Raw genomic sequence first — 56,098 nt, 5'->3', positions numbered from 1 at the left:
AGGTCCGCAAGCCGACTGCGGCCTTCCGGTAGCACAAGTTGAGTAAGCGGTGCTTCTGGGTGTTCCAACCAGTCTGGCGAGCCATTTCTTGGAGGCGAGGAGTTCCACTCTCTAAATCTTGAATCGATAAAGTTACGCAAGAGAACCTCAACTTCACCAGTTGTTCTGTCAACAACAGATGCCATGAAACCATTCCAAACGTAAAGATAAGCTGCGAGTATATCGATGTCGGTATCGGTGCCTCCGTGTTGTTTAGCCAAGTGGAGGTAGGTGTTTCGGCGAGGCACCGGCAATGCGCTAAGTATGGTCTCTGCTTCAGAATGACCTAGATCTTGCTGTATGAGTTTCATGAGTGCCTCTTGATAGTGGAAGTACCGGCAAGAGGGGATTGGGGTGCGAAGAACTCAAAACGCACCACTTATCCAAGATGGAGTCCCCCCGAAATTTTGGGCTTTAGAATACCTGATAAGTCGGGGGGATGAGTGGGATCATTCGTAGCGCAGTGCCTCAATCGGGTCCAGCTTCGCGGCCTTGCCCGCGGGGTAGTAGCCAAAGAAGAGGCCAATAGCCAGCGAGAAGAGCAGCGAGAGGATGACCGCCCACAGCGGCGGCGCCACGAGTGAGCCGATGGCGGCCGCACCCGCCATGCCGGCTGCGGTGCCGATGGCGATGCCGATGAGTCCACCGATGAGGCAGACCACGATGGCCTCCGTGATGAACTGGATGCGGATATCACGGCGGCGTGCGCCAAGCGCCTTGCGGATGCCAATCTCGCGGGTGCGCTCGGTGACGGTGATGAGCATAATGTTCATCACGCCGATGCCGCCGACGAGCAGCGAGATGCCGCCGATGGCCGCGAGAACCAAGCTCATCGTGGTGAAGATCTGGTTCAAGGATGCGAGGTCATCGCTGAAGTCAGACACCTTCACCATGTAGTCAGGGTTGTCCTCGTAGTAGCTATCGAAGACGCGCTGCAAGTTGCTGGCCACCGCGGCCTTGTCCAAGTCCGGGTTGCCGCGAACGGTGACCTCGCTGAACGCGGTGCCGGCACCGGGGGAATCGGAGAACTCGGCCTCCAGCGGGTAAGGAACGAAGGCGGATTGGCTGGGGCCACCGCCTACAAGAGGGCCGGTTTGCGGTTCTTCAAAAACACCGATGACGGCGAGTTCAATAGGAGAGGCCTCCTGGCTTTCAAAGCTCACGTATTGGCCAATGGCGTCTTCAGGGGCGTCGAAAAGCTTGGTGGCTGTTTCCTTATCCAGCATCGTTACTGCCCGGCTGGAGTCGATATCATCCTCGCTGAGGAAGCGCCCGGCCACGATGGAATAGGAAGAGCCGGAGACATAGTCCGGGTTGGTCGGGCGGACGAGGAGGTTGGCAGTCTCCTCCCCGGACGTGCCCTCGACCACGAGGGTGCCGGAATAGGAGCTGTATTCGCCGATATTGATGCCGGCGATCTGATCCCCCATGACCTCCTTGGCGCGGTCCAGCATGTCCGGGGTGAGCATGGAGGACTCGTCCTCGACAAAGCCGCCGCCCATGAAGGGATCATCGGCTTCTTCCTCTTCGCCCTCCTCAGGGCGCTCCTTGACCTGGACGGTGAAGTTATTGGCGCCGACCTTGTCCAAGTCTTTCTGCACGGAAGCCTGCAAGGAGTGGCCGAGCGTGACGATGGCGATGACCGCGGCGATGCCGATGATGACGCCCAAGAGCGTCAGCGCCGAGCGCATCTTGTTGGTGCGCAGGCTGGTCAGCGCCATCTTGGTGGATTCAGCAAAATTCATGACAACACCCCGTCCTTCATCGTGACGGTGCGGCTGCACTCATCAGCCAATTCCGGGTTGTGGGTAATAAACAAAATGGTCTTTCCATGCGTGCGGTGCAGTTCGTGGAAGAGGTCCATGACCATGCGGCCGGTCTGCGAATCCAGCGCGCCGGTGGGCTCGTCCGCTAGGAGAATCTCCGGCTGGTTGGCCAAGGCGCGGGCCACCGCCACGCGCTGCTTCTGACCACCGGAGAGCTCATTGGGCAGGTGGTTCATGCGGTCGCTCATACCGACCATCTCCAGAAGCTCTTCCGCGCGCTGGGTGCGCTCGTGGGCGGAAACGCCCGCATAGACCATGGGCATCTCCACGTTCTTCAGCGCGGACATGCGGCCGATCAGGTTGAAGTTCTGGAAGATGAAACCAATTTTTTGGCCGCGGAAGGAGGCTAGTTTGTCGTCGCCAAGCGCCAGTGCATCCACGCCAGCCAGCTGGTACTCGCCGGCGGTGGGACGGTCGATCAAGCCGATGATGTTCATCAGCGTGGATTTGCCGGATCCGGACTGGCCAACGACGGCCACGAACTCGCCCTCCTCCACGCTGAAGTCGAGGCCCGGGATGACGGTCAGCTCGCTGTCGAGGCCCTCGTTGAAGCGTTTGACGATTCCCCGCATCTCAATGAGGCGGCTCATGCGTTCTCTTCCGCAGCATCGGATCCATCGACGGAGGCGGACATGCCGACCATGTCCTTGTGGGTATCCGCCTGGCTGATGACGGTCTCGCCCTCCTTGAGGCCGGAGGAGATGGCGGCGGAGAAATCAGATTCGCTGGCCACCTTGACCTCGCGCGCCTGGATCGTGCCGTTGTCGATGACCAGGACGTTCTTCTTGCCACCTTCTTCAAAGATGGCGGAGAGCGGCACGGTGATGGCGTTCTTATCCTTCTTCGTAATGATCTTCACCTTCGTGGTGGAACCGAGGCGCAGGCCTTCGCGGTTGCCATCGACACGGATGTGCACTGGGAATTCGGGCTTGGAGGAGCCAGTTGGCTTGCCGGAGCCGCCGCCTGCGCCAGCCTCGACATCGGGCTGCTCAGCGGTGGGGGAGATGAACGTGACCTTGCCTTTGTATTCCTTGCCGGGGCTCGACGGCGAGGTGAACGTGACTTCATCGCCGACCTTGATGCGGGCGATATCGCCCTCCTTGACCGTGGACTTCACCAACAACGTGGAGTCATCCGCCACGGTGAGGATGGGGCCTTCGGCCGGGGCGCCGGCCTGGCCATTGACGGCGGTGACAACGCCCGCCAGCGGGGAGCGCAGGTCGGCCTGGGAGAGCCGGTACTCCAGTGGCCCATTTTCCTTGGCGTTGTTCGCGCTTGCCGACGCCGCCGATTCCACCGCGTGGTTCACCGCCTGGGACTGGGAGGAAATCTGCTGTTCGATGGCGAGGTTGCTGGCTTGCAGCGCGCGTTCGGCATCGGCAACCGCTTGGTAGGAGGCGGCGGTGGCGCGCTGTTGTTCGCCCAGTTCGCGGTCGATGCCGCGGAGGACGCGACCATAGGATTCCTCGGACTGCTTGAGCTGGCGCTCGGAGTCCTGCACGGCCTCATCGGAATCGAGGTAGCTCAAGAAAGCGCTGGCGGTGTTGATTCCGGAAGGATCCTCGGTGGCGGTGCCGAGGGAGGCCAGTGCGGACTGGAAAGACTTGGACTCGGCATCGCGCACCCCGGAGCGTGCTTGTTCGACGGCGGCGCGGGCCTCGGCAATTTCGGGGCGGTCGCCCTTGGCGGCGAGGGCATCGTCGAGCTTGCGCTGCGCCTCGGCGTACTCGGTCTGCGCCGAGTTCACGGCGGACTGGGCGCTGTTGACCTCGGGGTTGAGGCCTTGGTCGAGGGAATCCTGAAGCTGGCGCAGCTGGAGCTGGGCATCCTCGATTTGGTGGACGGCCTCGAGCTTGCTGGCCTCCTGGGAGGTGCGCTGGGCCTCGAGCTCGCGCTCGGTTTCGGTGGTGTCCATGCGGCCGAGCAGCTGCTGGGCCTCGACGCGGTCGCCCACCTTCGCGTCCAAGGACTGGATGGGGCCGGTCAGCGAGGTGGTCAGTGAGAGTTCGCGCTCGGCAGAAACCGTTCCGGAGGCGGAGACGGAACTGATCAGGTCTTCTTTGGTGGTTTTCGTGACATCGGTTGCGGTGAGCTGAATATCGGAAGACCCACTGGTTAGTGCGTACATTCCACCGCCGCCTGCGAGGAGAACCGCAGCGATAGCGCCAGCAGTGATGCCGAGAGCTTTCTTATTCATGAATCCCTTACTGTCAGGTTAACGCCGTCATTGAAATCGGGTTCAGATTAACTCTCGGGCATGTGTCTTGTCATGCGCAGTGGGGGGAATATAGGAGGTAGATCAGGGTCTACCCTTAGATGGTGCGAGGCTATGAGGTCTGGTGACGTTTCGATCAATTAAGGTCCCGAAAATGGGTGATTTTCTGCCACTATTTGATCGAAACGTATGTGGCATCTGACTTTTAGAAGGGCACATCGATGTAGATCTCCTCCGCCTTCGGCAAAGGCGGCAGTTTGGGTAGCTGATCGAGACCCTCCTGGACTTCCGGCGGGAGGGGAATCTGCGGAGGCTCGGGCAGTTCTAGCTTGGGTTTGGGCCGCTGCGGTGGGGCCGGGCGTGGCGCCGGTGCTGGTGCGGGCGCTGGCGCGCGGACGGTGACGGTTTCTACTTCGACGCGTGGCGTGGGTGTTTCGGCTACTACGGGTGCGGGAGCTGGTGCTTCGGCCGTAGGTTCCGGTTCAGCCGGAGCTGGCGCGATGGAGGTGGTGTCACCCAAGCGGTTGACCGGCTGGGGTACCGCATCAGGCTTCCAGGAAGGCAGCTGGGCCGAGGTGGTGGGGTTGGGCTCGGCTCGCGGAGCAGGTTCTGCCTGCGTGGCAGCGCAGGCAGAAAGCGGAAGGCAAGCAAAAATGACAAGAATACGGCGCGATGCCATGGGAATCCCCCTTAAGTAGTGCCTCCCACAGCGCACCCCAGCGCTTAATTAAAGAAAGGCAGAATCAACAGTGTGCTGCCAGCATAGCGTTCCCATGGCGGGTGCGCAGCGCGAGCGCGCTCAGGGTGCTCGCGAGGTGGTGGAGAGGAGGCTGCAAGACACGAGGGGACTCCAACTTTTGTATAGGGCTAAAACCGATACAATGTGGGCTATGCCTAACTCCAGCCAGCTAAACCAGCAGAATACGTCCCAGTCCGCCGAGTGGTTCGAGCGCGCCACCAAGGTCACCCCGGGCGGTGTGAATTCCCCGGTCCGCGCCTTCGGATCCGTGGGCGGCCAAGCCCGCGTTATCGCTCGCGGTGAGGGCTCCCGCCTTTGGGATATCGACGGCAATGAGTACGTCGACCTGGTCAGCTCTTATGGCCCGATGATTCACGGCAATGCCCACCCGGCCATCGTGGAGGCAGTGCAGAAGGCGGCTGCCGACGGTCTGTCTTTCGGCGCCCCGACCGAGGGCGAGACGCTGCTGGCGGAGCACATCGTCAAGCGCACCGCCGTGGAGCAGGTGCGCCTGGTTAACTCCGGTACCGAGGCCACCATGTCCGCCGTGCGCTTGGCCCGCGGTTTCACCGGCCGCGCCAAGGTCCTGAAGTTTGAAGGCTGCTACCACGGCCACGTGGATGCGCTGTTGGCGTCGGCTGGCTCCGGCGTAGCCACTTTCGCGCTCCCGGATTCCCCGGGCGTGACCGGCGCTTCGGCCGCAGATACCATCGTTGTCCCTTACAACGATCTCGACGCCGTCCGCGAGGCCTTTGCCGCGCACCCGGGAGAGATCGCCTGCATTATTGCGGAAGCAGCCGCCGGCAACATGGGCACCGTGGCCCCGGAGGAGGGCTTCAACGCGGCGCTCAAGGAGATCGCGCATGCCGACGGCGCCCTGCTCATCCTCGATGAAGTCATGACCGGCTTCCGCACCTCCTACAAGGGCTGGTTCGGCGTCGATGGGGTAGCGGGTGACCTGGTGACCTTCGGCAAGGTGGTCTCCGGTGGCCTGCCCGCAGCCGCCTTTGGCGGCCGCGCCGACGTCATGGCCTCGCTGGCACCTGCCGGTCCCGTCTATCAGGCAGGCACGCTGTCCGGTAACCCGGTGGCGATGGCTTCTGGCCTGGCATCCCTGGAGCTGGCCAACGAAGAGCTGTACCCGCGCCTGCAGGCTAACGCGGATCGCCTGGCCGGCCTCATCACCGAGGCACTGAGCGCCGCCGGAGTGGCACACCACATCCAGCGCGCGGAGACGATGTTCTCCATCCGCTTCGCCGAGGGCCAGGGCCGTAACTTCGCCGATATGCAGGCAGCCGATACCTGGCGTTTCGCTCCCTTCTTCCACGCACTGCTGGAAGGCGGCGTGTACGTTCCGCCGTCAGCCTTCGAGACCTGGTTTGTCTCTGACGCGCTCACGGACAATGATTTTGAGGTAATCGAGGCAGCTCTCAAGCCTGCCGCCCAGGCCGCTGCCAGCGCGCAGCGCCCGCAATAAACCAACCATGTTGAGGGGATAGACACAGGCATATGTCCACCACCATCGTCCACTTCGTCCGCCACGGCGAGGTTTATAACCCGGATAAGATCCTCTACGGGCGCATCCCGGGCTATCACTTGTCCTCACGTGGGCACTCGATGGCCGCGCGCACGGCGAAAGCCTTCGAAGGCCATGACGTGACCTACCTGGCGGCCTCGCCGCTGCAGCGCGCGCAGGAAACCGCGCTGCCTATTTCACAGGTAACGGGCTTGGAGGTGGACGTCGATAAGGGCGTCATCGAATCCGGCAACCGCTTCGAGGGCCTGCGCACCAAGGGATGGAATTCGCAGCTGTGGAACCCGCAGCGCTGGCCGCTCATGGTCAACCCGCTTGAGCCCTCGTGGGGCGAGCCTTTTGAGGAGATCGCCGCGCGCATGATGGACGCTGCCGAGCGTGCTCGTTCCAAGGCCGAGGGGCACGAGGCCATCGTGGTGTCCCACCAGCTGCCCATCGTCATGGTGCAGCGCACCGTGTTGGGCAAGCGCCTGGCCCACGCGCCGTGGGACCGCGAATGCGACCTGGCCTCGGTGACCTCGCTGGTCTACCGCGACCGCGAGATCATCGATATCTTCTACTCCGAACCGGCGCAGGACATCTAATGGGACGCAGAACTATCCGCGCCGCCGCGGCCGGTGTCCTTGCTGTGTTTGCCTTGGCAGGCTGTGCGCAAAGCGAGGAAAACGCGCAGAACGCCGTGGCTTCCGGCGGCACCTTCGAGTTCATCTCGCCCGGCGGGCAGACCACCATCCGCTATGCGGAGGAAGACCGCAAGCCGCTCAAGGATTTCTCCGGTGAGGACCTGCGGGATGAGTCCACGACGATCAAGCTTTCGGATTTCAAAGACCAGATCGTCGTCCTCAACTCCTGGGGTCAGTGGTGCGCGCCGTGCCGCTCCGAATCGGATGACCTCCAGGCCATCCACGCGGAGCTGCAAAAGCGCAAGGTCGGCACCGTACTGGGTATTAACGTCAAGGACTTCAACCCGGAGATCTCCCGGGACTTTATGGCCGATAACGGCCTAGAGTACCCCTCCATCTACGACCCGCCCTTCAAGACGGCTGCGGCCCTCGGCGGCGTGCCCACCTCCGTGGTGCCCACCACCATTGTTCTGGATAAGCAGCACCGCCCCGCCGCGGTCTTCCTGACCGAGATCACGGAAAAGGATGTCCTCGAGGTCGTCGACGAACTGGAGAAAGAACAGTGATCCTTGCCGCTGACGGTATGGGGCAAAGCTTCGCCGATGCCGCCGTGTCCGGCCCGCTCCTGATCGGAGTGCTCGCCGCGGCCGTGGCCGGATTGGTCTCCTTCGCCTCACCCTGTGTGGTTCCACTGGTTCCTGGCTATATCTCTTACCTCGCCTCCGTGGTCGGCGGTGAGGTGAGCTATGACGAGGAGTTGGGGGTGGGCGTCGGCAAGCGCCGGCGTTGGGCCGTCGTCGGTGCCGCAGCACTCTTCGTGCTGGGCTTTACCGTCGTTTTCGTCCTAGCCACCGTGTCAGTCTTCGGCGCCATTTCGGCGCTGACGCTCAACGCGGATACCCTCATGCGCGCCGGCGGTGTCATCACCATCCTCATGGGTGTGGTGTTCATGGGCGTGGTGCCGGTACTACAGAAGGACACGCGCATGGCGCCGCGGCGCTGGACCACGTGGCTGGGCGCGCCGCTGCTCGGCGGGGTTTTCGCCCTGGGCTGGACCCCGTGCTTGGGCCCCACGCTGGCTGCCATCCTGTCTGTCTCCGCCGGCACCGAGGGAACCACCGCGCTGCGCGGCACCATCCTCATTATTGGCTACTGCCTGGGCCTGGGCCTGCCCTTCTTGCTCGTGGCACTGGGCTCCGCTAAGGCCATGCGCACCGTGACCTGGATGCGGGAGCACTCCCGGACCATCCAGATTCTCGGGGGCATCGCCATGATCCTCGTCGGCCTGGCGCTGCTGACCGGGCTGTGGGGAGATTTCATCAACGCCATCCGCCAGTGGACCGTGTCCTATGGCGCGACGCTGCTGTAAAGGAGATTTTTCGTGAGATATATCCGCAAGGCCTGGCACTGGCTGACCAGCATGCGCACCGCGCTGGCGCTGCTCTTCTTGCTGGCCATCGCCGCCATTCCCGGATCGCTCCTGCCGCAGCGCTCGCTCAATGAATCTAACGTCAACGACTTCATTGAGACCAACGGCAAGGTGGCGGAGATCTACGACAAGCTGCAGCTTTTCGACGTCTTCTCCTCCGTCTGGTTCCAGGCCATCTACGTCCTGCTCATGATTTCTCTGGTGGGCTGCATCATCCCGCGCTCCTGGGATCACTACAAGGCCTACCGCACACCGCCGACGCGCGCGCCGAAGTATCTGGAAAAGATGCCGCTCAACGCCACCGGGCATTCGGAAAAGTCCCCGGAGGAGATCGCAGCGGCCACCACAACCATGCTGAAGAAGTGGCGAGTCTCCGAGGTCTCGCCCGAGAAGGACCGCGCGGGTGCGCAATCCTTCTCCGCGGAGCGCGGCTATGCCCGCGAGCTGTGCAACCTCATCTTCCATATCGCGTTGGTGGCAATCTTGCTCACCATGGCAGCCGGGCGTCTGGTGCACTACGAGGGACAGGTCATCGTGGTCACGGAAAAGAACTCCCAGGGGCAGACCCAAGAGCAGGCGCAATCCACGGAGTTCTGCAACACCTCGACCTCCGTCTATGACTCCTTCCGCGCCGGCCCGCTTTTCGACGGCACCGGCCTGCACCCCTTCTGCTTCCTGGCCCACGACTTCACCGCGGACTACCTGCCCAATGGCCAGGCGGAGATGTTCACCTCGAACGTGTCCTATGCCGCCGGCGACGACATCTTCACGGACCCGGAGACCTGGGAGGACTACCAGCTGCAGGTCAATCACCCGCTGCGCATTGACAAAAACCGCGTTTACCTGCAGGGTCACGGCTTTGCGCCGACGATGACGGTGGAGTGGCCCAACGGTGAAAAGCGCACGCAGACCATCCAGTTCCAGCCCACAGACACCACGTTTTTCCTCTCCGAAGGCGTGATGCGTTTCGATCCTCCGGCGGGCATGTACCCGGATCTGTTTGAGCGCCGCCAAAACCAGATCGCCATCCAGGGCCTGTTTGCCCCGACCGCCGAGTGGTCCGGCGAGAGCGGCAAGCTGCTGCAATCCTCCTACCCGGCGATGCTCGATCCTGCCGTGGCCATCGATATCTACCGCGGCGATGCCGGCCTGGACACGGGTACCCCGCAGTCCTTCTTCTCCCTCGATTCCAACCTGGTCCACACGGGCCAGCTGCAGAAGATCGACCGCGTCAACCTGAACCAGGGTGAATCGGTCACGCTGGACGACGGCACGAAGATCACCTTCGACGGCGCCTCCGAGTTCGCGAACTACCAGGTATCCTATGACCCCTTCCAAAGCTGGGTCCTCGTGTCCTCACTGGTCATGCTGGTATCCCTGGTTGGCTCGCTGGTGATTAAGCGCCGCCGCGTGTGGGTACGCATCCGGCCGGGCGCCAACGGCGGCACCGACATTGAGATGGGTGGACTTGCCCGTACCGACCGTGCCGGCTGGTCCGAGGAGTTCCACAAGCTGCACCGCGAGCTCTTGGAGTTGCCGGATCCCGATGAAATCGAGGAAGACGAACTCTACTCCGCCGACTAAAGGCGAGAAAGCTATCCGTCAAAAGTTGGATACTCCCGCTGAAGGGGGGTACTCTGATGAGCACCATAAATCTCTCCGCTCATGCAGCCTCGTGCGTGAAGCACGGTGTAGGCACGATTGTGAAGGCAAGGTTTCCCACTCATGCAGGTTGATCAAAATCTGTCCAACTTTTCCGACATCGCGGTGCAAACCGCGTTCGTCGTTTATGCTCTCGCCTTGGTGTTGTCCCTGGTCTACTACGGCCGGATGCACAGCATCATCGAGGCGATGCGCTCCCGCACGACTGCTGTGGCGCAGCAGCGCGAACTCGCTAGCGTGGGGGCCTCGGCAGACAGTGCCGCGCTTGGCGACGTCCCCCCGACAGCCAGCACTGGCCCCGATGCTGACCTAGACGCGGATCTGTCGAAGAAGCGGGAGAACGCCGACAAGCTCGGCGGCATGACGCAGATGCTCCTGTGGTTGGGTATCGCCTTACACTTGGCGGCCATTGTGCTGCGCGGCCTGGCCACGGGGCGTTTCCCGTTTGGCAACCTCTACGAGTACGTGCTCATGGTGACCGCCGGCGCCATGGTGGTGGCGACCATCGCCATGCAGCGCAAGGAATGGCGCACTCTGTGGCCGTGGCTGCTCACGCCGATTCTGGCGCTGATGTTCTACGGCTCCACCAAGCTCTATGCGGAATCCGCTCCGGTGGTTCCGGCACTCCAGTCTCACTGGCTGCCCATCCACGTCACTGTGGTCTCGTTGGGTGCGTCCATCGGCGTGGTCTCCGGTATCGCTTCTTTGCTCAGCGTGCTGCGTGAGTTCCAGCCGAAGGGCAGTGAGTCCGGTTTCTTTGGTGCGCTTGCCCGCCCGCTTCCTTCTGCTAAGAAGTTGGACCGCTTGGCCTACCGCTTGGGCGTGGTGACGCTGCCGACTCTGGGCCTGGGTATTGTACTGGGCGCTATTTGGGCCGAGTCCACATGGGGACGCTACTGGGGCTGGGACCCGAAGGAGACCGTATCCTTCGCCACCTGGATCCTCTACGCCGCCTACCTGCACGCCCGCGCGACGCCGGCCTTCCGCAAGGCCGCGCCGTATATCAACATCGCGGCGATGCTGCTCATGATCTTCAACCTGTTCTTCATCAACATGGTTGTCTCCGGCCTGCACTCCTATGCGGGGCTGAACTAAATGGCGGATACCCCTAAGCCGCGGCACAAACAGGGCAAGCCGGCGGGCGATAACCCGCAGCTCATCGCTCTCGGTGAGGGCTTTGCGCAGCGCCGCCGAGAACTCGGTATCTTGCAGCAGGAGCTGGCTGAGAAGGCCGGGATTTCGCGCTCCACGCTGCACACCATCGAGCACGGCGGCTCTGGCGTGCGCTGGGAAAAGGTGATTGCGGTGGCTGAGGCCCTCGGCCTTGAGATGACCTTCGAGCCGAAGGCTTAGGCTTCGTCGGCTTTATTGTCTTTGTCCTCGGGGGCCTTGGGTTTCTGGGAACCTTGTGAACCCTGTGAGCGACGGCGGCGCTCTTCTTCTTGGCGCTCTGCCTCCCGCTCCCTGGCGCGGCGCTCTTTGAAGCGCTGCTTCTCTAGGTTCCACAGGAACTCTTCGTCATCGTCTGGGCCCTTGATTGCGGGGCGCTGCGGCTGCTGTGTCTGCTGCACCTTCTTATTCCAACTCGACGGACCAAAGGCCTTCCATACGAGGACCGCCGCGAGGACAAACAAGAGTAGTAGTATCAATCGACCCATGCGTTGTATTCTACGGAATGCCCGCAAAGCAAAAGTGAGAATTATGAGTCAGACAGAAAACACCACCAACGCCTCCCAGAACTCCGAACCGCCCCAGCCGGACCCGGCGCTCAAGCGCCGCTCCCGCGTCGCTTTGTGGAAGTACGGGGCTGCCCGCGTGGTGCTGTTCATTGTGCTCACCGCGGTGATTCAGCTGCTGGCCATGGCGGTTCTCGGGACCTTTCCGCTGCTGGTCTCCGCCCTGTTGGCGTTGTTTGTGGCGCTGCCGCTGTCCATGCTGATCTTCTCCACGTGGCGCATGGAAGCCACTCAGACGCTGGCGGAGTACTCCGCGCAGCGCAAGGCCCACAAGAAGTGGGTCCAAGAGGAGCTGGCTGGCCGCTAAATCGGTGGTTAAACCAGAGCCAGCGCTACAGCGTTGATAACCGCCCACACCAGCATCGCGCGGCCGGCCATGCCAAGTACTGGGATGAGTTTCGGGCCGCGTGCGCCGCGGTTGACGGTGCGGATAGCACCCAGCGCGAGAGGGAAGTAGAGCAGCGAAGCGAGCGCGGCCCAGGAATCGAAGGCTAGGCCGATGGTGAGTAGTACCGGCAGCAGCAAGAGGGTCATGAATAGCGTGCGGGACTTTTTATCACCCAGGCGCACCGCCAAAGTGATCTTGCCGGTGGCCTTATCGGAGGGGATGTCCCGGATGTTATTGGCCAGGTTTACCGCCGCACTCATACCGCCGATACCCACGGCTAAGGCAAGGCCTGTCCACGTGATGCGGCCGGCCTGTGTGTACTCGGTACCTAGGACCGCGACGAGTCCGAAGAACACGAAAACGGCGATTTCCCCGAACCCGCGGTAGCCGTAGGGGTTCTTGCCACCGGTGTAGAACCAGGCACCGGCGATACACACGGCGCCGACGAGGATGAACGAGGCGGCGTTGGCAGCTAGGGAGAGTGAGATGCCCGCGATAGCCGCCACGCCGAAGGAGGCGAAGGCGGCGAACTTGACGTGTTGCGGTTTGGCCAGCCCGCCGCCGGTAAGCCGCTGGGGGCCGGTGCGGTCATCATCGGTGCCGCGGATGCCATCGGAGTAGTCGTTGGCGTAGTTCACGCCGATGATAAGAGCCCAGGCCACGATGAGTGCCAGCAATGCGCGTCCCCAGTGCAGACCGTGGGCCGCGGCGGCGGCACCGGTACCAGCGATAACAGGAGCAAAAGCATTGGCCCAGGTGTGCGGGCGAGCACCCTGGAGCCAATCGGCAGGAGTGGCGGAATAGGCAGACATGCTCACTATTGTGCCACTGGTGTGGTGTGCTGCGGCAATGAGCTGGTGCGTTGGCGAAAGCGGTAGATGATGAGCACTGCAACGAAAATAACGGCATTGGTGACTGTCATTGCGGCAGAGGTAGCCGCGTCAAGGACATAGGCAACCCAAAATCCCACGACCGCGCTGATAGCGGCAACGCCACAGGCGGTCAACACCAGCGTGGGCACGCGCTGAGTAAGCAGCCGCGCGGTCATCGTCGGGAATACCATGAGAGCGATGACCAGCATGGCACCGGCAGCGTGAAAGGCGGCGGTGGCGGTGCAGGCAACCACGGTCATAAATATGATGTGAAGAACGCGCGTGGGCACCCCGCGTGCGGCACAAAAATCGGCGTCAAAAGTCGTGGCGGATAAACGCGGCAGTGTAAGGGCGAGGAAGAGAGCATTGATACCCAGCACTGCGGCCATGATGTAGCAATAGTTGGGATTGGAGAAGGCCGCGAGGTTGAGATCACCGACGAGAACGGCGTGGACATCAAGGTGCACGTGGCTCATGTGCGTAGAAATCAGGATGACTCCGGCGGCAAACAGGGCGGGAAAGACCAATCCGAGGGCGGAATCAGCAGTCACCAGCGGGCTGCGCTGTAGTGCGTCAGTTCCCAACGCCACCACCAAGGCGCCAGCGGCCGCGGTAACGAGCAAGATGGGTGAATCTAGATCTGCGGTAAAGAGGTAGCCGACGGCAATTCCGGGAAGGACGGCATGGCCGATGCCGTCGATCAGCATGGCCTGGCCTTTGAGGACAACAAAGGTGCCGGGGATAGCACAGGCCAAGGCGGTCAGGACGGCAAGGAGACAAGCGGTGGCGGCGAGGGTCATGAGGCGAGCTTTCTGCTGAGGAGGCTGATGGTGACGAGCGCCGCCTGAACCAAGACGATGACCGGACCGGTGGGCAGCGGGCCGTGTGCAATGGAGACATAGCAGCCGAGAGCAGCGGTGGCCGCGCCGAAGAACCCGGAGAGCGCGATGAAAGGTAGCAAGCGCGTGGTCCAGGGGCGGGCAGCGGCGGCAGGGCTGATGACCACGGCGACCATGAGCACTACGCCGACGACTTTGACGCCGAGCACCGTGATGGCGGTGAGGGCGAAGAAACTAGCCGCGTTGAGGAACGAGGTGCGGATGCCGGCTACCTGGGCAAAACTTGAATCAAAAGTGACTGCGGCCTGCCGGGTGTGAATGAGGAAAAGAAAAAGCAGCACGCAGCCACCGATGATGAGTGTGGACCGTACATCCGCGCGAGTGAGCGTGGAGGCATTTCCCAGCAAATAATCCTGGATTCCGGCCTTGCCAGGCAATGGTCGGCGGGAAATATACTGCATGAGCAGCATGCCCACCGAGAAAAATGTGGTTAGCGTGGCCGCCATCGCAGTGGTTTGCCCCAGGGGAGTTAACCGCGGGATGAGGTGAATGCACCCCACCGCGAGGGTTCCGGTGAGCAGGGCGCCGCAAGAAAGAAGCCAGACATTTCGCCCGTCCCAGCCAATGGCGGTGGCCACGAGGAAGGCGGTGAGCAGTCCAGGCAGGGAAGAATGCGAGATGGCATCGGCCAGCAGGCTGGTGCGGCGAACATATACCAGTGGGCCTAGCGCGCCAGCGCAGCCACCGATGAGCACGGTGCCCAGGAGTGCCTGGGTATAGGTGTAGTTCTGAAGAAGCTCGAGTGGGTTCATGATGGCAGGGAAAACATGTCGGCAATGGCGGACTCGGTAAGTACCTGCTCGGTGGGGCCAGCAGCAATGAGCCGGCCGTGGCCGACCATGAGGACCTCATCGCAAAAGTCGGCGACCTCCGCCAGGTTGTGATGCACCAGCAGGATGGTCACGCCGTTCTCGCGCAGTTCCTTGAGTACATCCATGATGGCGCGCTGACTCGCGGCATCGACACCAGCGAAGGGCTCGTCGAGGATGATGAATTCCGGCTCGCTAACGAGCGTGCGCGCCAACAACACGCGCTGGCGCTGACCACCAGACAGGGCGGAAATCGGCAGCTGCGCGTGTGCCTGCATTCCGGTGCGCGCAAGTGCTGCGTGGGCGGCGTCTTTGTCAGCGCGGCTGGGCCACTGCCACCAGCGCAGCCCGGCGGTGCGGCCCATCAGGGCGATGTCGAAGGCGGTGGCAGGGTAATTCCAGTCGATATCCGCATGTTGTGGCATATATCCGAGCCGCTGCCGAAAATGTGCCAGATCGACGCCATCGAAGGTCATCGACCCGCAGGCTAGAGGCGGAAGGAGCCCTACCAGCGTGCGGACCAGAGTAGACTTTCCCGACCCGTTCGCACCCACCAGCCCGGTGATAGTCGCGGGGGTGAGGGTGAAGGAGGCGTCGTGAAGCACCGGCGTGCGGGGATAGCCGGCGGTGAGGTTTCCTACGCTGAGCATTAGCTTAGTGCTTTCGCCACGGCGCTAGCGTTATGTTCGAAGGCTCCGAGGTAGGTATCGGTTGGGGCTTCCGGGCCGAGGGTATCGGCAAAGAGCTCTTCATCCGAGATGGTGACGGTCCAGTTGCGGGTTTCTACGGCTTCCTTGAGAGAAGTGATGGCCTGTGGGTTCGCCTGGTTATCTTGGAAGATAACGGGGACCTTCTTCTCCGCGATCGTATCCGCGAGCTCGGAGATCTCAGTGGCGGACTTGGTGGCTTCGGTGGTCACGAAGTCGGTGGCTTGGACTTCAAAGTCGAAGGTCTTGCCGAAGTAGTTGAAGGCGTCATGGCCGGTGATAAGAACGCGCGGGGAGGCGCTTTCGAGTTCCTTAGCGGCCTTGTCGTGCGCGGCTGCAATCTTGTCTTCATAAGCATCGGCGGCCGCGGCATAGTCTTCGGCATTGTCAGAGTCGATTTCGCCGAGTTTGGTGCCGATATGATCGACGACCTGGCTCCACAGCTCGGGGCTATTCCAGATGTGCGGGTCGTAGAGTTTTTCGCCCTTGTCACCTTGCTCGGGCCACGGCAGAAGGTCAGCAGTATCGAGCTGTTCGCCGACAGCTAGCTGCTTTTCACCGAGGGAGGAGAGCTGGTCCACCATTTGCGCCTCGAGGTGAAGGCCATTCCAGAGGACGAGGTCGGCATCCTGCATCTTTTCAATATCGCGCGTGGTGGGCTGGTAGGTGTGTGGATCGCCGCCGGGGCCGACCATGGTGGTGATGTCGGCGTCCGGGGCGATATTGGCGGCCGCATCAGCCAAGTAACCGGTCGTGGCGAAGATCGTCAGGTTATCGTTCTGGGCTTCGGTGGAGTCGCTGCTGGTGCAGGCGCTCAGCGTGCTTGCGACCACGAGGGAAGCGAGGGGAAGCGCAATAAGTTTCTTCACGGGAAACCTCTCTTATTAAAAGTGAATGTCGATGTTCAATGGATTGAACTTGAAAGAGCATAAGTGCTGAAACCGTTGGAAGCAATAGGCTGAACTACGATGGGGGTATGCACATCAGCGAGCTGCCCGAACGCACCCAGGATTACCTCAAGATCCTCTGGACCTATGAGGAGAAAGAGGGCGCTAATACCGCGATGCCGCTGGGGGACCTAGCTAAAGCGGCGGGGCAGAAGCTGCCCACCACGTCGGAGGCGGTCAAGCGCCTGGCCGCGAAGGGGCTGGTGGAACACGAACGCTACTTTGGTGTTCGGCTTGTTGAGGAAGGCCGGCGGCTGGCTGTGGCAATGGTGCGCCGGCATCGACTCCTGGAAACCTTCCTCGTGCGCACTCTGGGCTATACCTGGGATGAGGTGCACGATGAGGCGGAAATGCTAGAGCACGCGACGTCCGACAGGCTCGTTGAACGCCTCGATTCTTTCCTGGGCAACCCCGCCCGCGATCCGCATGGTGATCCCATACCTGCCCCGGATGGCACTGCCGAGCCGGTCTCGCGCATTACGCTTATCGACGTCCCCGCGCAGACCCCCGTCACCGTGGAGCAGGTCACTGACGCGGATGGCGAATTTCTGCGCTACCTGGATAAAAATGGAGTGCGGCCGGGAGTGGAATTGTCCGTCGTTGCCCCCTCGGTTGCGGGTGTGCTCGAGGTTGCCGTCGACGGCGGTGCGCACTTCCCCCTCGGGGAATCCGCTGCGCGCGGCATTGCCGTACGCAGCTTTGGCGAAGCGGAGGCTTAGCTGCCCCACGTGCGGGCGACGGCGAGGCGGTCAACCTTGCCGGGGCCGGTGGTGGGGAGTTCAGGCAGGCGCTTGAAATCCTTGGGGATGTGCCACCGGGGAAGGCCAACGTCATCGAGAGCCACGAGGATATCGCCGACATCCGCCCATCCGGTATAGGCGGCAACGATCATCTGCCCCAAGCGTGGGTGGGGGATGCCAACCACGCACACGCTCTCCACTCCCGGCACGCGCAGGATGTGCTGCTCGAGCTGCTCCGGGTGGAGCTTGAGCCCGCCGGTGTTCAGGATGTTGTCGAGGCGCCCGGTGACGGTGAGGTGGCCGTCGTGAAGCGCGCCGGCGTCGGAGGTAGCAAACCACGAGGTGCCGGATTCATCCACCATAAAGGCGTCTGAGTCCACGTTTCGGTAGCCCTGCGCAATCATGGGCCCGCCGAGGTAGATGCGGTTTTCCTCGCCGATGCGAACAAGAGCGCTATCGAGGGGACGGCCGTCGTAGACGCATCCACCGGAAGTTTCTGAGGAACCGTAGGTGGTGACGATATTGATGCGCAGCTTCTTCGCCGAATCCAATAGTTGCGGGTGGGTGGCAGCGCCCCCGACGAGGATGGCATCAAAGGTGCGCAGTGCCTCGATTCCCTCGAGAGAATCCATGGCCTTGGCCAGCTGCATGGGGGTCAGTCCCGTGTATGAGCGATCCCCGGTGGCGGCCAGCTCGTGCGCGGCGCGGGCGAAATTGGGGATGGAAAAACCTTCCGACAGGTCAAGGCAGAGCGGCTCTACACCCGCGACGAGCGAGCGCACCAATACCTGGATGCCCGCGATGTGGGAGGCAGGCATGGCTAGCAGCCACTGACCGGTGCCGCCGAGAGCCCGGTGCGTGGCATCGGCGCTGGAGACCAAGTTGGCAGCCGTGAGTTGCGCGCCCTTCGGTGTGCCCGTGGACCCAGAGGTAGCCACGACCAGCGCGATGGGGGAATCAATGGGTTCTCCTGCGCGCATGTGGTTGCGCAGCAGCTGCGCGCGGGTACGGTCCTCCGCCGGGACGGGCAGGAAGGTGGCTTGTCCTGCGATGGCCGCTTCCAGATCAGGCAGGATGGCGGCGGGGTCATGTGGATTGACAGGCAGAGGGGAGAGGATGGTCACGGTTAGCTAGGTTACCGCCCGCGGTGCTCATAGGGGTTGATGAGCTCGTCCTCCTGGTCGAAGGGGCGCTCACCGTCCCTTTGGGCCTGCTTGATGTGGCGCAGCATCCACACGCGAGATGCAATGACGGCAACCAGCGCGATGGCCGCGAGGGCGATGGCGAAGTAGAGCACTGTGGGTTCTCCTCGTGGACTGACGGTTAGTAGTAGTACGGGAAGTCATCCCAGTTGGGCTCGCGCTTTTCCAGGAAGGATTCCTTGCCCTCGACAGCCTCGTCGGTCATGTAGGCCAAGCGGGTGGCTTCTCCAGCGAAGACCTGCTGGCCCATGAGGCCATCATCGGTGAGGTTGAAGGCGAACTTGAGCATGCGCTGGGCGGTGGGGGACTTCATGTTGATTTCGCGCCCCATCTTGATGGCGGCGTCCTCCAGATCGGCGTGGTCAACCACCTCGTTGACCGCACCCATCTCGTACATGCGCTGTGCATCGTAGGTGCGGCCTAAGAAGAAGATCTCGCGGGCGTACTTTTGGCCCACCATCTTGGCCAGGTAAGCCGAGCCATAGCCGGCGTCGAAGGAACCGACGTCGGCGTCGGTCTGCTTGAAGCGGGCCTCCTGGCGGGAGGCAATGGTCATATCGCACACCACGTGCAGGGAGTGCCCGCCGCCGGCGGCCCAGCCGTTAACCACGGCGATGACCACTTTGGGCATGGTGCGGATGAGGCGCTGGACCTCCAGGATGTGCAGGCGGCCGCCCTCGACTTTCTCGCGGGCAGTGTCCACGGTGGATTCGTCGGCAGTTGCGTCATCATGCGCGTGCTCCGTGGCATAGCGGTACCCGGAGCGGCCGCGGATGCGCTGGTCACCGCCGGAGCAAAATGCCCAGCCGCCGTCCTTCTGGGAAGGTCCGTTACCGGTCAGCAACACCGTGCCGACATCCGGCGTGCGGCGCGCGTGGTCCAGCGCGCGGTAGAGCTCATCCACCGTGTGGGGGCGAAACGCGTTGCGCACCTCCGGGCGGTCGAAGGCGATGCGGACGATGCCGTCTTTCCGCTTGGGCTTCGGCTCATCGCTGATGAGCCGGTGGTAGGTGATATCCGTGAGGTCCTCAAAGCCCTCGACGGGGCGCCAGAGCTCCGGCTTGAACGGATTATCGGTGCTGTAGTTCTTCTGCTCGCTCATGGCACACCAGCTTAATTGGAAAGCGGTGCGCCGGAAGTATAGTCCCCATTCCCAACCCTCACCCACACTCTCCGCCCAGCGCGGCGGTGATAAACAATAAACAATACTGCGGGATTATCCCCGTCAATGTGCACGTGTACTCCGTACCAGCGCGGTACACCATACAGTGGGACGGAATCGAACCTCCCTGCCTTCTTGCGCTACGAAGGCGCCTGAGAAGCACTGGACTTTTCCCTGCCCAGAAGGGGTGCGCTCGCTGCGAAAAGTGTGGGCTACCGTCGCGCGCGTGGCGCGCGACATGACGTGCCGCAAAAATGCGACACAAAGCGAAAGCGCCGCAAGAATGCGGCACAACTAGCGGCAGACCTTATTTAGTTATCAGTTCCGTATTCCAGTTTAGCTGCTGGATACGGGTATCTAGCTCGCGGTACTGGCGGGCCAGATCGTCGGCGCGCTCGCGCAGCTTCGGCACGGGCACCGTGGCCACGAACTTGATCTCTGAGCGGGAGTAACGGTCGTGGCGCGCACCCGCACGCTCTGCCAATCCCTGGTAGATGCGGCGCTTGCGCAGCAGACCATCGCGCAGCGCCAGCGCTTCCATGAGCGTGATCTCATCGTCGAACGCGGTGGCCGTGTTCGTGGCGTTGATGGCGATGACGAGCTCGTCGATGCGCTTGGTCACGCCCTCGAGTTCGCGGAGGAGATCCGTGGGGTTCTCATCCGGTTCGTCGCCTTCCTGTATGCGGACCGTCGCCGCGAGGCGGTCACTCAGCGAGTTGAGGCGCTCCTGCGCCTGGGCGCGCTCGGCCAAGGCTTCAGCAAGTAGCATGGTTGCTCCTTCACCCTTGATGGGATTCATTGTCTAAGCAATTGTACGGCAGTCAGTAGGCTCCGCCTTAGAGCCGTGACGGTTCTAACAAATAGGGCCCCAAAACTTCGATGATCTGGGGCCTTATTTGATCGATATGTACGTCGTGCACGCTTGGTCGGTACGTTTTCGTAAATATGCCCGCAGATTTTCGGATTTGGGGGACCTTATTTACCAAAACGTACCGCGGGCTCCGTGATTAACGTTGAGCCCGCGCGGAAACCGCTACCCAATAAACATGAACGCAAACAGCGTGTTGAGCACCGTCGCCACAATCATGGGCACGGAGGTGCGCTTGACCAACTGGATGGGATTGACCTTGATGGCGCCGGCAACAATGAGCACTGCGGCGTTGACCGGGGAGACCTGGCGCATCAGGTTGGAGGTACCCCAAATGGCGGTGAGCATCTGCGGGGCGTGGATGGAGGTCTGCGAGGCCAGGTTGGGCACCACCTCAGAGAAGGCGAAGTAGGGCGCGGTGCCGGAGCCGGTGAGCGCGGCCATCGCGGCGGTGGCTGCAACGAAGATGAGGACGATGAGGATGGCGGCACCGGAGGAGCCCTCGGCGGCGTCGATGAGCATGTCGATGACACCCATCTGCGTAATACCCTCCACCAGGACAGCAGCAGCCACCAGCAGGGCCACGACGCCCGCAGCACCTTCGCCCATGCCTTTGAAGAAGCTGGAGATGGAATCCACAGCACTGGTGACGGTGCGCTTGCGGATGGACTCGATGATCATCGCGATGAACAGGGAGACCACGGTCACCGGGAGGATGCCGCCCTCAAAGGGGATGACACCCAAACGGTTAAGAATGGCGGAGATAATGATGAGCAGTAGCGGCATTAGCGGAAGCACGGCGTAGTAACCCGGCAGGGAGGCTGCGCGGGCGATGGCTTCCTCGGTAGCGTCATCGTGCATCGAATCGGCGCTGACCTCACCGGAGCTTTCGGCCTTGCGGGCATCCGCCTTATCGCAGTGGCGTTGCCACCACATGTGTACGAAGGCCGTGATGAGGAGCGTGGGCACCGTGGCGTAGGCGACGGCGCCGTAGACGAACTCGGTTGGCGTCATGTTGGTGAGATCGGCGCCCTGAATGAGGCCGGCCTCAAGCGGTGTGGGCACGATGGTGGAGGAGGTCACCACGATGGCGCCCACGGTCAGGGGCGTCAGGCCCGCGGCGATGAGCGCTGGCAGGAGAGTGGCCACGAGCAATAGGGATAGCGCTGCGGCCGAGGGGATCACCAGCGAGAGCAGCGTGCCCAGGATGAAGCCCACCGGAACCAGCCAGTAGGAGCCTTTGAAGCGCTTGAGCGGTGCGGAGAGCACCACGACCGTCTTGGCGTCCGCACCGATGTGCCGCATATAGGACACGAAGCCGAAGAGCACCATGATCGCCATGCCGATGCCGGAGAAGCGTGCTTTGAATAGCGCGTCCACGACGAGCAGCTGGTCATAGAAGGCATTGCCCGTGGCTTCGATTTCGGTGGTGCGGAAATCCGCGCGCCCGGTGAGAGCGGCGAGCATGAGCAGGACTACGCCAACGGCGAAGATGGAGGCCGCGGCGTGGACTTTCTTATAGATGAGATAGACAACTGCGGCGATGGCCAGCAGTGCGATGAGAAGGTAAAGCATCTGAGGATCCTTCTTCTGGTTATATCCACTTACCGTTATAACCTAACACCGGCTATGACAGGTGTCGCGCTGAGCCCCCCACACGTACGATGAACCTCATGCATATTGATGACGTCCTCGACCGCGCCCACGTGGTATCCCTTCCACTCGCCGTGAAATTCCGCGGCATTACTACCCGGGAGGCGCTGCTTATCGACGGCCCCGCGGGCTGGGGTGAATTCGCCCCCTTCCTGGAGTACGGGGCAGAGGAATCCGCCCGCTGGCTCGCCGCCGGACTGGAGGCAGCCTACGAAGGCTTCCCGGAGCCCGTGCGTGAGTGGGTAGAAATCAACGGCACTATCCCCGCGGTCCCCGCCGAGCAGGTGCCCGAGGTCATGGAGCGCTATCCCGGTTGCCGCACCTTCAAGATCAAGGTGGCGGAGAAGGGGCAGACGCTAGAGGATGACATCGCGCGCGTTCACTCTGTCCGCACCCACATCGAAGCCCAAGGCCGCGTGCCGGTCTTGCGCGTCGACGCCAACTGCGGCTGGAGCGTCGAAGAAGCCGTTGTTGCGGCAAAGGAGATGATGCCGCTGGATTACATGGAGCAGCCGTGCAAGATCGTCGAGGAACTCAAGGAGGTGCGCACCCAGCTCATGCGCGCCGGGATTTTCGTGCGCGTGGCGGCCGATGAATCCATCCGTAAGGCCAGTGACCCTTACCGGGTGGCGGAGTTGCAGGCAGCGGACGTCGCCGTGGTCAAGCCCGCGCCACTGGGCGGTGTGCGCAAAGTACTCGAGGTAGCCTCCCACCTGCGCGAGCGCCACATGGACATCACGGTGGCCTCCGCCCTGGATACCTCGGTGGGAATCTCCATGGGGCTTGCCGCCGTGGCCGCCTTGCCGCAGATCTATGACGACGAAGACATCGACGTCACCCCGGCCGCCGCGGGCCTGGCCACCGGCTCGCTGTTCCTTGAGGATGTGACAGCACCACGCGAGCTTGTCGACGGTCACCTGCGCGCCGAAGCCCTTGCCCCCGACCCGGATCGCCTCAGCGCGCTCGCCGCGCCGGGCGAGCGCCGCGACTGGTGGTTTGAGCGCGTGCGCGAATGTTGGCCGCACCTTTAAAATCACAGCTCACGGTCCATGTCCGGAGGTCAGCGTAGGCTGGCGGGCATGACGATTTCCGTGAGAGATGCGCACCTGCACAACCTTCGCAACGTGGATGTGGACCTGCCGCGCGGCCAGCTCGTGGCCGTGACGGGGGTGTCCGGCTCCGGCAAGTCTTCGCTGGCCTTTGGCACTATTCATGGCGAAGGCCAGCGCCGCTACCTGGAATCTGTCGCGCCCTTTGCTCGACGCCTCATCGCTTCAGCGGTGGACCCGCAGGTCGGCCGCATCGAGGGGTTGCCGCCGACGGTGGCGTTGCAACAGTCGGCGTCGGCAAGCAGCGCGCGCTCCACCGTGGGCACGATCTCCGCCATGTCTAATTCCGTGCGCCTGCTTTACTCGCGCTGTGGTGACAACCCGGAGGGCCTGTACTCCGATTCCTTTTCCCCGAATACCCCGGAGGGCATGTGCCCGGAGTGCCAGGGCACCGGCGTGGTGCATGAGCCCACGGAGGCCTCCATGGTGCCGGACCCCCGCTTGAGCATCGAGGAGGGGGCCATTGCCGCCTGGCCGGGGGCCTGGGCGGGCAAGAACTTCCACGACATCCTCCAGGAGCTGGGCTATGACCTGGACTCGCCGTGGGAGCAGCTGCCGAAGAAGGACCGCGAGTGGATCCTCTTCACCGAGGAACGCCCGGTGGTGACCGTCAAGCCGCGCCGCGGGGCGGATCAGATCCAGCGCAATTACGAGGGCACGTGGCGCTCCGTGGCCAGCTACCTGACCAAGACCTATGCGGAGACGAAGTCGGATACGCTGCGTGCCCGCGTCTTGAGTTTCATGGAAACCCGCCAGTGCGATACCTGTCAGGGGCGCCGGCTGACGGCGAAGGCGCTCAAGGTCACCTACGCCGGGCTGCCGATCGACGAATTCAATGCCCTCCCGCTCAGCGAGGCCTACGAGCTCCTCAAATCCCAAAAGCCGCAACCGAATGACGCTGAAGACCTGCTCCTTAAGGCCCTCCTTCCGGCCTTTGAATCCGCACTGGAACTCGGCCTTGGGCACCTCAGCCTGGATAGGCCGACGGAAACGCTCTCGGGTGGTGAGGTGCAGCGCCTGCGCCTGGCCGCGCAGCTGCGCTCCGGGCTGTATGGCGTGACCTATGTCCTGGATGAGCCCTCTGCGGGCCTGCATCCGGTGGAACGGGGTGCGGTGCTCGACATGTGCCGTCGCTTCATCGCGGAGGGCAATTCGGTGCTGCTGGTGGAGCACGATATGGAGCTGGTCAAGCACGCCGATTGGATCGTGGACGTCGGCCCGCTCGCCGGTGAGCGCGGCGGCCAGGTGGTGTACTCGGGTCCTGTTGCTGACTACATTGCGGCCGCGGACTCCGCCGATACCCCGACTGCGCGTGCCTTGGCCCGCCCGCGCCCCACGCCCAAGGCCGAAGCGCGCTCGGCTCACGGGGATATCGCGCTGCGCCAGGTGCACTCGCACACCATCGACGGCCTCGACGTGGACTTTGGGCTTGGCCAGTTCACGGCTATTACTGGGCTCTCGGGTTCCGGTAAATCCACACTGTTGGCCGCACTCCATGACACGCTCACGGGGCCGGAGTGCCCGGAGCAGGTCAAGCGCGTGGTCTCCATTACCCAAAAGCCGATCGGCCGAACCCCGCGCTCCACGGTGGCGACGTACACCAACCTCTTCGACAATGTCCGCAAGCTCTTCGCCGCCACGCCGGAGGCCAAGAAGAAGAAATGGACGGTCTCGCGCTTTTCTTACAACGTCAAGCAAGGCCAGTGCCATACCTGCGGCGGCGCCGGCCAGATCGAGGTCGAACTGGTCTTCCTGCCCGGCTCCTATACCCAGTGCCCAGACTGCCAGGGACAGCGTTATAACGATGACACCTTGTCCATCCGCTGGCAGGGCCGGACCATCGCGGACATCCTGGACCTCACGGTGGAAGAAGCCCTAGAGGTCTTTGCAGATGAAGCGCCGATCCTCCACGCGCTGCAAACCCTGGAAGCGGTAGGTCTGGGTTACCTGCGCCTAGGCCAGGGTGCACCGGAGCTCTCCGGCGGTGAGGCACAGCGCATCAAGCTCGCCACGGAGCTTCAGCGCTCCCGCAATTCGCACCGGGGCCATACCGTCTACCTGCTGGATGAGCCCACTGTGGGCCTGCACCCGGCCGATATTGACCTGCTCATTACTGAGCTGCACTCGCTGGTGGATGCCTCGCATAGCGTCGTGGTGGCAGACCACGACCGCCACCTCATCGCTGGCGCTGACCGCGTCATCGAGATGGGCCCGGGCTCAGGCGCGGAGGGCGGACAGGTCGTGGCGGATGGCACACCGGCTCAGGTCGCGGCGGGTGAGACGCCCACCGGCCGGGTGCTAAGTGGCGCGGGTGCACGATAAGGTAAATCCCATGACCAACAACAACGGCGACAACGAGACGCGGCAGTTCGGCCGCGTCAACGGTGAGAACGAAACCCGCCAGTTCGGCGCGCCCCAGCAGCAGCCGCCACAGCGTCCCCAACAGCACTTCCCGGAGCCCGGTTCCCAGAACACGCAGGCTTTCGGCCAGTCCTATCAGCAGGGCTATGACCAGAACTATCAGCAGCCGCAGTATGACCCGGTTCCGTCGAGCTACCAGGTGGAGGAGCCGAAGAAGGGCGGGGGAGCCCTGTCCTATGTCTTCGCGGCCATCGCCGCTATCGCCGTCGTTTTCGCCGGCGTGCTGTTCTTCCTCTGGCGCGGTGCGGCCGCGGATGCCAACAAACCCGCCCCGGAGCCGGTCACCGAGACCGTGACGACCGAAGTCCCCACTACGGTGACCACCACGAAGGAATCTCCGCGGGATCGCCTCCCCACTGAGATTCCTACTGAGCTGCCACCGGAGGTCCCGACGGAGCTGCCGCCGAGCATCCAAGATCAGTTGGATCAGGGCGGATCTGACCTAGAGAGCCTGCTCAACGATCTCTTCGGCGAATTAGAGTCGGGCAACGGTGAGCCCGGTGCGGGCGGTGCAGAGAATGCCTAGTACGCCTAATACACAGCCCGTGGAGTCCTCGCAGCCGGAGTCGATGCAGCTGGCTGAAACACTCGCTGCTCAGCTCTCGCGGCACCTCACTGACGTCGTACTTTGCCCCGGCTCGCGCAACGCGCCGCTGTCTCTGGCGCTTCTCGCGCGCAGCGATATTCGCGTGCATACCCGCCTGGATGAGCGCTCCGCCGCCTTCGCTGCCCTCGGCCTCGCCCGCGTCCAACGCCGGCACGTCGGCATCGTCATGACCTCCGGCACCGCGGTGGCCAACGCCTTGCCCGCGATGGTGGAGGCACATTACTCGCATACCCCGCTGGCCGTTATCAGCGCGGACCGCCCGGCCCGTTTGGTGGGTACGGGGGCCTCCCAGACCATTGAGCAGCCTGGCATCTTCGGTGTGTATGCGGAAACCACCCAGGTGGAGACCACGAGTGATATCCCGCTCGTTGCCGAGCGCTTCCTGAATGATCGCCAGGTGCACATCAACGTGGCCCTCGATGCCCCGCTGGTAGGGGAGGAGCTGCCCGGTACCCCGACGGATTACACGCAGCACCGCGCGCGTACCCCGCGCTGGTCCAACCACGGCGAGGTGGCCGTTGATCTCAGCCGCAACACCCTCGTCATCGCGGGCGACGAAGCTTGGGAAGTCGACGGTTTGGAGGATGTCCCCACCATCGCCGAGCCCACGGCACTTGCGCCCTATCACCCGGTGCACCCGGCCGCGGCCCACCTGTTCCGCCGCGCTCAGGTGTCCGCCAATGACTACGTGGTCAACACCAAGGTGGAGCAGGTCATCGTCGTGGGCCACCCCACCCTGCACCGTGGAGTTCTGGCGCTGCTCAGTGATCCCGATATCGACCTCATCTGCCTGTCCCGCACGGAAGATTTCACTAACCCGCGCGGCGAGGCCGCGCAGCTGGGCACCACCGTCAAGACCAGCGGCGAGCCCACGCGCGAGTGGATGAAGATCTGCGAAGGTGCGGCACAGATGGCGGCCGACGGTGTTCGTGAGGTTCTGGCGGAGACCACCGGTGAGGATGCCACCAAGCCCGAGATCGGCTTTACCGGCCTCCACGTCGCCGCCGCGGTGGGCGATACCCTCGCTGTCGGAGATACCCTCGTCCTGGGCGCCTCCAACGCGGTGCGGGATGCGTCCTTCATCGGCCTGCCCTTCGACGGTGTGGAGACCTACTCGCCGCGCGGGGCTGCTGGCATCGACGGCACCATCGCGCAGGCCATCGGCATCGCCCTGGCCACCCAGTCCCGCGAAGCCGACGCCCCGCGCGCCCCGCGCACCGTGGCGCTCATGGGGGATGTCACCTTCCTCCACGACGCCACCTCCCTCATCCTCCCCGAGGACAACCCGCGTCCGGAGAATCTCACCATCGTCGTTTCAAACGACGACGGCGGCGGCATCTTCGAGGTGCTTGAACAAGGCCGCGAGCCTCTGCGCGACTCCTTCGAGAAGGCTTTTGGGACGCCGCATGGGGTGGGCGTCGCCAAGCTGGCGGAGGCTTGCGGCGCTGAGCACCGCGAGGTGAGCTCGGCGCAGGAGCTGCTCGATATCCTCGCAGAGCTCAAGGAATACTCGACCGGCATCACCGTCGTGGAGGCGCATACCACCCGGTCCTCGCGCCGCGCGCTGCAGGAGGCGCTGAACGCCAAGGTAGGCCAGTAAATGCCGCGGCGCCGGGTACGCCAGCTGATCCTGGTGCTGTATGCCGCGGCATTAGTGGGCATGGCGGGAATGGTCATCGGCCCTTTCTTGAACGACCGCACCATCAACGCCAACCCCGGGCGCGCGCTGGCCACGGTGACGGACGTCGGCAGCCTGCGCACCTTCGTGGATTTCCAGGATGCCGAAGGTATCTATCACACCCCACCCACCGGGCTGCTGTATCCCACCGGGCTAGGAGAGGGCCAGCAGGTCTGGGTGCTCTATGCCAAGAACAACCCGGACCTAGTCAAGGTGGAGGGCCGCGAATGGACCCTGTCGATCATCCCGGCGCTGTCTTCAGCAGCCGTCGCTACCCTGTTAGCGGGTGCCTTGTGGTGGGCAAGCGGGAAAATTAACCGGAATTTAGCACGTGCTTTACCAGCTGAGCACCCAGGAAAGGAATGATGGGGCGCATGCGTGTAGCCATCGTCGCGGAATCCTTCTTGCCTAACGTCAACGGAGTGACCAACTCCGTGCTGCGTGTCCTCGAACATCTCCACGAGCACGGCCACGAGGCCATCGTCATCGCCCCCGGCGCTCGGGATGGACAGGAGGAGATCCCTGATTACCTCGGGTTCACCATCGTGCGCGTGCCCACCGTGCGGGTGCCGCTGGTGGATTCGCTCCCGGTCGGCGTTCCCACTTCCGCTGTGGACGAGGCGCTGCGCGAGTTCAAGCCGGACATCATTCACCTGGCCAGTCCCTTCGTTCTGGGAGCGGCGGGGGCCTTTTCCGCCCGCCAACAGCGTATTCCGGCCGTGGCGTTGTACCAGACTGATGTGGCAGGCTTTGCCACCAAGTATCACGCCTCCGCGCTGGCCTATGGGGTGTGGGAGTGGCTGCGCACCATCCACAATGCGTGCCAAATGACTCTCGCGCCGTCCTCGCTTACCATCGCCGACCTGGAAAAACACCACATCAAGAACGTGCGCCACTGGGGTCGTGGCGTGGACTCGGAGCGCTTCCACCCGGATAAGCGCTCGGCCGCGCTGCGCCGCGAGTGGGATCCCACAGGAAGCAAGAAGATCGTCGGCTTCGTGGGCCGTCTGGCAGCGGAGAAGGGCGTGCACCGCCTGTCGGCCCTTAACGGTCGCGAGGACATCCAGCTCGTCATCGTCGGCGATGGGCCGGAGCGCCCGCTGCTGGAGGCCCAGCTGCCGAGTGCGGTCTTTACCGGGGCGTTGGGCGGAGAGGAGCTCGCAGCGGCCTATGCCTCCCTCGACATCTTCGTGCACGCCGGCGAGTTCGAGACCTTCTGCCAGGCTATCCAGGAGGCTCAGGCCTCGGGCGTGCCCACCATCGGCCCCCGCGCGGGCGGCCCGGTGGACCTCATCGAGGAGGGCTATAACGGGCTGCTTCTCGACGTTTCAACGTTCGTCGAGGACCTCCCCAATGCGGTGGACGCGCTGCTCAACCCGGAGATTCACCAGGAGTTGCGGGAGAACGCCCGGAAGTCGATTGCCTCCAAGACCTGGCCGGCGTTGTGCGAGCAGCTGCTGGGCTACTACGACGAGGTTTTGGAGAATGTCCGTGAGGTCCCGCTGACCATTTTGGGCCAGCGTCCGGAGCTGCCGCGTTGGGCCGCCCGCGCTCTGGGAGCGCGCGTCGCCTAAACTAGGCGCTTGTGTCTAAGGCAGATCTGGAGAAGAAGCCCTTCGATGTCGCGCGCATGTTTGACGCGGTGGGCAAGAAATACGACATCACCAACACGGTGCTGTCCTTTGGTCAGGATGCACGCTGGCGCCGGCTGACCCGCGAGCGGCTCAACCTGAAGCCGGGGGAGAAGGTCCTCGACTTGGCTGCCGGAACGGCCGTCTCGACGGAAGAGCTGTCCAAGTCCGGCGCGTGGTGCGTGGCCTGTGACTTTTCCCTCGGCATGCTTGCAGCTGGCGCGGAGCGCGATGTACCCAAGGTGGCCGGCGATGGAATGCGCCTACCCTTTGCGGATAACACTTTTGACGCGGTGACCATTTCCTATGGCTTGCGCAATATCCACGACTTCGAGCTGGGCCTGCGGGAGATGGCGCGCGTGACCAAACCCGGCGGGCGCCTGGCAGTAGCGGAATTTTCCAAGCCGGTCATCCCGGTCTTCGGCACCGTCTACAAGGAATACCTGACCCGCTTGCTGCCGCCGATTGCCAAGGTGGTCTCCTCCAACCCGGAGGCCTATATCTACCTCGCAGAGTCCATCCGTGCGTGGCCGGAGCAGCACGAACTGGCCGCTGCCATTAACCGCAACGGCTGGGAACAAGCAGGCTGGCGCAACCTGACCTTCGGCATCGTGGCGCTGCACTCCGCAGTGAAGCCCGCCTAGGGGCCCTAAGGCCAAAGGGCTCAGGACCAAAGGGGAGTATCGCGGCGCAACGCGGAGACCGCCCCGCCGGCCAGCCGCCAGGCGCGGGCAAGCAGATCCTTGTCCTCGTCGGTGATGAGGTTGCCCATGAGGCGCGCTGCGGCCGGCATGAGCATGCGGCCCACCGGCCCACGCATGGCCACAGGTCCGGCCAGCGGCAGGAATTGTGGGTAGGTCAGCAGGCGCGCGGCGGTGCGGGCAAGTAGGAAGGCCTCGCCATACTCGGCGCGTAGCCGGTCTGGCCACGCCAAGGTGAGGTCCTTGGTGCCGAGCATCTCCACGGCGAGCGCCGCCGTTTCCAAGCCATAGTCGATGCCCTCGCCGTTGAGCGGGTTGACGCAGGCGGCGGCGTCACCGATGAGCATCCAGTTCGCGCCGGCAACTCCAGACACCGCACCACCCATGGGCAGCATCGCCGAGGTGACGTTGCGCAGCTCGCCCAGACCCCATTCCGAACGCTGCTGCTCAGCGTAGAAATCCAGCGCCTTCTTCGTGTTGAGGCGGGCCGGGCGGGCGGCCGTAGAGAGCGCGCCCAAGCCGATATTGACCCCCTGGCCCAGCGGAAAGATCCAGCCATAGCCCGGCTGCACCACGCCCTCGGGGTCCTTGAGCTCAACGTGGGAGTGCATCCATTCCTCGCCGTCCTGCGGTGAATCGGCATAAGCGCGTGCAGCAATGCCATAGACCTCCTCGCGGTGCCAGGTGCGGCCCAACTGCTTGCCAAATGTCGAGCGCACGCCGTCGGCCACGATGACCCACCGGGCGCGCACGCGGCGCTTGCCGACGGAGAACTCGACCAGCCGGTTGCCGTCCAGCTCCGGCTGCGTTGCCGTGCCGGTTATAAGCTGCGCGCCGACGTCTCGGGCGGCGTCAACCAGCAGCGCGTCGAATTCATAGCGCGGCAGCGCCGTGCCTTCGTGCGAGGGGTAGGCCTCAGGCCACGGAGCGGTCACGGTGCCGCCGAAGCCGTGTAGCTTGAGCCCGCGGTTGCGGTAGGACGCGTTGACCTCGATGCCGAGGAGCTCCAACTGGTGCATGGCGCGCGGGGTCAGTCCATCGCCGCAGGTCTTGTCGCGGGGGAAGGGGGAGGCGTCGACAAGCAGCGTCTCATGGCCGGCGCGTGCGGCGTGGATAGCGGCGGCAGCGCCGGCGGGCCCGGCACCTACGATGGCGACGTCAACAAGGGTGGAATCGATCTGCTCCGACATGGGGACTATCATTGCACGGGATAGTGGCCACAAGTGTGTTGAGGGCCGTGCCATGGGCTACGGTAAGTAAACACTAGGATTTTTGAGCTTAAAGGAACACGTTTAATGTCACACGGCCAAACTCACGCCAAGCACGTGGACTTGGGGGATGCGCAGCTCACCGAGCGTATCAACGCCGGGATGGCTGCTGTAGAGGACCTGCTGAATACGGAGCTCGACCGCGGACAGGACTTCATTAAAGACAAGGTGCGCCACCTCTCCCTGGCCGGGGGCAAGCGTTTCCGCCCGATGATGGCGTTGCTGGCTTCCGAGTTTGGTGAACGCTCGCAATCGCCCGAGGTGATTAAGGCGGCCACCGTGGTGGAAATGGTCCACGTGGCCACGCTCTACCACGACGATGTCATGGATGAGGCGGAGCGCCGCCGCGGCGTGGATTCCGCGAACTTTCGGTGGACCAACTCGGTGGCCATTCTGGCGGGCGATGCACTGCTCGCGCACGCCTCGCGACTGATGAGCCAGCTGGATACCCACACGGTGGAGCACTTCGCGGAGACTTTCGAGGAGCTCGTCACCGGCCAGATGCGGGAAACCATCGGTGCTGGCGAAGCCAATGCCGTGGAGCACTACACGGCGGTGATCCGGGAAAAGACCGCGGTGCTGATCGCGTCCGCCGGCTACCTGGGTGCCTACCACGCGGGTGCGGGCCCGGAGCAGTGCGAGGCCCTGCGCCAAATCGGTGCGGCCGTGGGCATGATCTTCCAGATCGTCGACGATGTCATCGACATCTTCTCCGACTCCGAGGAATCCGGGAAGACCCCGGGCACGGACTTGCGCGAGGGTGTGTTCACCCTGCCGGTGCTCTATGCCCTGGAGGAGGAAGGCGAGGTTGGCGATGAGCTGCGCGCGCTGCTGACGGGCCCGCTTGAGGACGACGCCTCCGTACAGCGCGCCATCGAGCTGCTGTGGCAGTCGGGCGGCCGCGATAAGGCGCTGGCCGACGTTAACGCGTACCTGCGCGTGGTCGAGGACCAGCTCTCCCTGCTCCCGGAGTGCACGGCTAGTGAGGCTCTGCGCCAGCTGGCGGACTATACCGTTCAGCGCGTTGGTTAAAATACCCTCCTGCCTGGCGATTTGCATGTTGGGCGGGAGTTCGTAGTAAAGTACATAACCGCACTCAAGAGTGCTTGCCAGGTTGCCCGAGCGGCCAAAGGGAGCGGACTGTAAATCCGCCGGCATTGCCTTCAGAAGTTCGAATCTTCTACCTGGCACAACATGAATCCCGCAGACGCAAAAATGTGTCTGCGGGATTTTCTTATCGCTATCGCTGGAAGTCCGCGGGGTTCTTCAACTGCTCGGCCTCAGGCAACGGCCCCGGCAGGGTGGTGCCTTCAGCGAATGGTGCACCCGGCAGATGATCGCGGCCGTGGGGCTGGGCCAACCCAGACAGATCCGGACCGGCCGGCACGATTTGGGTGGGATTAATCTCGCGGTGGACGATGTAGTAGTGCTGCTTGATCTCCGTGAAGTCGGTGGTATCGCCGAAGCCCGGGGTCTGGAAGAGTTCGCGCAGGTAGCCGTAGACATTCGGCATCTCGCTGATTTTGTTCCGGTTCGTCTTGAAGTGGCCGTGGTAGACGGCATCAAAGCGGATCAGGGTGGTGTATGCCCGGATATCGGTCTCCGTGATGTGCTCACCCATGATGAACCGGCGGTGGGCTAGCCGTTCTTCCAACCAATCGAGGACCTCAAAGACATCCGCATAGGCCTCTTCATAAGCCTCCTGGGATGCGGAGAATCCCGCGCGATACACGCCGTTGTTGAGTTTCCTGAAGATGAAGTCGTTAATTTCTTCCATCTCCTCCTGCTGCTCGGCCGGCGGCAGCAGGTTGGGCGCGCCTTCTCGCTGGTACTCGGTCCACTCGGTTTGGAAGTCTCGCACCATGGAGTTGAAATCATTGGTCACGACTTTGCCGCTGGATTCCTCCACGATGGCTGGCACCGTGATGCCTCGCGGGTAGTCAGGGAAGCGTGCGAAATACGCATCCTGCAGGCGGGGGATGCGCAGGACTGGGTCGAGCCCGTCGGGGTCGAGATCAAAAGTCCAGGAGCGCTTGTCGTGGGTCGGGCCCGCCAAGCCTGAGGAGATGACATTTTCCAGTCCCAACAGGCGCCGCACGATGACGGCGCGGTGTGCCCACGGGCAAGCGCGCGCGGCGATGAGACGGTAGCGGTGGGGCTGCACCGGCCAGTCCAAAGTCTCGCCACTGCCACTCACGGAGGGCTGTGGATTGTCACCAGTGACTGAGGCGAGGATGCGGTCACCGATGTAGTTGGTGTCTCGCTTGAATTCGCCGTCCGTCGAGGCATTCTGGGCGTCGCCGGCCCAGTCCTTCGGTGTCTGTTTCTGGGTACCAGAGCTCATGTGTCCTCCCTAGAGCACATAAAGTATTTGATACATCAACAATAGCTGGATTTGGCGCGCCTGGAGTGGGGGTGGTCTACCGCGAGAGTGGTGCAAGGGTGATGCGTGTGAGTTTAGGTGCCTGAAAAGTGCGCAAAAACCCTTGTCGTACTGGCGATTTGTGTTGTTTAAGCGTTTCGGGTTAATCTTTTCAAGGCTTCAACGAGAGCACAGCGGAAGAAACTCCGTGACTCAAAGAGGCTGTGCCCCCTTAGCTCAGTCGGCAGAGCGTTTCCATGGTAAGGAAAAGGTCGACAGTTCGATTCTGTCAGGGGGCTCCATTCATGTTTCTGGAAGCTTTCAGAAAGTGAATATGGCGGTGTAGCTCAGTGGTAGAGCAAGCGACTCATAATCGCTGTGTCGCGAGTTCAATTCTCGCCATCGCTACCGGGAAAGAAAAGCGCCCGCATACGGGCGCTTTTTCACTACCGACTCCCAGCCTTATACGGCACGTGGTTTCCATGGGGAATCATCGTTCTGGTAGGGTTGTGCGTTGTCCCAAAAGGGCACGCAGAGGGGCGTGGCGCAATTGGTAGCGCAACGGTCTCCAAAACCGTAGGTTGCAGGTTCGAGTCCTGTCGCCCCTGCCACATCACTTCCAAGGAGGGAATCGCCGTGAGCGATGAAAAGCAGCCGAGCACCGGGGCTCCGCGCCCAACCGGCAAGCGTCAGCTCTCTGGCGCAGCGACCACCTCTACCGGCTCCTACACTGACAAGCGTGTTGTGCGCGTCGAGGACAAGAAGGAAGATTCCTTCGGCGGATCCGTCGGCTCCTTCCCGGGTGAGGTTGCCTCCGAGCTCAAGAAGGTTGTCTGGCCGACCGGCAAGGAAATGGTTCAGTACGTTCTGGTGACCTTCGCCTTCCTTATCGTCCTCACCGCTCTGGTGTGGGGTGTGGACGCGCTGACCGGTCTCGGAGTTGAAGCAATCCTCGCGCCTTAGTAAACTAATTACATACTTTCATCCCGCCGCCTTCCCGCTAGCTCGACTAGGGGAAACGGCGGGATACTTTTTGCCCTAGTCCGGCCGAGTACCCTGGTGGGGACTAGAAGAATAAATACCAATTTGGAGTAGCAGACAATGAGCGAAGAAAACACTGGCACTTCCCTTGAGCAGGCCATGATCGATAACGTCCAGGAACAGGCCGCTGAAGCGGTCGAGGCTACCGAGGAGGTCCAGCAGCCGCAGGAGGAACTCTCCGCAGAGGAGAAGGAAGCCGCCGAGAAGGAAGCTGCCACCAAGGCCGCCGAAGCCGCTCTCGGTGGCGGCTCGGACGAGGCTGAGGCTGAAGGTGAGGGTGCAGGGGAGGCGTCGGCAAGCGCTGACGCGGACGCTGCCGCAGCAGCCGACGCTGAGTACAAGTCCCGCCTGCGCGCCTTTACCCGCGAGCTGAAGAAGCAGCCTGGCCAGTGGTACATCATCCAGTGCTACTCCGGCTACGAGAACAAGGTAAAGACCAACCTCGATATGCGTGCTCAGACCCTTGAGGTGGAGGACTCCATCTTCGAGGTTGTCGTCCCGGTCGAACAGGCCATTGAAAAGAAGGACGGCAAGAAGAAGGTAGTTAAGCGCAAGCTGCTGCCGGGCTACGTGCTGGTGCGCATGGAGCTTAACGACGCTGCCTGGTCCGTCGTTCGCGATACCCCGGGCGTGACCTCCTTCGTGGGCAACGAAGGTAACGCCACCCCGGTCAAGATCCGCGACGTGGCTAAGTTCCTCATGCCGAACGATCCGACGGTCTCTCCAGAAGCTTCCGCAGCAGATTCCGAAGGCGAGCAGGTCGTGGCTATGCCGGAGAAGGAGGCCGCCAAGGCCTACGCGCACGACTTCGAGGTGGGCGAGGCCGTCACCATCCTGTCTGGTCCGCTGGCCTCCGTGTCTGCCACCATCTCCGAGATCGACCCGGAGACCGGCAAGATGCAGGGCCTGGTGTCCATCTTCGGCCGCGAGACCCCGGTGGAGCTGTCCCCGACGGAGATCGAGCGCATCTCCTAAAAAGCGATTTTGAGCTGGGCGCACGGTGTTCTAAACTTGAACGCCGTGCGCTTTCGCGCATGTTGAAACGTTCATCCTCCGGTGGCCCACAATGCGTGAGCATCCGGACGGGGCGCTGTTATTCATCGTGGCGGCACTCCGGTACCACAGGAAAGAGGTAATTCGATGGCTCCCAAGAAGAAGGTCACTGGCCTGATCAAGCTCCAGATCGAGGCAGGCGCTGCTAACCCGGCTCCGCCGGTCGGCCCGGCACTCGGTGCCCACGGCGTCAACATCATGGAGTTCTGCAAGGCCTACAACGCTGCGACCGAGTCCCAGCGCGGCAACGTCGTGCCGGTGGAGATCACCGTCTACGAGGACCGCTCCTTCGACTTCAAGCTGAAGACCCCGCCGGCAGCGAAGCTCCTGCTCAAGGCTGCTGGCATCAAGAAGGGCTCTGGCGTTCCGCACACCGACAAGGTTGGCTCCGTGACCTGGGATCAGTGCAAGGAGATTGCACAGACCAAGTTCGAGGACCTCAACGCTCGTGACATCGAGAACGGCGCCCGCATCATCGCTGGTACCGCTCGCTCCATGGGCATCACCGTTGACGGCGTCCCGGCTAAGTAAAAATTCGATTTAATGCGCGATACGTTCTGTGTCGCGCGTGGCAGGGCCAGCTTCGGCCCGCTAACACCACATCAATCCAAGAAAAGGAATTGCACTTATGAGCACCAAGTCCAAGGCATACAAGGCTGCCGCTGAGCTGGTAGACCGCTCCCGTCAGTACCGTCCGATCGAGGCCGCCAAGCTGGCCAAGGAGACCTCCTCCAAGAACTTCGACGCTACTGTCGACGTTGTCTTCCGCCTGGGCGTTGACCCGCGTAAGGCTGACCAGCTGGTTCGTGGCACCGTCTCCCTCCCGCACGGCACCGGTAAGGACGTCCGCGTGGCCGTCTTCGCTGAGGGTGACAACGCTGAGGCCGCTAAGGCTGCTGGCGCCGACATCGTGGGCACCGAAGAGCTGATCGCTGCCATCAACGAGGGCAACATCGACTTCGACGTTGCTATCGCCACCCCGGATCAGATGGCCAAGGTTGGCCGCGTTGCACGCGTGCTGGGCCCGCGTGGTCTCATGCCGAACCCGAAGACCGGCACCGTGACCGCCGACGTGACCAAGGCTGTTGCTGACGTCAAGGGCGGTAAGATCTCCTTCCGCGTTGACAAGGCTTCCAACCTGCACGCCATCATCGGCAAGGCTTCCTTCGACGCTGAGAAGCTGGCTGAGAACTACGGCGCGCTGTACGACGAGATCATTCGCCTGAAGCCGTCCTCCGCTAAGGGCATCTATGCCAAGAAGATCACCATCTCCACTACCTCCGGCCCGGGCATCCCGGTCGATGCTTCCGTGGAGAAGAACTACACCGACTAGTGTTGTCTGTGTAAACGAATTTTAGGCCCCGGCTCTTGGATGAGCTGGGGCCTTTTTCGCGCTTTCTCTCTTTTGTTTATGCAGGTCACGGCCGGATATCTTTCTGACAGGTAATTGGCAGCTAAGTACGATGGCCTTTCAAGGAAAGTGCTGCATACTAATTCTTGTGCGTTTGAGAGAGGCGCATGAGAGATAGAGAGAACACCCTGAGTCTTGCAGGGCGGGCGGCGTGAGAAACCGCCTGATAAACAAGACCCCTTACAACGCGGGTTCCGGATTTCACCGGGGCCCGCGTTGTACTGTGTAACCCAAGTCAGGTACTCCACGCCGTGGACTTAAGCGGAGATGCATCAGGCCTAGGGCAAACGCGGACGCTGGATGTAGATGGTTCTAGTCAAAAGGTTTTCTTGGGGGCAAACAAACCATATGGAGGAGCGAAGAAGGTTCGTTTGGGGGCAGGTGAACCTTCTGACTGAAACCTCCTGACGGAAACCTTCTGATGGGAACCATGTGGCAGCGCACCGAGTTATTCACCGGCTATCCGCTGCCGGTTAAAAGGATTAGATGCGTGCGAAGTCCGCTTTAAGGCCGCGGCTTGCCCTTCATCCAGTACACGGACCAGATGACGTCTTCGCGCGGCACACCCCAGTCATGCACGGCTATCGAGCGCACTGCTTTGGCCAGGTCCCCTTCGCCGGATACCCACACCGAATCCGGCGCTGTATCCGCGGTGAAACGGGAGCCGAGAAGTTGTCTGGCGCGTGTGCAGTGTTCGTCGTGTGGAGCCAGGACCATGGTGAGTGAGCGGACCTTGCCGCGCCACGTCTCCTCCAAGCCGTCTTCAACTTCAGCGTCGTCTGTGATCATGGCAACGACGTCGACTGCACCCAAGGTTTCCGGTGAGAAGGCTTCGTAGTGCTCGAGGATGTGCCACAGCGCCGGTAGGGCAGAGGCATCTGCGAGTAACAGTTGTGACTTCCTAGGGGCCTGCCACAGTGCTTGCCCGGTATATATTCCGGCGGTATCCCCGGGTTGGGCATTGAGGATCCAGCGTGAGCCCGGGCCATTATCGCCATGGGTCACCACGTCGACATCGATGGTGCACGCTTCTTGGTTGAGCTTGCGAATTGTGTACCAGCGCAATGCTGGGCGAATGTCGTCGGGCAATCGGGTGACGGCGGCGCGAACATTGACATCGTCGACCGGGAAGGGCGAAAAATCCTGCTCGTCTTGGGGCATGAGGAGCCCAAAATACTCGTCAGGCCCGGCTAAGGGGTAGTCACTAAAAGCCGGCGAGTGAAAAGTTAAACGGTGCAGCCGCGGCTTGAGGCGGGTGTTCCCGGTGAGGGTGACGGGCAATAAGCGGTGATGCGTCAAGGGAATTGATCCTAGGTAGAGGCCAAATTTGAAACCATCATAACGCACAGGTTAGGCTAGCCTCAAATAATTTAGGGGTGCGAATGCTTGCATGCTCGTTCCCGTTGAAGGAAAGGTTTATTCCATGGTTGCTATCCACCGGCGCGCGAAAACCGTGCTCGCTATTGTCTCAGCGGCAGCGATTGCTTTAGCGGGGTGCTCCCGCGGAAGTGGCGAGGACAGCGCGGGTGCGGACAGTGCTGAGGAGGTGCGCGTTGCCAGCCTGGGGCTCGGTGATGCCGATACCGTGCTGGCACTCGGAATCACTCCGGTTGCTGTGGCCCCCTGGGGTGCGAAAGGGGATGGTGATCCCTCCGGAGTTGGCCCATGGGCGAAGGAGCTTTTGGGAGATGCCCAGCCCGAGGTGATCTATAACACCGCCTCCGGTTTCACGGCCGAGGTTCTAGAGCAGGTCACTGCCTCGGACCCCACACAGATCATCGCCGTGAACCAGGCAGTGGATCAGGAGGCGAAGAAATCCCTCGAGGATATCGCCCCGCTGACCGTGAAGCCCGAAGGTTTCGAGGACTGGCAGATCCCCTGGGATGAGCAAGTCAAGACCATCGCCTCTGCCTTGGATAAGGAAGAGGAGGGGGAGAAGCTCATTGACCAAGCAGAGGGCGCCTTTGAGCAGTTCAAGGACTCCCACCCGGAGCTGCAGGGCAAGCGCGCAGCCATCCTCATGCCCTATGACGGGAAGCTGGGCCTCTACACGGCAGAAGACGGCCGTGGCCAGTTCATCGAAGACCTCGGCTTTGAGATCCCCAAGGAACTGCAGGGTGATGGTTCCAGCTTCTTCGTGGACTATGCCCCGGAAAACTACTCCCAGCTCAACAATGTGGACTATCTGTTCGTCTTGGATTACAACGGTGCGGTCGATGAACTCAAGAAGGATTCCACATTCCAAGGCCTGGACGTGGTCAAGGATGGACGCGTCCGCTACCTCGACACGGACACCGGCAATGCGATGAGCGTGCCGAACCCGCTGACGATCCCGTGGGCCGTCAACAAGTTCGAAGAGCAGCTCTAAGTGCTCGCACTACCGAGGAAGGCTGACGCTATCCACGGCGTTGCGTACCCGCAACGCCGTGGCAAGGCAGACGCACTGGATTCGCGGGGGAGAAGCCGCGCACTGCTCACCACGGCCCTGGTTGTGTCGACCTTCCTCCTTTTGCTGTGCTCATTGGCGGTTGGCTCGAGGGCTATTCCGTTGCCGGATCTGGTGTCTGCCCTCCTCCGCGGAGGCGAAGCAGATATCGAGAACATCGTGTGGGATTTGCGTATCCCCCGCACGTTCGTGGCCTACTTCGCGGGAGCAGCAATCGCGGTATCGGGTGTAATCGCCCAGTCCTGGACTAGAAACCCCTTGGCGGATCCGGGCTTCATCGGTATCACCGCGGGAGCTTCGTTCCTGGTTGCCCTCGGGACGGCGCTAGGTGTCGCCACCTCAACCGGGATGCGGACAGCGCTCGCCCTCGTAGGCGCCGGCCTGGCCACAGCATTAGTGCTGGGTGTGTCCCGCAGGTTTCAGGATCCCCTGACGCTGGTCTTGGTCGGCGCAGGTGTTGCTGCTGCCTTGAGCTCTAGCGCCATGTTGATCGGCCTGTACTCCACGGATGTCCTCGACAGCATGCGCCGGTGGACCATTGGCTCCACGTTTGGGCGCGGCCCAGAAGACGTCGCCATCGGGGGTGCCGGATTGTTCATCGGGTTTATCATCGCCGCACGTGTCGCGCGCCCGCTCGATCTTCTGGCAATGGGGGAGGAATCCTCGGTTGCTCTAGGTGGTTCTCCCACGCTGGCGCGGCGCGGTGCTGCCTTGAGCATCGTTGTCCTAGCGGGATGCGCTACCGCGGCGACGGGGCCCATTGCCTTTGTCGGATTCGCCATCCCCCATCTGCTGCGTCGGTTCACGGGGCCAGAAGTTACCGCGATGATTGCCCCTGCCGCATTGCTCGGTGGTTGCTCCGTACTCGCTGCAGATATTCTGGGCCGCCTCATCGCGGGCCCCTCTGAGCTGGAGATGTCCATCGTCTTGGCCTTTGTTGGCGCACCATTTCTCATTTGGGCCGTACACCGTGGGGAGCACAAGCTATGAATGGGCGGGTGAAGGGGGACGTCGCCAAGCATCTGCGTTCCCAAGAGCGGCAGCGCCGGACATGGATATGGGCAGCGACCTGCTTCTTTGTTCTGGTCGCAGCAAGCTCCTATGTCCTCCTGCTGGGTCAAGGACCCGTGGACTTGAGCCCGGGGCGGGTCCTGGAGATCCTCAACGGCGGCGGAAGCCGAAGCGAAATCCGTGTTGTCTGGGATCTGCGCATGCCGGTAGCGCTAGCGACCCTCATCGTGGGTGCCGCGCTCGGACTGGCGGGGTCGTGGACGCAATCAATGTCGCGCAATCCGCTGGCCTCGCCCGACATTCTTGGCGTGACTGGTGGCGCGTCCGTCATGGTGGTCCTCGGAACGGTAGTCTCCCGGCCGCTGCTTGCCGACGGGCTCTCCATGTTCTGGTGGCGGGCCGGACTCGCGCTGTTGGGTGCGGTGCTAGCGGCCATCCTGCTGGTGGCACTTGGGGGAATCGGCACGAGCAACCGCATCGTCATCGTCGGAATCGCGCTCTCCCTGCTGTTTCAAGCGCTGGTGGCGTATCTCTTGCGCGCAGCTGAGCTCCTCCGCGCGGCGCAATCGCAGCTGTGGCTGGCGGGCACCACGGGTTTCGTGCGGATGGAGGTCATTCTTCCTTTGCTCGTGGGGTTGACTCCTTTTGTGGTGCTTGGCCTGTGGTGTGCTCGGGAGCTGCCGCTCCTTGCGCATGATGATCTCTCGGCCCTTTCCCTCGGGGTCAACATCACGCGAACACGGGCGCTGCTGCTGGTGGCAGCTACGGGCATCTGCGCGGTGACCGTATCCGTGGCCGGTCCCATTGGTTTCATCGCGCTTCTGGCCCCGCATGTGGGGCGCATTGTTGCCCGGACGCCCACGCCTGTGCCACTGGTCTCCTGTGCTGCAGGCGCTGCCTTGTTGAGCGCGTGCGCTGTCATTGCTGGAGCGTTGCCGATGGACGCTCCGGTGGGTGCAGTCTCCTCCATCATCGGAGGGTGCGCCCTGGTCATCTTGGTGTGGAATGCCGCACGGCGGAGAGGATAAAAGCGAGTGAAAGACAGAGAAATTACGGCCACTGGTATTCATGCTGGCTATAAGGATGGGGAAGACATCCTGTCGAGTGTTGACTTGGTGGCCCGCCCGGGGGAGGTCACCACGCTCATTGGACCGAATGGTTGCGGCAAGTCCACGTTGCTGAAGACCTTGTCTAAGGTTCTTCGCCCGCGGCAGGGGAGCGTGCGCATCGGCGAGCTGGACGTGCACGCTATGAGCCCGAAAGAAGCAGCTGCCCACGTGGCGCTTCTTCCGCAGCAGCCGATGGCACCGGATGGGCTGCGGGTGGGCGAGCTCGTCGCGCGCGGGCGCTACCCGCACCTGGGCCGTAGTCGGGGCCTGTCCGCGAAGGACCGCGACATCATCGCACAGGCCTGCGTGGAGACTGGTATTACTGACTTCATCGACCGTGACATCGCGGCGCTCTCGGGCGGCCAGCGCCAGCGGGTCTGGCTAGCGCTGGCCTTGGCGCAGGACACGCCGGTGCTGCTACTCGACGAACCCACAACCTTCCTCGATCCAGCCCATGCCATCAGCGTTTTGCAGCTTGTGCGCAAGCAGGCCGACGCTGGGAAAACGGTCGTCGTCGTGCTGCATGATCTCATGTTGGCCGGCCAGTACTCCGACACCATGGTGGTCATGAACAACGGCGAAGTCATCGCGCAGGGAACTCCCCGCCAGGCGTTGCGGAAAGAAGTGCTGGCCGCAGCCTATGGCATCGACGTCGAGATCTGGGACGACCCACGCAGCGACGCCCCCGTCATCGTTCCGCGCGGAGTGCTCAGCGACTGACAACGTTCATGCAGGAACCCGCGTCGAAAGCTCTCAGCGGAGCGATTTGGAGTTAAGGCAGGTCGGGTTGTAAAGTACCTAGCGAAGTTTGAACGGCCCGCTGAGGCCGAGTCAAAGTTCACCGAAGACCGTCGGTCATCCGGATATCCGGATCGAAGGTTCCTCATCCTAGAGGGCGGCCCACGCAGGAGACACTTTGCGAATAAGCGCGGAATTCCGCGCGCGCCCTGTGCTCTTGCACGGGGCTTTTGTTATTTCGGTTGTCCATCGGGCAAGCGGAGTGGGGAAGGCCCCGGCGGAAAACACAAGAGATGTTTCGAAAGGAGGCGAAGTAGAAAATGGCAAACCCGAAGAACACCGCAGACCTGGCGGCACTGAAGGAGAAGCTCGAGGGTGCAAACTCCATCGTGCTTACCGAGTACCGTGGCCTGACCGTGGGTCAGCTCCAGGAGCTGCGTAACAACCTCGGCTTTGACGTTGAGTACTCCGTCGCCAAGAACACCCTTTTCAAGATCGCTGCCAACGAAGCTGGCATCGAGGGTCTTGACGAGCACCTGACTGGCCCGACCGCTATTGCGTTTATCAAGGGCGAGGCAGTGGATGCTGCGAAGGTCATCACCAAGTTCGCTGATGACAACAAGGCACTCGTTATCAAGGGTGGCTACATGGACGGCAACGCTCTGTCTGCCGACCAGGTTGAGGCCATCGCCAAGCTGGACAACCGCGAGACCACCCTCGCAAAGCTGGCTGGCGCCATGAAGGGTTCTATGGCAAAGGCTGCCGCCGTATTCAACGCTCCTGCAACCAAGATGGTCCGCACCGCTGCGGCCCTGCAGGACAAGAAGGCTGCGGAAGCTTAAGACGCCACTTACAGGCGCACAACTTAAACACACACACTTATCTGGCTGCCTAGTGCGGCTAGGAACAATGAGAAAGGATGCCAATCATGGCTAAGCTCACCAAGGACGAGCTCATTGAAGCTTTCAAGGAAATGACCCTCATCGAGCTCTCCGAGTTCGTCAAGGAGTTCGAGGAGGTCTTCGACGTTGAGGCCGCTGCTCCGGTTGCTGCTGTTGCTGCTGGTGCCCCGGCTGCCGGCGGTGCCGCTGAGGAAGAGAAGACCGAGTTCGACGTCGTTCTGACCGACGCTGGCGCTAAGAAGATCGGCGTTATTAAGGCTGTCCGCGAGATCGTCTCCGGCCTGGGCCTGAAGGAAGCTAAGGAGCTCGTTGAGGGTGCTCCGAAGGCTATCCTCGAGGGTGCTTCCAAGGACGACGCTGACGCTGCTAAGGCTAAGCTCGAAGAGGCTGGCGCTTCCGTCGAGCTCAAGTAATTCACCTGAATTACTAAAGCTTTCCTGCGCAGTACACTCGCTGCGCTCCAACAACCCCGTTCCGCTTTTTGCGCGGTGCGGGGTTGTTCCCGTTTTGTCGGGACCCCGATGGCCCAGCGGATTCTAAACATTTCGTGTCAGGTCTTGACACTAGGGTCAAAAAGAGACACTATTGGGGTGTGCAATTTCGGCGTAGAAGTCTCGAGCGGTTCCATCAGGATGGTGTGCCGCCGCGATATATTCCATCGGAATTGCGTTCGGTAGTGCGCCGCAAGTTACTTATGATTGGGCGGTCTGTAAATGTCACGGACCTTCGGATTCCACCAGCAAACCGGTTGGAGCGGCTCAAGGGTGACCTAGAGGGCTACTACTCAATTCGCGTCAACTCGCAGTGGCGCATCATATTCAAGTGGACACCCGAAGGAGCTGTTGACGTTGACTTTATCGACTACCACTGACGCGCATACTCATGTTGATGTTGTTCCTGTTCCGCATCCTGGAGAAATCCTTCTCCTAGAATTCCTCAAACCCTGTGGTATTACCCAGTATCGCCTGGCCAACGACATTGGCACTACCCGCTCTCAAGTCTCCAAAATTACCCGCGGTACGCTCGGTATCAGTGCCGATATGGCTTTGCGTTTGTCGGCCTACTTTGGGAACTCCGCGGAGTTCTGGCTCGGACTCCAAGAGGAATACGATCTGTGGAAAGCTCGCCAGATCACGGATGTCAGCGCTATCGTTCCGTGGAATCACAAAGAAGAAGCCGACTCTCACTCATAGAAACAGTTGACTTACGCTTATGAGTGGCTAGGGGAGTCCTCTTTCTCCTTCGCGTCTGCTTGCGCAAGGGCGCGATCGGCTCTGCGCACAAAGATGAGGGCGGGCCCGATTGCGAGGAGCCCGGCGAGCGCATTTGCCCACAAACCAGTGGTCAAGGTCCAGCGATGAGATATTGCGGCCAGAGGGGTCGACCACACACTAGAGAGTGAAACGACGGTGCTCATTTGGATATTGGTGACTCGGCCAAATGTTTCTTCGGCCATAAGCCTGTGGAGTGCGGCATAGGTTACCGCGCCGGCGGCTGGGGCTGTAAGAACGGACAGTCCTAGCGGGATGATCATCAACAGGCTGGGGCTGAGCAGGGCACCACATGCGATTGATGCAGCACCCCAGGCACATGTGCCTACCTGAAGGGCTGCGAAGGAAAACTTCTTTTGCATCCAACCCGTCGACAAAGCACCCACAATCCCGATGAGGCCGATGGACGTGCGGGCTAGTCCCGTTACCCATCCAGGGTTGTTCCCCTCCTCCAGTATGAGGACGGCCATGAACAGTGAGCCGTTAATTGCACAGTTCGACAGTGTTTGCATGGCAATGAGCCCGCGAAGTAGGGGCGAGCGAGCCACGATGGCTAAGCCTTCCTTGGTTGTGCGTAGGAGCTTGTTCTCTGCCTTCTTTGCGGGGTCTAGGTTAGCCCTGATGAAGAGGAAGAAGACGATGGTGAGGAAATTTGCCAGACCGACAAACACGAAGGGCAGAGCCACATTGACTTCTAGAAGTGCGCCGCCCACAGTGGGGCCGATGAGTCCCGCAAATTGCAGACGTGCTTGGATGAGCCCTTGTTTGGCGGCGAGCTGTTCTTCTTCAACGAGCTGGGGCAGGCAAGGGTCGGAGCAAGCTTGGCCTATTCGGTAAAAGAGCATCATGCTCCCGAGTAGCGCACCGAAGACGATGGGGGAGAAGCTTCCGGATAGAATGAGGCCCGCTAACGCGAGGTTGAGTACCCCAGCCAGCGCGTTGGTCACAATGATGAGTGGCTTGCGGCGCCACATATCCGCAAGAGAACCGCCGATGATGCCGCCTGCCAGTGCAGCTATTCCGGTGATGGTTCCATACAGGCCGGCAAGGGTAAGGCTATCGCTCAAGCGTAGAGTGACCACCGGAATAGCAAGCCCGGCTCCTACCCCGGCTATCTGAGCCACGAGGTCTGACCATAGGTAGAGGCCGCAGTCTCTGTTCTTGCGTTGGGGGTCATTCTTCATTGATTACTGCCAATCCCATGATGCGATCTTGAATGTGAGCTGGAGCACTTAGTTTAGGTTATTTAACACTCCTCTAGCCCCCCGTCAATGCCGCGTAAATGTGAAACGCACCCTCCGGGGAAATGTGTTTTGAGCAAACGAATCGGTAGGATAAGCCACCATGCTGCCCAAGTCCCGCATCTTCTCCGTCCTCCTGCTCGGCCTCGGCGTTGCGCTGATCGCGGCCGGCCTGACGGCGTCGAGCTTCTTGAGCTTTAGTCCGCGCCTGCCGTTGGATATCGAGGACACTACGTGGACGATGCAGGATGAGAATGCTACCGCGCAGGCGCTGTCCGCTGAGGGCGTTACGCAGTACGAGGGGCCGATGACCTATCAGCTCAACATGGATATCCAGGACCCAGCAGGCAAGGACACCGCGACTCTGCGAGTCGGTGAATCCGCCATCCGCGGCGGCACGGGCAACGTGGAGGACCTAAGCTTTGCCCGCGTGTGGAACTATCCCGTCGATCGCCTCAGCGGTGAGGCCACGGGCCCGGCAGCGCTCTCCCACACCATGGGCTCACCGACGGCGGAGGTCCCGGTCGAGGGCTACTGGCTGAAGCTGCCCGCCGATGCCGAGCAGACTACCTACCCGGTCTTTGACCCGGTGCTGCGCAAGGCGGCCGACGCCGTCTTCGAAGAATCCCTCGACATCGACGGCCGCACGGTCTACCGCTACCGCCAGGAGATTGAGCCCACCAACGTGGCTACCCTCTACGCCGGTACCACGACCACCACGTTGAGCAACGAGGATGGCTCTACCGAGCAGGGCTACCTCTTCCATACCGCAACCCGGGACCTCTTTGTGGACCAGGCCACCGGACTCGTCGTGGGCATGGACATTGATGTGCGGGACTACTGGGCTGACCGCGAGGGCAACGAGCGCGAGGTCCAGTTCGCCTTCAACGGTGCGACTGATGAAGAATCCCGCGCGGAGCTGCTCCAGCAGGCCGAGCGCTTCCCGCGGAGTGCTGTGGGGCAGTGGGTGCGCTGGGGTGGCCTCGGCATTGGTGCCGTTCTGGTGCTGCTCGGGGCGCTAGGCGCTTTCCGACGTCCCACTAGCCGCCACTCCCGCTAGCCGCGCGTGCTAGAGGCCCGCGCGTGCGGATCTCCGAAGCGACACGCCGGCGGCGCGTTTCGCCTTTACAAGGCCGCCATTATGCTATAGGCTATTTCGTTGCGCTGGAATCTGGATCTTTAGTGCACATTTAGCCTTTCGAGCGGTGATGGTAAAACCGACTTGACAAGGTGATTTTGTGCATTCTAAACCCAGTCATTCCACAGCAGACCGAATGCTAAATCTACCAGCGGTTTTGCACCTCACCGGCCAGGGTGGGGAGGCAATCCGCCAGAGGTACTGGAAGGACCCATCTTGGCAGTCTCCCGCCAGACCAAGTCAGTGGCCAACATCCCTGGAGCCCCGAAGCGATACTCCTTCGCTAAAATCAGCGAGCCTATCGCCGTCCCGGGCCTCCTCGATCTACAACTCGATTCTTACGCGTGGCTCATCGGCACCCCCGAGTGGCGCGAGCGCGAGCAGGCAGAGCGCGGCGAAGACGCACGCGTGACGAGCGGCCTTGAGGATATCCTCGAGGAGCTTTCTCCGATCCAGGACTACTCGGGCAACATGTCCCTGTCCCTGTCGGAGCCTCGCTTCGAGCCGGTGAAGAACACCGTGGACGAGTGCAAAGAGAAGGACATCAACTACTCGGCGCCACTGTACGTCACCGCAGAATTCATCAACAACGACACCCAGGAGATTAAGTCCCAGACCGTCTTCATCGGTGATTTCCCGATGATGACTGAGAAGGGCACCTTCATCGTCAACGGCACCGAGCGCGTTATCGTCTCGCAGCTCGTGCGTTCCCCGGGTGTGTACTTCGACCAGACCATCGACAAGTCCACCGAGCGCCCGCTGCACTCCGTGAAGGTCATTCCTTCCCGCGGTGCGTGGCTCGAGTTTGACGTCGACAAGCGCGACACCGTCGGCGTGCGCATCGACCGCAAGCGCCGCCAGCCGGTGACCGTGCTGCTCAAGGCCCTGGGTTGGTCCGAGGAGCAGATCAAGGAGCGCTTCGGCTTCTCCGAGCTCATGATGTCCACGCTCGAGTCCGATGGCGTGGCCAACACCGATGAGGCTCTGCTGGAGATCTACCGCAAGCAGCGCCCGGGCGAGCAGCCCACGCGCGACCTCGCGCAGGCACTGCTGGATAACTCCTTCTTCCGCGCCAAGCGCTATGACCTGGCCAAGGTGGGCCGCTACAAGGTCAACCGCAAGCTCGGCCTAGGCGGAGACCACGATGGTCTGATGACCCTGACCGAGGAAGACATTGCCGTCACCCTCGAGTACCTCGTGCGCCTGCACGCCGGCGAGCGTGAGATGAAGGCCCCGAACGGTGAGATGATCTCCATCCACACCGACGACATCGACCACTTTGGTAACCGTCGTCTGCGCACCGTCGGCGAGCTCATCCAGAACCAGGTCCGCGTGGGCCTGTCCCGCATGGAGCGCGTCGTCCGCGAGCGCATGACCACCCAGGACGCGGAGTCGATTACCCCGACCTCCCTGATCAACGTTCGCCCGGTTTCTGCTGCCATCCGCGAGTTCTTCGGTACCTCCCAGCTCTCGCAGTTCATGGACCAGAACAACTCCCTGTCCGGCCTGACCCACAAGCGCCGCCTGTCTGCGCTGGGCCCGGGCGGTCTGTCCCGTGAGCGCGCCGGCATTGAGGTGCGAGACGTTCACGCTTCGCACTACGGCCGCATGTGCCCGATTGAAACGCCGGAAGGCCCGAACATTGGCCTGATCGGCTCGCTGGCTTCCTACGCTCGCGTGAACGCTTTCGGCTTCATCGAGACCCCGTACCGCAAGGTTGTGGACGGCAAGGTGACCGACCAGGTGGAGTACCTCACCGCCGATGAAGAGGATCGCTACGCCATCGCGCAGGCCGAGGTGGAGAAGGATGCCGACGGCACCCTGACCGGCGACCGCATCGAGGTCCGCCTCAAGGACGGCGATATCGGCGTGACCGACGCTGCCGGCGTTGACTACGTCGACGTTTCCCCGCGCCAGATGGTCTCCGTGGCTACCGCCATGATTCCGTTCCTCGAGCACGACGATGCTAACCGTGCCCTCATGGGCGCGAACATGCAGCGCCAGGCCGTGCCGCTGGTTCGCTCCGAGGCCCCGTACGTGGGCACCGGTATGGAGCAGCGCGCTGCCTACGATGCCGGTGACCTCATCATCACCCCGAAGGCGGGCGTGGTGGAGAACGTCACCGCGGACCTCATCACCATCATGGATGACGAGGGCCAGCGCGATACCTACATGCTGCGCAAGTTCGAGCGCACCAACCAGAACACCAACTACAACCAGACCCCGCTGGTGTCCCTGGGCGAGCGCGTCGAGGCAGGCCAGGTGCTTGCCGACGGCCCCGGTACCCACAACGGTGAGATGTCCCTCGGCCGCAACCTGCTGGTTGCCTTCATGCCGTGGGAAGGCCACAACTACGAGGACGCCATCATCCTCAACCAGCGCATCGTGGAGGAGGACATCCTCACCTCGATCCACATCGAGGAGCACGAGATCGATGCTCGCGATACCAAGCTGGGCCCGGAGGAGATCACCCGCGAGATCCCGAACGTCTCCGATGACGTTCTGCGTGACCTCGACGAGCGCGGCATCGTCCGTATCGGTGCTGACGTCCGCGCGGGCGACATCCTCGTCGGTAAGGTCACCCCGAAGGGTGAGACCGAGCTGACCCCGGAGGAGCGCCTGCTGCGCGCCATCTTCGGTGAGAAGGCTCGCGAGGTGCGCGATACCTCCATGAAGGTGCCGCACGGTGAGACCGGTAAGGTCATCGGCGTTTCCCGCTTCTCCCGCGAGGATGATGACGACCTGGCCCCGGGCGTCAACGAAATGATCCGCGTCTACGTGGCTCAGAAGCGCAAGATCCAGGATGGTGATAAGCTCGCCGGCCGCCACGGTAACAAGGGCGTTGTGGGCAAGATTCTCCCGCCGGAGGATATGCCCTTCATGGAGGATGGCACCCCGGTGGACATCATCCTTAACACCCACGGTGTGCCGCGTCGTATGAACATCGGCCAGGTTCTCGAGGTTCACCTCGGCTGGCTGGCACACGCCGGTTGGAAGATCGATACCGAGGATCCGGCCAACGCCGAGTTGCTCAAGACCCTGCCGGAAGAGCTGTACGACGTCCCGCCAGAGTCGCTCACCGCAACCCCGGTCTTCGACGGTGCCACCAACGAGGAGATTTCTCGCCTGCTGGCTTCCTCCAAGCCGAACCGCGATGGTGACGTCATGGTGGATGAGCACGGCAAGGCCCGTCTCTTCGATGGTCGCTCCGGTGAGCCCTACCTGTACCCGGTATCCGTCGGCTACATGTACATGCTCAAGCTGCACCACCTCGTCGACGAGAAGATCCACGCTCGCTCCACCGGCCCGTACTCCATGATTACCCAGCAGCCGCTGGGTGGTAAGGCACAGTTCGGTGGCCAGCGCTTCGGTGAGATGGAGGTGTGGGCAATGCAGGCATACGGCGCTGCCTACACCCTGCAGGAGCTTCTGACCATCAAGTCCGATGACGTGGTCGGCCGCGTCAAGGTCTACGAGGCCATTGTCAAGGGTGACAACATCCCGGATCCGGGTATCCCGGAGTCCTTCAAGGTCCTCCTCAAGGAGCTGCAGTCCCTCTGCCTCAACGTGGAAGTTCTCTCCACCGACGGCACGCCGATGGAACTGTCTGGCTCCGACGAAGACGACATGGACGGCGCTCCGTCCCTGGGCATTAACCTGTCCCGCGACGAGCGCTCCGACGCAGACATCGCCTAGCTTTTGGTCCGCCGCTTATCTACGGCGGCGGGCATAACGAAACACCACCTACATACAAAGCCATCAACTTCCCCCTGACGGGGGATGAAAGGGAGACATTACGTGTTTGACGTAAATCTCTTCGACGAGCTCCGCATCGGGCTGGCCACCGCAGAGGACATCCGTCGCTGGTCCAAGGGCGAGGTCAAGAAACCCGAAACCATTAACTATCGCACCCTCAAGCCGGAGAAGGACGGCCTCTTCTGTGAGCGCATCTTCGGCCCGACCCGTGACTGGGAGTGCTCCTGCGGTAAGTACAAGCGCGTGCGCTACAAGGGCATCATCTGTGAGCGCTGTGGCGTCGAGGTGACCAAGTCCAAGGTTCGCCGCGAGCGCATGGGCCACATCGAGCTGGCCGCGCCGGTTACCCACATCTGGTACTTCAAGGGCGTTCCTTCCCGCCTGGGCTACCTGCTGGACCTGGCTCCGAAGGACCTTGAGCGCATCATTTACTTCGCTGCCAACATCATCACCTCCGTGGATGAGGAAGCTCGCCACAATGACCAGTCCACTCTGGAAGCAGAGATGCTGCTGGAGAAGAAGGACGTCGAGGATGACGTCGAGGCAGAGATCGCTGAGCGCGCTGCCAAGCTCGAGCAGGATCTGGCCGAGCTGGAGGCCGCCGGTGCAAAGGCCGACGCCCGCCGCAAGGTCCAGAACGCTGCCGATAAGGAAATGCAGCACATCCGCGAGCGCGGTGAGCGCGAGGTTGCTCGCCTCGACGAGATCTGGAACACCTTCATCAAGCTGGCTCCGAAGCAGATGATCATCGATGAGACCATCTACGAAGAGCTGGTTGACCGCTACGAGGATTACTTCACCGGCGGCATGGGTGCAGAGGCTATCCAGACCCTCATCCGTAACTTCGACCTCGAGGCTGAGGCCGAGGAGCTCAAGGAAATCATCAACAACGGCAAGGGCCAGAAGAAGATGCGCGCCCTCAAGCGCCTGAAGGTTGTTGCAGCCTTCCTGCGCTCGGGCAACGACCCGGCCGGCATGGTGCTCGACGCTATCCCGGTGATCCCGCCGGAGCTGCGCCCGATGGTGCAGCTGGACGGTGGCCGCTTCGCGACCTCCGACCTCAACGACCTCTACCGTCGCGTGATCAACCGCAACAACCGCCTCAAGCGCATGATCGACCTCGGCGCTCCCGAGATCATCGTGAACAACGAGAAGCGCATGCTGCAGGAGTCCGTTGACGCGCTCTTCGACAACGGCCGCCGCGGCCGTCCGGTCACTGGCCCGGGTAACCGCCCGCTGAAGTCCCTGTCTGACTTGCTCAAGGGTAAGCAGGGCCGCTTCCGCCAGAACCTGCTGGGTAAGCGCGTGGACTACTCCGGTCGTTCCGTGATTATCGTTGGTCCGCAGCTCAAGCTGCACGAGTGTGGTCTGCCGAAGCTCATGGCTCTGGAGCTGTTCAAGCCCTTCGTCATGAAGCGCCTGGTGGAGAACGACTACGCACAGAACATCAAGTCCGCTAAGCGCATGGTGGAGCGCCAGCGCCCTGAGGTGTGGGACGTCCTCGAAGAGGCCATTTCCGAGCACCCGGTGATGCTGAACCGTGCACCGACCCTGCACCGCCTGGGTATCCAGGCCTTCGAGCCGAAGCTGGTCGAAGGTAAGGCCATCCAGCTGCACCCGCTGGCTTGTGAGGCCTTCAACGCTGACTTCGACGGTGACCAGATGGCAGTCCACCTGCCGCTGTCCGCCGAGGCGCAGGCTGAGGCACGCGTGCTGATGCTGGCCTCCAACAACATTCTGTCCCCGGCTTCCGGTAAGCCGCTGGCTATGCCGCGCCTGGATATGGTTACCGGCCTGTACTACCTCACCATGGACAAGGCCGAGGACGAGATCGGTGGCGCGGGAGCTTACGCTCCCGCAGACGAAAACGGACCGGCCCAGGGCGTGTACTCCTCCTACGCGGAGGCCATCATGGCTCGTGACCGCGGCGTTCTGGGCCTGCAGGCCCCGATCAAGGTGCGCATCTCCCACCTACGTCCGCCGTCAGACATTGAGGCTGAGCAGTTCCCGGATGGTTGGCAGAAGGGCCAGGCTTGGCTCGCTGAGACCACCCTGGGCCGCATCATGTTCAATGACCTGCTGCCGTGGAACTACCCGTACCTTGAGGGCGTCATGGTCCGTAAGGGCGGCGCCGGCAACAAGATGCTGCTGGGTGACGTCATTAATGACCTCGCCGCGAAGTACCCGATGATCACCGTTGCCCAGGTTCTGGACAAGATGAAGGACGCGGGCTTCTACTGGTCCACCCGTTCCGGCGTGACCATCACCATGCACGACGTTCTGGTTCTGCCGAACAAGACCGAGGTTCTCGAGTCTTATGAGAAGGAAGCAGAGCGCATTGAGCGCAAGTACTGGGAGCAGGGTGCCCTGACCGAGCGCGAGCGCTACGACCGCCTGGTGGAGCTGTGGAAGGATGCCACGGACACCGTGGGTAACGCCGTCGAGGAGATGTACCCCGACGACAACCCGATTCCGATGATCGTGAAGTCCGGTGCTGCCGGTAACATGCGTCAGATCTGGACCCTGGCCGGCATGAAGGGCATGGTTGTGAACTCCAAGGGTGACTACATCACCCGTCCGATTAAGACCTCCTTCCGCGAGGGCCTGTCGGTTCTGGAGTACTTCAACAACTCGCACGGCTCCCGTAAGGGCCTGGCGGATACCGCTCTGCGTACCGCTGACTCCGGTTACCTCACCCGTCGTCTGGTGGACGTGGCGCAGGATGTCATCGTCCGCGAGGAAGACTGTGGCACCCGTCAGGGCGTGCGCGTCCCGATCGGCGTCGAGGTTGCCGAAGGCTCCTACGACCTGCACGAGCTGTGGGAGACCTCCGCATCCGGCCGCGTCGTGGCTAACGATGTCAAGGATGAAAACGGCGAGGTTATTGCCGAGGCAGGCGCTGACCTGACCGAGGAGCTCAGCCGCAAGATCGTCGCCGCTGGCGTTCTGGAGATCAAGGTTCGCTCCGTGCTGACCTGCCAGACCCCGGCTGGTGTTTGTGCGAAGTGCTACGGCAAGTCCATGGCCTCCGGCAAGCTGGTCGATATCGGCGAGGCAGTCGGCATCGTGGCCGCGCAGTCCATTGGTGAGCCGGGTACCCAGCTGACCATGCGTACCTTCCACCAGGGTGGTGTCGGTGGCGATATTACCGGTGGTCTGCCGCGTGTTCAGGAGCTCTTTGAGGCCCGTAACCCGAAGAACCGTGCTCCTATCGCTTCCGTCGACGGCACCGTGTCCCTGTCCGATGAGGGCAACTTCTGGACCCTGACCATCACCCCGGATGACGGTTCCGACAACGTGGTCTACGAGAAGCTGTCGAAGCGCCAGGGCTTGGCTCAGGTTCGCCGCCCGATGGAGTCCAATCCGGACGCCATGATCGAGCGCTCCCTGCGCGACGGTGACCACGTCAGCACCGGTGACCGCCTCATGCGTGGTGCGGCTGACCCGCACGACGTGCTGGAGGTTCTCGGCCGCCGCGGCGTGGAGAAGCACCTCATCGACGAGGTTCAGGCTGTCTACCGTGCACAGGGTGTGGCCATCCACGACAAGCACATCGAGATCATCATCCGTCAGATGCTGCGTCGCGGTACGGTCATTGAGGCCGGTTCCACCGAGTTCCTGCCGGGTACCCTGGTTGACCTTTCTGAGGCCAAGCAGGTCAACGCCGCTCAGGTCGCTGAGGGCGGCCAGCCGGCACAGCTGCGCAGTGAGATCATGGGTATTACCAAGGCCTCGCTGGCTACGGAGTCCTGGCTGTCTGCCGCGTCCTTCCAGGAGACCACGCGTGTGCTTACCGACGCCGCCATCAACAAGCGCTCGGATCAGCTCATTGGTCTCAAGGAGAACGTCATCATCGGTAAGCTGATTCCGGCTGGTACGGGTATTTCCCGCTACCGCAACATCAGCGTGAAGCCGACTGAGGCCGCACGCAACGCTGCGTACTCCATCCCGACCTACGGTGATTCCATCTACGGCGACGATGGCTTCGGTGAGTTCACCGGTGCTTCCGTCCCGCTGGAGGAGGACTACACCTTCTAGGACCTGGTCCTTCAACGACCTAGTCCTTTAGTCCTTCGACACCGAGGGAAACCACAGACCCGCACTTCACCCGCCAGACACTGGTGGGGAGGAGGTGCGGGTCTTTTTCTATCGGCAGCACCGCCCGGAACTCCGCTCTGCGAGAAACTTTGGGTTCTCTTACAATAGCGTCACCAAGGGCACAAACCCCAGTGCTCGTGCTCAGGAAGGTGCCGACCGATGACATTTCCGAACACCGGATTCGAAAAGCCTGCCCCGAAACCACGCGCGTGGACGGGCGTTGATGCTCTTATTGTTGCCGGCTATGTCATTGCTGGCGCGCTCCTATTGTGGGGAAGGGGAGCGTTTATTAATCGCCTCGTCATGGGGGAAGATGAGCCTCTCCCAACGCATGTGTTGCTACCGCTGCTTTCCGGGACGGCAGCGCTCTTCCCCTTGGCCGGGCTATGTGCGGCCTTAACTGTCCAGAAACCACTGGCCGCATTTGTGGGTTATGTCATGTCGGTCATGCTGGGTTATGCATTCAATGGCGTCGTAGGCCCCAGAGCCGTAGTGGAGGTAGTAATCATTGGTGCGGTCATAGAAGCCGTTTTCTTCGGCTGCAAGTACGCCCGCTTTGATTTTCTTAGCGGGAGCCTCGCCGGTTTTGCTGCGGTAGTGGTTAGCGGACTTGTGGGCATTATCGCCGGTGGTTTTGATGTGGAGCATCTTGCAACCCAGTTCGGCTGGACGCTTATTAGGCTCCTGGTCACCTTGGTCGTTGTGGTGCCGCTGGCCTATTTCATCGCAAAGGCGGTGCGGGCGGTGCTTCGACGCCATGTCCACGGGTGGGAGAGTGATACACCTCCGAAAATCAAGTCTGTGTAAGACACGCCGTGAATGGGCGATAGTTTTAGCTTCTCGTTACCCCCGCTACACCCCATGGATAGGGGTGTAGCGGGGGTAATTTGCATGAGACTTAAATTACGAAAGCACGCCAACCTGTGAGCGGTATAAACATTGGAGTTACCTGCGGCCAGCAGTTTTAGGAATTTATGTTGATTAAACCGGCTATGACGTGCGAGTACACCGTTAACCGCTTCCGAATTTTGCTCTTGCGGGAAGTGGCGGGGGGGG

The 56,098-nt window shown here is 62.1% G+C and carries 53 protein-coding genes and 4 tRNA genes (1 of these 57 only partly in view); 37 read left to right on the top strand and 20 right to left on the bottom strand.

All coding sequences use genetic code 11. From position 1 onward, the window contains the following. From HMPREF2565_RS04470 to HMPREF2565_RS04450, 5 genes are all read right to left on the bottom strand, one after another. A protein-coding gene (locus HMPREF2565_RS04470) for a hypothetical protein (protein WP_246819114.1) crosses the window boundary here: on the bottom strand, positions 1-350 show its 5' end (the start). 376 nt of this gene lie to the left of the window's left edge; 350 of the gene's 726 nt are visible here — the first part of the coding sequence; the start codon lies at positions 348-350; its stop codon lies off the left edge, out of view. Positions 351-488: 138 nt separating this feature from the next. After that, positions 489-1,784 carry an ABC transporter permease gene (locus tag HMPREF2565_RS04465; protein ID WP_070516494.1) on the bottom strand — a complete coding sequence of 432 codons (1,296 nt, stop codon included), beginning with the start codon at positions 1,782-1,784 and terminating at the stop codon, positions 489-491. Further along, positions 1,781-2,455 (bottom strand): ABC transporter ATP-binding protein, encoded by a 675-nt coding sequence (locus tag HMPREF2565_RS04460; protein ID WP_071406920.1) that lies wholly within the window; start codon positions 2,453-2,455, stop codon positions 1,781-1,783. Before HMPREF2565_RS04460 ends, HMPREF2565_RS04465 begins: the two co-directional genes overlap by 4 nt. Next, positions 2,452-4,062, bottom strand: coding sequence for a permuted SH3 domain-containing protein (locus HMPREF2565_RS04455; RefSeq protein WP_049154851.1), 1,611 nt, complete (start codon positions 4,060-4,062; stop codon positions 2,452-2,454). Before HMPREF2565_RS04455 ends, HMPREF2565_RS04460 begins: the two co-directional genes overlap by 4 nt. Before the next feature lie 223 nt (positions 4,063-4,285). Beyond that, complete coding sequence (locus HMPREF2565_RS04450) at positions 4,286-4,759, bottom strand: hypothetical protein (protein ID WP_010189769.1); 474 nt, start codon at positions 4,757-4,759, stop codon at positions 4,286-4,288. 202 nt (positions 4,760-4,961) lie between these two features. Between HMPREF2565_RS04450 and hemL the strand changes: the two genes are divergently transcribed. The 7 genes from hemL (at position 4,962) to HMPREF2565_RS04415 (ending at position 11,420) form a co-directional block, all read left to right on the top strand. After that, positions 4,962-6,296, top strand: coding sequence for a glutamate-1-semialdehyde 2,1-aminomutase (gene hemL / locus HMPREF2565_RS04445; protein ID WP_070821650.1), 1,335 nt, complete (start codon positions 4,962-4,964; stop codon positions 6,294-6,296). 32 nt (positions 6,297-6,328) lie between these two features. Next, a complete protein-coding gene (locus HMPREF2565_RS04440; RefSeq protein ID WP_071406919.1) occupies positions 6,329-6,937 on the top strand; it encodes a histidine phosphatase family protein in 609 nt (202 codons plus the stop codon). Next, positions 6,937-7,542: a TlpA disulfide reductase family protein gene (locus HMPREF2565_RS04435; protein WP_046647790.1), complete on the top strand. Its 606-nt coding sequence runs from the start codon at positions 6,937-6,939 to the stop codon at positions 7,540-7,542. Before HMPREF2565_RS04440 ends, HMPREF2565_RS04435 begins: the two co-directional genes overlap by 1 nt. 17 nt (positions 7,543-7,559) lie before the next feature. Next, entirely contained in the window at positions 7,560-8,345 is a 786-nt protein-coding gene (locus HMPREF2565_RS04430) for a cytochrome c biogenesis CcdA family protein (protein ID WP_046647905.1), read from the top strand. A 12-nt stretch (positions 8,346-8,357) separates the two neighbouring features. Further along, complete coding sequence (locus HMPREF2565_RS04425) at positions 8,358-9,989, top strand: cytochrome c biogenesis protein ResB (protein ID WP_071406918.1); 1,632 nt, start codon at positions 8,358-8,360, stop codon at positions 9,987-9,989. A gap of 141 nt (positions 9,990-10,130) precedes the next feature. Then, the gene (gene ccsB, locus HMPREF2565_RS04420; protein ID WP_049154848.1) at positions 10,131-11,162 is read left to right on the top strand and encodes a c-type cytochrome biogenesis protein CcsB; all 1,032 of its coding nucleotides are present in this window, start codon (positions 10,131-10,133) and stop codon (positions 11,160-11,162) included. Continuing rightward, on the top strand, positions 11,163-11,420 hold the full coding sequence (locus HMPREF2565_RS04415; protein WP_046647787.1) for a helix-turn-helix domain-containing protein: 258 nt from the start codon (positions 11,163-11,165) through the stop codon (positions 11,418-11,420). On the opposite strand, the gene HMPREF2565_RS04410 is transcribed toward HMPREF2565_RS04415, so the two are convergent. Beyond that, positions 11,417-11,725 (bottom strand): hypothetical protein, encoded by a 309-nt coding sequence (locus tag HMPREF2565_RS04410; protein ID WP_049154847.1) that lies wholly within the window; start codon positions 11,723-11,725, stop codon positions 11,417-11,419. The two genes, HMPREF2565_RS04415 and HMPREF2565_RS04410, sit on opposite strands and share 4 nt — an antisense overlap. Before the next feature lie 43 nt (positions 11,726-11,768). Here HMPREF2565_RS04410 and HMPREF2565_RS04405 point away from each other — a divergent pair, with 43 nt between their 5' ends. After that, positions 11,769-12,110 (top strand): DUF4229 domain-containing protein, encoded by a 342-nt coding sequence (locus HMPREF2565_RS04405; RefSeq protein WP_046647785.1) that lies wholly within the window; start codon positions 11,769-11,771, stop codon positions 12,108-12,110. An 8-nt stretch (positions 12,111-12,118) separates the two neighbouring features. Here the strand turns inward: HMPREF2565_RS04405 and HMPREF2565_RS04400 are convergent, their stop codons facing one another. From HMPREF2565_RS04400 to HMPREF2565_RS04380, 5 genes are read right to left on the bottom strand one after another with little or no spacing between them, the layout of a single operon-like run. Then, positions 12,119-13,003 carry a 1,4-dihydroxy-2-naphthoate polyprenyltransferase gene (locus HMPREF2565_RS04400; protein WP_046647783.1) on the bottom strand — a complete coding sequence of 295 codons (885 nt, stop codon included), beginning with the start codon at positions 13,001-13,003 and terminating at the stop codon, positions 12,119-12,121. Positions 13,004-13,008: 5 nt separating this feature from the next. Next, positions 13,009-13,863 carry a metal ABC transporter permease gene (locus HMPREF2565_RS04395; protein ID WP_010189755.1) on the bottom strand — a complete coding sequence of 285 codons (855 nt, stop codon included), beginning with the start codon at positions 13,861-13,863 and terminating at the stop codon, positions 13,009-13,011. Continuing rightward, positions 13,860-14,714, bottom strand: coding sequence for a metal ABC transporter permease (locus HMPREF2565_RS04390; protein WP_070526052.1), 855 nt, complete (start codon positions 14,712-14,714; stop codon positions 13,860-13,862). Before HMPREF2565_RS04390 ends, HMPREF2565_RS04395 begins: the two co-directional genes overlap by 4 nt. Next, positions 14,711-15,421: a metal ABC transporter ATP-binding protein gene (locus HMPREF2565_RS04385; RefSeq protein WP_046647782.1), complete on the bottom strand. Its 711-nt coding sequence runs from the start codon at positions 15,419-15,421 to the stop codon at positions 14,711-14,713. Before HMPREF2565_RS04385 ends, HMPREF2565_RS04390 begins: the two co-directional genes overlap by 4 nt. After that, on the bottom strand, positions 15,421-16,347 hold the full coding sequence (locus HMPREF2565_RS04380; protein ID WP_010189749.1) for a metal ABC transporter substrate-binding protein: 927 nt from the start codon (positions 16,345-16,347) through the stop codon (positions 15,421-15,423). The genes HMPREF2565_RS04385 and HMPREF2565_RS04380 overlap by 1 nt, the downstream gene beginning before the upstream one ends. Before the next feature lie 107 nt (positions 16,348-16,454). Between HMPREF2565_RS04380 and HMPREF2565_RS04375 the strand changes: the two genes are divergently transcribed. Beyond that, positions 16,455-17,144, top strand: coding sequence for a metal-dependent transcriptional regulator (locus HMPREF2565_RS04375; RefSeq protein ID WP_042529195.1), 690 nt, complete (start codon positions 16,455-16,457; stop codon positions 17,142-17,144). Here HMPREF2565_RS04375 and menE read toward each other — a convergent pair. The 5 genes from menE to dcuC form a co-directional block, all read right to left on the bottom strand. Next, positions 17,141-18,289 carry an o-succinylbenzoate--CoA ligase gene (gene menE / locus HMPREF2565_RS04370; RefSeq protein WP_042529197.1) on the bottom strand — a complete coding sequence of 383 codons (1,149 nt, stop codon included), beginning with the start codon at positions 18,287-18,289 and terminating at the stop codon, positions 17,141-17,143. The genes HMPREF2565_RS04375 and menE overlap by 4 nt on opposite strands. An 11-nt stretch (positions 18,290-18,300) precedes the next feature. Then, positions 18,301-18,462: a hypothetical protein gene (locus tag HMPREF2565_RS13895; protein ID WP_168162652.1), complete on the bottom strand. Its 162-nt coding sequence runs from the start codon at positions 18,460-18,462 to the stop codon at positions 18,301-18,303. A 26-nt stretch (positions 18,463-18,488) separates the two neighbouring features. Then, a complete protein-coding gene (locus HMPREF2565_RS04365) occupies positions 18,489-19,469 on the bottom strand; it encodes a 1,4-dihydroxy-2-naphthoyl-CoA synthase (RefSeq protein ID WP_071406917.1) in 981 nt (326 codons plus the stop codon). Positions 19,470-19,836: 367 nt separating this feature from the next. Next, positions 19,837-20,298, bottom strand: a complete 462-nt coding sequence (locus tag HMPREF2565_RS04360; protein ID WP_010189741.1) for a DIP1984 family protein — start codon at positions 20,296-20,298, stop codon at positions 19,837-19,839. A gap of 264 nt (positions 20,299-20,562) precedes the next feature. Beyond that, a complete protein-coding gene (gene dcuC, locus HMPREF2565_RS04355) occupies positions 20,563-21,972 on the bottom strand; it encodes a C4-dicarboxylate transporter DcuC (protein WP_071406916.1) in 1,410 nt (469 codons plus the stop codon). Between the two features lie 89 nt (positions 21,973-22,061). Between dcuC and HMPREF2565_RS04350 the strand changes: the two genes are divergently transcribed. Genes HMPREF2565_RS04350 through HMPREF2565_RS04320 form a run of 7 tightly spaced genes read left to right on the top strand, consistent with a single transcriptional unit; the run spans position 22,062 to position 30,140 of the window. Continuing rightward, positions 22,062-23,081 (top strand): o-succinylbenzoate synthase, encoded by a 1,020-nt coding sequence (locus tag HMPREF2565_RS04350; RefSeq protein WP_210385882.1) that lies wholly within the window; start codon positions 22,062-22,064, stop codon positions 23,079-23,081. Positions 23,082-23,129: 48 nt separating this feature from the next. Further along, complete coding sequence (locus HMPREF2565_RS04345; protein WP_071406915.1) at positions 23,130-25,481, top strand: ATP-binding cassette domain-containing protein; 2,352 nt, start codon at positions 23,130-23,132, stop codon at positions 25,479-25,481. A gap of 10 nt (positions 25,482-25,491) precedes the next feature. After that, positions 25,492-26,106, top strand: a complete 615-nt coding sequence (locus HMPREF2565_RS04340) for a hypothetical protein (protein WP_071406914.1) — start codon at positions 25,492-25,494, stop codon at positions 26,104-26,106. After that, complete coding sequence (gene menD / locus HMPREF2565_RS04335; protein ID WP_071406913.1) at positions 26,099-27,787, top strand: 2-succinyl-5-enolpyruvyl-6-hydroxy-3-cyclohexene-1-carboxylic-acid synthase; 1,689 nt, start codon at positions 26,099-26,101, stop codon at positions 27,785-27,787. The genes HMPREF2565_RS04340 and menD overlap by 8 nt, the downstream gene beginning before the upstream one ends. Then, a complete protein-coding gene (locus HMPREF2565_RS04330) occupies positions 27,788-28,231 on the top strand; it encodes a DUF3592 domain-containing protein (protein WP_071406912.1) in 444 nt (147 codons plus the stop codon). Positions 28,232-28,239: 8 nt separating this feature from the next. Beyond that, entirely contained in the window at positions 28,240-29,439 is a 1,200-nt protein-coding gene (locus HMPREF2565_RS04325) for a glycosyltransferase family 4 protein (protein ID WP_071406927.1), read from the top strand. An 11-nt stretch (positions 29,440-29,450) separates the two neighbouring features. Next, the gene (locus tag HMPREF2565_RS04320; protein WP_046647771.1) at positions 29,451-30,140 is read left to right on the top strand and encodes a demethylmenaquinone methyltransferase; all 690 of its coding nucleotides are present in this window, start codon (positions 29,451-29,453) and stop codon (positions 30,138-30,140) included. A gap of 20 nt (positions 30,141-30,160) precedes the next feature. Here HMPREF2565_RS04320 and HMPREF2565_RS04315 read toward each other — a convergent pair whose 3' ends face one another. Continuing rightward, a complete protein-coding gene (locus HMPREF2565_RS04315; protein ID WP_049154837.1) occupies positions 30,161-31,399 on the bottom strand; it encodes a geranylgeranyl reductase family protein in 1,239 nt (412 codons plus the stop codon). A 93-nt stretch (positions 31,400-31,492) separates the two neighbouring features. Between HMPREF2565_RS04315 and HMPREF2565_RS04310 the strand changes: the two genes are divergently transcribed. Both HMPREF2565_RS04310 and HMPREF2565_RS04305 read left to right on the top strand, forming a co-directional pair. Next, positions 31,493-32,497: a polyprenyl synthetase family protein gene (locus HMPREF2565_RS04310; RefSeq protein ID WP_046647769.1), complete on the top strand. Its 1,005-nt coding sequence runs from the start codon at positions 31,493-31,495 to the stop codon at positions 32,495-32,497. Between the two features lie 76 nt (positions 32,498-32,573). Further along, positions 32,574-32,655 (top strand) — tRNA-Tyr (locus tag HMPREF2565_RS04305). Between the two features lie 50 nt (positions 32,656-32,705). On the opposite strand, the gene HMPREF2565_RS04300 is transcribed toward HMPREF2565_RS04305, so the two are convergent. Then, positions 32,706-33,809 (bottom strand): glutathione S-transferase C-terminal domain-containing protein, encoded by a 1,104-nt coding sequence (locus tag HMPREF2565_RS04300; RefSeq protein WP_049154836.1) that lies wholly within the window; start codon positions 33,807-33,809, stop codon positions 32,706-32,708. Between the two features lie 244 nt (positions 33,810-34,053). On the opposite strand from HMPREF2565_RS04300, the gene HMPREF2565_RS04295 reads away from it, so the two are divergent. The 7 genes from HMPREF2565_RS04295 to rplA all read left to right on the top strand — a co-directional run bounded on the left by HMPREF2565_RS04295 (position 34,054) and on the right by rplA (position 37,254). Then, positions 34,054-34,129, top strand: a tRNA-Thr gene (locus HMPREF2565_RS04295). A gap of 34 nt (positions 34,130-34,163) precedes the next feature. Next, a tRNA-Met gene (locus HMPREF2565_RS04290) sits at positions 34,164-34,235 on the top strand. A 127-nt stretch (positions 34,236-34,362) separates the two neighbouring features. Further along, positions 34,363-34,438, top strand: a tRNA-Trp gene (locus HMPREF2565_RS04285). Between the two features lie 25 nt (positions 34,439-34,463). Beyond that, a complete protein-coding gene (gene secE / locus HMPREF2565_RS04280) occupies positions 34,464-34,790 on the top strand; it encodes a preprotein translocase subunit SecE (RefSeq protein ID WP_046647902.1) in 327 nt (108 codons plus the stop codon). A gap of 138 nt (positions 34,791-34,928) precedes the next feature. Further along, complete coding sequence (gene nusG, locus HMPREF2565_RS04275; RefSeq protein WP_046647768.1) at positions 34,929-35,843, top strand: transcription termination/antitermination protein NusG; 915 nt, start codon at positions 34,929-34,931, stop codon at positions 35,841-35,843. Between the two features lie 165 nt (positions 35,844-36,008). Next, positions 36,009-36,452, top strand: a complete 444-nt coding sequence (rplK, locus tag HMPREF2565_RS04270; RefSeq protein ID WP_010189723.1) for a 50S ribosomal protein L11 — start codon at positions 36,009-36,011, stop codon at positions 36,450-36,452. A gap of 97 nt (positions 36,453-36,549) precedes the next feature. Further along, positions 36,550-37,254, top strand: coding sequence for a 50S ribosomal protein L1 (rplA, locus tag HMPREF2565_RS04265; RefSeq protein WP_071406911.1), 705 nt, complete (start codon positions 36,550-36,552; stop codon positions 37,252-37,254). Positions 37,255-37,836: 582 nt separating this feature from the next. Here the strand turns inward: rplA and HMPREF2565_RS04260 are convergent. Then, positions 37,837-38,679 (bottom strand): siderophore-interacting protein, encoded by an 843-nt coding sequence (locus HMPREF2565_RS04260; RefSeq protein ID WP_239663593.1) that lies wholly within the window; start codon positions 38,677-38,679, stop codon positions 37,837-37,839. A 76-nt stretch (positions 38,680-38,755) separates the two neighbouring features. On the opposite strand from HMPREF2565_RS04260, the gene HMPREF2565_RS04255 reads away from it, so the two are divergent. From HMPREF2565_RS04255 to HMPREF2565_RS04225, 8 genes are all read left to right on the top strand, one after another. Further along, a complete protein-coding gene (locus HMPREF2565_RS04255) occupies positions 38,756-39,700 on the top strand; it encodes an ABC transporter substrate-binding protein (protein WP_046647765.1) in 945 nt (314 codons plus the stop codon). After that, positions 39,701-40,768, top strand: coding sequence for a FecCD family ABC transporter permease (locus tag HMPREF2565_RS04250; protein WP_080975070.1), 1,068 nt, complete (start codon positions 39,701-39,703; stop codon positions 40,766-40,768). Further along, positions 40,765-41,817 (top strand): FecCD family ABC transporter permease, encoded by a 1,053-nt coding sequence (locus HMPREF2565_RS04245; protein WP_049154832.1) that lies wholly within the window; start codon positions 40,765-40,767, stop codon positions 41,815-41,817. The genes HMPREF2565_RS04250 and HMPREF2565_RS04245 overlap by 4 nt, the downstream gene beginning before the upstream one ends. Positions 41,818-41,823: 6 nt before the next feature. Next, positions 41,824-42,618 carry an ABC transporter ATP-binding protein gene (locus HMPREF2565_RS04240; protein ID WP_071406910.1) on the top strand — a complete coding sequence of 265 codons (795 nt, stop codon included), beginning with the start codon at positions 41,824-41,826 and terminating at the stop codon, positions 42,616-42,618. Between the two features lie 338 nt (positions 42,619-42,956). Then, a complete protein-coding gene (rplJ, locus tag HMPREF2565_RS04235; protein WP_010189711.1) occupies positions 42,957-43,478 on the top strand; it encodes a 50S ribosomal protein L10 in 522 nt (173 codons plus the stop codon). 86 nt (positions 43,479-43,564) lie between these two features. Further along, positions 43,565-43,951, top strand: a complete 387-nt coding sequence (gene rplL, locus HMPREF2565_RS04230; protein WP_046647762.1) for a 50S ribosomal protein L7/L12 — start codon at positions 43,565-43,567, stop codon at positions 43,949-43,951. Positions 43,952-44,085: 134 nt separating this feature from the next. Then, a complete protein-coding gene (locus tag HMPREF2565_RS13340; protein WP_328287805.1) occupies positions 44,086-44,409 on the top strand; it encodes a type II toxin-antitoxin system RelE/ParE family toxin in 324 nt (107 codons plus the stop codon). After that, positions 44,387-44,731, top strand: a complete 345-nt coding sequence (locus tag HMPREF2565_RS04225; protein WP_230308966.1) for a HigA family addiction module antitoxin — start codon at positions 44,387-44,389, stop codon at positions 44,729-44,731. The genes HMPREF2565_RS13340 and HMPREF2565_RS04225 overlap by 23 nt, the downstream gene beginning before the upstream one ends. A gap of 17 nt (positions 44,732-44,748) precedes the next feature. Here the strand turns inward: HMPREF2565_RS04225 and HMPREF2565_RS04220 are convergent, their stop codons facing one another. Beyond that, positions 44,749-45,993: an MFS transporter gene (locus tag HMPREF2565_RS04220; RefSeq protein WP_071406909.1), complete on the bottom strand. Its 1,245-nt coding sequence runs from the start codon at positions 45,991-45,993 to the stop codon at positions 44,749-44,751. Positions 45,994-46,153: 160 nt separating this feature from the next. Here HMPREF2565_RS04220 and HMPREF2565_RS04215 point away from each other — a divergent pair, with 160 nt between their 5' ends. From HMPREF2565_RS04215 to HMPREF2565_RS04200, 4 genes are all read left to right on the top strand, one after another. After that, positions 46,154-47,110 carry a cell envelope lipid trafficking protein PgfA gene (locus HMPREF2565_RS04215; RefSeq protein ID WP_071406908.1) on the top strand — a complete coding sequence of 319 codons (957 nt, stop codon included), beginning with the start codon at positions 46,154-46,156 and terminating at the stop codon, positions 47,108-47,110. Between the two features lie 294 nt (positions 47,111-47,404). Further along, positions 47,405-50,884: a DNA-directed RNA polymerase subunit beta gene (locus HMPREF2565_RS04210; RefSeq protein ID WP_070516458.1), complete on the top strand. Its 3,480-nt coding sequence runs from the start codon at positions 47,405-47,407 to the stop codon at positions 50,882-50,884. Between the two features lie 102 nt (positions 50,885-50,986). Next, entirely contained in the window at positions 50,987-54,982 is a 3,996-nt protein-coding gene (locus HMPREF2565_RS04205) for a DNA-directed RNA polymerase subunit beta' (RefSeq protein ID WP_046647756.1), read from the top strand. Between the two features lie 219 nt (positions 54,983-55,201). After that, entirely contained in the window at positions 55,202-55,849 is a 648-nt protein-coding gene (locus HMPREF2565_RS04200; protein WP_070821683.1) for an ECF transporter S component, read from the top strand. Positions 55,850-56,098 lie beyond the last annotated feature (249 nt).

The organism is Corynebacterium sp. HMSC072A04 (genome assembly GCF_001809235.1).
Taxonomy (GTDB): domain Bacteria; phylum Actinomycetota; class Actinomycetes; order Mycobacteriales; family Mycobacteriaceae; genus Corynebacterium; species Corynebacterium hiratae.
Note: the sequence above shows the minus strand (reverse complement) of the source record. Positions and strands in the feature narration are given on the sequence as shown.

Excerpts from the sequence above, each read along its gene's own strand:
- HMPREF2565_RS04255 (WP_046647765.1), top strand. The coding sequence starts at position 38,756 with ATGGTTGCTATCCACCGGCGCGCGAAAACCGTGCTCGCTATTGTCTCA.
- HMPREF2565_RS04455 (WP_049154851.1), bottom strand. The coding sequence starts at position 4,062 with ATGAATAAGAAAGCTCTCGGCATCACTGCTGGCGCTATCGCTGCGGTT.
- HMPREF2565_RS04410 (WP_049154847.1), bottom strand. The coding sequence starts at position 11,725 with ATGGGTCGATTGATACTACTACTCTTGTTTGTCCTCGCGGCGGTCCTC.
- HMPREF2565_RS04350 (WP_210385882.1), top strand. The coding sequence starts at position 22,062 with ATGAACCTCATGCATATTGATGACGTCCTCGACCGCGCCCACGTGGTA.
- HMPREF2565_RS04430 (WP_046647905.1), top strand. The coding sequence starts at position 7,560 with ATGGGGCAAAGCTTCGCCGATGCCGCCGTGTCCGGCCCGCTCCTGATC.
- HMPREF2565_RS04325 (WP_071406927.1), top strand. The coding sequence starts at position 28,240 with ATGCGTGTAGCCATCGTCGCGGAATCCTTCTTGCCTAACGTCAACGGA.
- HMPREF2565_RS04400 (WP_046647783.1), bottom strand. The coding sequence starts at position 13,003 with ATGTCTGCCTATTCCGCCACTCCTGCCGATTGGCTCCAGGGTGCTCGC.
- HMPREF2565_RS04395 (WP_010189755.1), bottom strand. The coding sequence starts at position 13,863 with ATGACCCTCGCCGCCACCGCTTGTCTCCTTGCCGTCCTGACCGCCTTG.
- HMPREF2565_RS04465 (WP_070516494.1), bottom strand. The coding sequence starts at position 1,784 with ATGAATTTTGCTGAATCCACCAAGATGGCGCTGACCAGCCTGCGCACC.
- ccsB (WP_049154848.1), top strand. The coding sequence starts at position 10,131 with ATGCAGGTTGATCAAAATCTGTCCAACTTTTCCGACATCGCGGTGCAA.
- rplJ (WP_010189711.1), top strand. The coding sequence starts at position 42,957 with ATGGCAAACCCGAAGAACACCGCAGACCTGGCGGCACTGAAGGAGAAG.
- HMPREF2565_RS04330 (WP_071406912.1), top strand. The coding sequence starts at position 27,788 with ATGCCGCGGCGCCGGGTACGCCAGCTGATCCTGGTGCTGTATGCCGCG.
- HMPREF2565_RS04405 (WP_046647785.1), top strand. The coding sequence starts at position 11,769 with ATGAGTCAGACAGAAAACACCACCAACGCCTCCCAGAACTCCGAACCG.
- HMPREF2565_RS04415 (WP_046647787.1), top strand. The coding sequence starts at position 11,163 with ATGGCGGATACCCCTAAGCCGCGGCACAAACAGGGCAAGCCGGCGGGC.
- HMPREF2565_RS04245 (WP_049154832.1), top strand. The coding sequence starts at position 40,765 with ATGAATGGGCGGGTGAAGGGGGACGTCGCCAAGCATCTGCGTTCCCAA.
- hemL (WP_070821650.1), top strand. The coding sequence starts at position 4,962 with ATGTGGGCTATGCCTAACTCCAGCCAGCTAAACCAGCAGAATACGTCC.
- HMPREF2565_RS04340 (WP_071406914.1), top strand. The coding sequence starts at position 25,492 with ATGACCAACAACAACGGCGACAACGAGACGCGGCAGTTCGGCCGCGTC.
- rplK (WP_010189723.1), top strand. The coding sequence starts at position 36,009 with ATGGCTCCCAAGAAGAAGGTCACTGGCCTGATCAAGCTCCAGATCGAG.
- HMPREF2565_RS04220 (WP_071406909.1), bottom strand. The coding sequence starts at position 45,993 with ATGAAGAATGACCCCCAACGCAAGAACAGAGACTGCGGCCTCTACCTA.
- HMPREF2565_RS04460 (WP_071406920.1), bottom strand. The coding sequence starts at position 2,455 with ATGAGCCGCCTCATTGAGATGCGGGGAATCGTCAAACGCTTCAACGAG.
- HMPREF2565_RS04450 (WP_010189769.1), bottom strand. The coding sequence starts at position 4,759 with ATGGCATCGCGCCGTATTCTTGTCATTTTTGCTTGCCTTCCGCTTTCT.
- HMPREF2565_RS04315 (WP_049154837.1), bottom strand. The coding sequence starts at position 31,399 with ATGATAGTCCCCATGTCGGAGCAGATCGATTCCACCCTTGTTGACGTC.
- HMPREF2565_RS04345 (WP_071406915.1), top strand. The coding sequence starts at position 23,130 with ATGACGATTTCCGTGAGAGATGCGCACCTGCACAACCTTCGCAACGTG.
- rplA (WP_071406911.1), top strand. The coding sequence starts at position 36,550 with ATGAGCACCAAGTCCAAGGCATACAAGGCTGCCGCTGAGCTGGTAGAC.
- HMPREF2565_RS04375 (WP_042529195.1), top strand. The coding sequence starts at position 16,455 with ATGCACATCAGCGAGCTGCCCGAACGCACCCAGGATTACCTCAAGATC.
- HMPREF2565_RS04435 (WP_046647790.1), top strand. The coding sequence starts at position 6,937 with ATGGGACGCAGAACTATCCGCGCCGCCGCGGCCGGTGTCCTTGCTGTG.
- HMPREF2565_RS04390 (WP_070526052.1), bottom strand. The coding sequence starts at position 14,714 with ATGAACCCACTCGAGCTTCTTCAGAACTACACCTATACCCAGGCACTC.
- nusG (WP_046647768.1), top strand. The coding sequence starts at position 34,929 with ATGAGCGAAGAAAACACTGGCACTTCCCTTGAGCAGGCCATGATCGAT.
- HMPREF2565_RS04360 (WP_010189741.1), bottom strand. The coding sequence starts at position 20,298 with ATGCTACTTGCTGAAGCCTTGGCCGAGCGCGCCCAGGCGCAGGAGCGC.
- HMPREF2565_RS04200 (WP_070821683.1), top strand. The coding sequence starts at position 55,202 with ATGACATTTCCGAACACCGGATTCGAAAAGCCTGCCCCGAAACCACGC.
- rplL (WP_046647762.1), top strand. The coding sequence starts at position 43,565 with ATGGCTAAGCTCACCAAGGACGAGCTCATTGAAGCTTTCAAGGAAATG.
- HMPREF2565_RS04365 (WP_071406917.1), bottom strand. The coding sequence starts at position 19,469 with ATGAGCGAGCAGAAGAACTACAGCACCGATAATCCGTTCAAGCCGGAG.
- HMPREF2565_RS04310 (WP_046647769.1), top strand. The coding sequence starts at position 31,493 with ATGTCACACGGCCAAACTCACGCCAAGCACGTGGACTTGGGGGATGCG.
- HMPREF2565_RS04440 (WP_071406919.1), top strand. The coding sequence starts at position 6,329 with ATGTCCACCACCATCGTCCACTTCGTCCGCCACGGCGAGGTTTATAAC.
- menD (WP_071406913.1), top strand. The coding sequence starts at position 26,099 with ATGCCTAGTACGCCTAATACACAGCCCGTGGAGTCCTCGCAGCCGGAG.
- HMPREF2565_RS04300 (WP_049154836.1), bottom strand. The coding sequence starts at position 33,809 with ATGAGCTCTGGTACCCAGAAACAGACACCGAAGGACTGGGCCGGCGAC.
- HMPREF2565_RS04215 (WP_071406908.1), top strand. The coding sequence starts at position 46,154 with ATGCTGCCCAAGTCCCGCATCTTCTCCGTCCTCCTGCTCGGCCTCGGC.
- HMPREF2565_RS04385 (WP_046647782.1), bottom strand. The coding sequence starts at position 15,421 with ATGCTCAGCGTAGGAAACCTCACCGCCGGCTATCCCCGCACGCCGGTG.
- dcuC (WP_071406916.1), bottom strand. The coding sequence starts at position 21,972 with ATGCTTTACCTTCTCATCGCACTGCTGGCCATCGCCGCAGTTGTCTAT.